This window comes from Streptomyces sp. NPDC052236, from assembly GCF_044548015.1.
Classification (GTDB): Bacteria; Actinomycetota; Actinomycetes; order Streptomycetales; family Streptomycetaceae; genus Streptomyces.
Window position 1 is genome coordinate 1 of record NZ_JBIUBL010000009.1, and the last position, 57,671, is coordinate 57,671.

Consider the following 57,671-nt stretch of genomic DNA (forward strand, 5'->3'; position numbering starts at 1 on the left):
CAGAGCTCCGCCTGGTGGGGGTCCCCCCAGCGGAGCGAGGGGGAGTGCCCCCACCGCCTTGCGACTGCACGCACCAGACGCCGCAGGGCCCGCCCTACGGGCGGACGGCGCTACTTCAAAACACGCCCTAACCCCCTTTGTCCCGCCTGAGGAGCCCGTGTTGAGCACCACCGACGCCACATCCGAGACCGCGACGGAGTCCGCCGTAGCCGCCGCGGGTTCGCAGCCCGCGCCCGGCGCGCCGCCGCCGCGCGTCCCGCTGATCCGCCGGGCCGCCGCCGAACTGGTCGGCACGGCCGCGCTGGTGGCCGTCGTGGTCGGATCCGGCATCCAGGCCACCGAGCTGAGCCAGGACGTGGGCGTGCAGCTGCTGGCCAACTCCCTCGCCACGGTCTTCGGTCTCGGTGTGCTCATCGTGCTGCTCGGCCCGGTCTCCGGCGCGCACTTCAACCCGGTGGTCACGCTCGCCGAGTGGTGGACCGCCCGGCGCGGCGGCTCGGGTGTCACCGCCCGCGAAGTGCTCTGGTACGTCCCCGCCCAGATCGCCGGGGCGATCGGCGGCGCCGTGCTGGCGAACGCCATGTTCGCCGAGCCGGTGGTGAAATGGTCCACCCACGACCGCTCGGCCGGACACCTGCTGCTCGGCGAGGTCGTCGCCACCGCCGGGCTGATCCTGCTGATCTTCGGGCTCGCCCGCACCGACCGGCTGCACTTCGCACCGGTCGCGGTCGCCTCCTACATCGGCGCCGCCTACTGGTTCACCTCCTCCACCTCCTTCGCCAACCCGGCGGTCACCATCGGCCGCGCCTTCTCCGACACCTTCGCGGGCATCGCCCCCGGATCCGTCCCCGGCTTCATCGGCATGCAGCTGATCGGCGCCGCCCTGGGCCTGGCCCTGGTAGTGCTCATCTTCGGCCGCGGGCGCGACGGCGCGTGAGCCCGGCTGCCCGCAGCACCCAGGTCGCCACCTGCGCCCGCCCCGGCCTGGACTTCGTCATCCTCGACGCCCAGGCCGGCGCGGGCGGCGCCTGGCAGTACGCCTGGGACTCACTGCGCCTGTCCTCCCCGGCCGCGTACTCCTCGCTGCCGGGGCGGCCCATGCCCGTACAGAGCGGCGAAACCTACCCGGACGGGGCCCACGTGGTCGACTACCTCTCCGCGTACGAGCAGCGGTACGAGCTGCCGATCCACCGGCCCGTACGGATCAGCGCGACCGGCACCTGGTGGCGGCCCTTCCGGCCCGCCGTACCCGGCCGGGGCGCGTTTCGCGGCCGTCAGCCGCACACCGTCGAATACCGCGCGCAGCACGACTTTGCGGCGCAGCGCGTCATTGTGGTGGGCGGCGAAAACTCCGGCGCGCAGACCGCCGCCGACCTGGCGTACGACCCGAGTTGACCTGGGTCACCCGGCGCCCGCCCCGCTTTCTCGCCGACGACAGCGACGGCCGCGCCCTCTTCGACGCGGCCACCGCGCGCCGCCGCGTGCTCGACGAAGGCACGACCGACACCGGCGGCGTGGCCCCCTTGGGCGACAACGTCGCCGTACCGCCTGTACGCGAGGCCCGCGATGCCGGACCGCTCAAAGCCCAGCCGATGTTCACCCGCCTTACCTCCGACGGCGCCGAATGGGCAGACGGCAGACGGCAGACGGCAGACGGCAGACGGCACACGCGCCGAGGCGGACGCGGTCATCCGGTGAGCACCGGCTTCCGGCCCGCGCTCTTGCACCTCGCACCGCTCGGGCTGGGGGGCGGGGGTGGCGCGGCCACCTCCCCACCACCGGCACCCGGGCTGCGGACGAGCCGCGCCCGTACCTGCTCGGTCACGGCGACTGGACCGGCCCCGCATCCGCCACCCTCATTGGCGTCGGACGCCCGGCCGCCCGGGACGGGGTCGCGTCAAGCGACTGCATGGCACGGAGCAGCATGCCCTTCACCGCGGGCGCGAACGCCGGCTTCCGCACCCCCTACTGCGGCCGTGACCTGCGGCCGTGACCTGAGCGGCGGGTGAGCGGGGCTTCGCCCGGCTGAAACGGCGGCGGATGTTCCGCAAAGCCCGCTGCGGCAGCAACCGCATTAGCCCCAACAGCCACCGCCGTGCAAACCGTCGAGATCACCTGGCGCTCAAGTGGCGCTCAAGATGAGAAGGGTTCAGTAACAGACGACGTAACCTCTTTGACGAGTCCGTCGGTCTCGATCATTGTAGGCCAGCCTTCTGCGCACGGCGGGCGAGCGGCCGCTGCGGGGTCCGATTACGGTCCCGCCGGCGTTCCGCGGACCAACCGAGCACATGCACACTGATGGGGGAATGTTGGCAAGCCGCGAGTTATGTCGAACCGCATCATGTCGAACTGCACGGAACGGAAGCGCAGGGGAAGGGCCAGGAAGAGCTGGGGGATTCTTGTGTATGACGTGTCGGGACCGTCTCGTAAATGATCTGTTGAGTCTGCCCGCGCTGTACTCCGACTGCGACAGAGGTGCAGGCCCAAACGTAGTGCGGGAGATACGGAAGGTGCCCAGGAGAAGCGCCACTACCGACTTGATGAACCCTGCCGCTGTCGAGATACGATCTGCCATTCGTACGACCTTGGCGTCCTGGGCAGGCTTCGTCGTGGACAAACGCCGACTGGAGCCCCCGGCCCGAGACTTCGCAGCACTCGCTCAATTCCTGTGTCGACATGTTGAGTGGCTGACCCGCCACCCTGCCGCAGGCGATATGGCAGACGAAATCAAAGACCTCACAGTAACCGCACGCAACATTGCTTATCCAAACAGCGTGCGACGAGTACACATCGGCTGCTGTCCCAACGGTGACTGCGACGGTGACTTGGTAGCTCTCATACGCCCTCATGGCGATCTTCTTCCCTCCGAAATCATTTGCACCTTTTCTCCCGGCCACTCGTGGCCGGTCACTTGGTGGACAAAGCTCGCTCGCCAGATACGAAGTCGAGGAGAAAGCGCTTGAATCGCGACACCGTGATGGCCGGTCTGACAGCCAATGACATTGCCAGTGTCTGGCGGATTCCGAAAGGTACTGTATACCGCTATGCCCATATGTACCGATGGCGCCGTTACACCGACGCCGGCCGCGCTTACTACCATTCCGGCGATGTCACAGCCACCTTTGACCAGCTGACTGAGGACGCGCACCAGTCTGCGTCAACGTAACGACCTGCGGTATTGGTCTGGTCGGAAAACCGTTCGGTGGCGCCCGTGCGCGGTGGGTCGGGCCGGCTATGGAAGGGGGGTGCGCGGACGCGGTGCGCGCTCCCTGCGTGCTTACGCGCTGGTCGACTTGCGCGTGACACCTCGGCACCTCCAGCATCTCGACCCGTGGCACGGGGCCGGTGCCACAGGACCGAGGAGGCGTGTGTGGTTGAGGGCTGGGACCCGGAGCGGTTGCTGGACGAGTGGCTCGCGGCACGCACGTACCCGGCGCGGACGCACGAGAACTACCGCCGGGACGGCGGCCGGTGGCTGGCGTCCTGCCGCGAACAGGGCCTGGCCTGGGACAAGGTCGCCGCCCAGCACATCGCCCTGTGGGCGCATCGCCCCGACGGCCCGCGCCGGGCCACCGCCCACCGGATCTCCGCCGTACGGTCCCTCTACGCGTACGCCCTCACCCGCGGCGCGCTCCCGTACAACCCCGCCGAACAGCGGCCCCAGCTCACCAACCCGGCCCAGCTCACCGCCTCCGGCCTGGACCCGCAGCAGATCGCGGCGCTGCTGGCCGCCCTCGACCGCTGGAGCCGTGCCGACTCCCGCCACCCGCTCCGGGACCGCGCCTGCGGCTACCTCCTCATCGGCCTGGCCCTGCGCTCCGCCCAGCTCCTCGACCTCCGTCTCGACGACCTCACCACCGACCGGGGGCGATACGCGGTACGCCTGCCTGACACCCGCGCGGGGGAACGCCTCGTCCCGCTGCATCCGTTGGTACGGCGGGCCGTCGACGCCTACCTCCCGACCCGCGTCGCGCCCCGGGACGCGGCGGGCGGCGGCCTGCTGTTCACCAGTCGTACGGGAGCCCGGCTGCCGCACCGCCATCCGCACGACCTGTTGCGGGCCCTGGCGCGGGCGGGCGGGGTGCTGCGGTGTCCAGCGATCACGGGGGAGAGCGCGGAGACGGGGACGCCGACGGCTGCGGGAACGGCGGTGGAGGGCTGAGCGGCTCCTCCGCCGGTGTTCCCGGTACCGGTACCGGTACCGGTACCGCTGCCGCTGCCGAGCAGGAGCTCCAGCGTGCGACGTGCCTCGTGCCGTCGCTCGGCGGACCGGGCGAAGGCCGATCGGGCCCGTGGCTCGGTCTTTAACTCCCTCAGCCCGCACGCGGTCGTGCCGGAACTCCTGCTGGACGCCGGGCGCCCCGCCGAAGCGATCGCGGCCATCGAGGAAGGCCGCAAGGTCGCCCCGGACAGGTTTCACCGAAGGGCTGGTCACCTGGAACGCCGACGGCACCCCGAACTTCGGCACACCGGTGGCGCTGGGCACCTCGATGCCGGGTCCGTCCGGTGAGACCGCTGCCACACCGACCGCCTACACCTTGGTCAACCGCAACAGCGGCAAGTGCCTGGACGTTGTGGGCGGCAACACGGCCGACGGCACCAACATCGCCCAGTGGAGCTGCAACGGCGGGGCCAATCAGAAATGGCGGATCGAGGGCCTCGGCAACGACACCAGCCGCCTGGTGAACGTCGCCACCGGCAAGGTCATGGACACCGCCAGCTGCTCCACCGCCGACGGTGCCGACATCCAGCAGTGGCCCCGGCTGAACAACAACTGCCAAAAGTACCGCCTGGTGTACACCGCCACCGGTGACTATGTGCGGCTCGTGAACGCCGGCAGCGGCAAGGTCGCGGACGTGGTGAACCGCGGGACCGCCAACGGCACCGACGTACGCCAGTGGACCTGGCTGAACAACAACTGCCGGCAATGGCAGCTGCGCCCCACCGCCTGATCAGCATCTGCATCAGAGCCTCCGGTTCAGCCGCCCGTCGACTCCCGGATCACCACGGAGAAGTGGCTGACGAACTCTTCGCGGTCCACCCCCGGCTCGGGCTGCTCGATCCGCCTGGCCAGCAGGTCGACCGCCCGCTGCGCCATCATGTCGTGGTCCGGGTCGACGGTGGACAGCGAGGGGATGAGGAACTCGCTCTCCTCGACATTGTCAAAACCGATCACCTTGACGTGACCCGGCACCGGTACCCCGGCGTCGGCCAGACCGCGGAGCACACCCATGGCCACGGTGTCCGTCACGCAGAACACGCCGTCGAAGTCGAGCCCGCTCTCCACCATCCCCCGGGCGTGTCGCGCACCCGCGCGCATGGTGAGCGTCTCCATGCTCTGCACGAGGTCGGGGTCCACGGGCAGGCCGGCGCTCCGCAGCGCCTGCTCGTAGCCGGTGAAGCGGAGGCTGGACACATCGACTTCTTCCCCCACCGGCCCGCGCACGATCGCGATGCGTCGGCAGCCGCGCTCGATCAGGTGGCGGGTGGCCGCCCATGACCCGTCGACGTTCGGCATGGCGACATGGTCCACCGGACCGTCGAAGATCCGCTCGCCCAGGATGACCACCGGGTAATCCACCTTGAGCCGCTCGACGTCGGCCGACCCCATACCCACAGTGCTGAGGATGAGCCCGTCATAGAGCCGGTTCCGCGACAGGGACAGCACGTCCAGCTCGTTCTCCCGCGAGGCGCCGGTCTGCTCAATGCTCACCCGGAGGCTGTACCGCTCGGCCGAGGTGATGATGGCGGCGGCCAACTGGCCGTAGTAGGGGCTGCTCACCTCGGGGACGGCGAGACCGACGGTGCCGGTTCGGCCCTTGCGCAGATTGCGGGCCGCCACGTTGACGCGGTAGTCGAGCCGGGCCATCGCGTCGAGGACCTTCTCCCGCGTCGCCCTGCGCACGTTGGGATGATCGTTGATGACGTTCGAGACGGTCATCGCCGAGACTCCGGCCGCCTTCGCGACATCCTGGATCGTTGCCACGTTCGCCCCCGCTCTGCGGTCTCAAGACCCACTCGACACCATTACACCTCAGCCCTGCCTCGGGTACGCGGGGCAGGGCCCCGCCCCGGTCAGTCGGTGGTGTCGGGTGGGGTGAGGCGGTAGAGGGCCGCGCCGTGGGCGGGGAGGCCGGCGCGCACACAATGGCCGTCGTGAGGGATGTCGGTGTGGGTCCACAGCTCTCGGATGCGGTCGTCGGGCCGGGCACCGATGGAGCCGAGCTCCACGGTGAGGTAGGCGAGGCGCCGGACAGGGAGAACACGGCGGCGTGGCGCGCACGCCCGTCGGTGTCGCGGCGGTCCACAGGACGAGGTCCTTCTCGCGGAGGACCTCGCGGTTGTCCCTGCTGTGCCACAGGGCATCGAGCGCTTCGTCGTTGGTGAGCAGCTCGATCGTCTCCGGCAGGCTGGTCGGCAGGTCGCCGCCCATCATCAGCGGGGAGCGGGACATCAGCCACAGTGTCAGCAGGCTGATCTGCTCCGGGCGGGTAAGGGCGCTGAGACGGTCGTCGCCGTTCTCGGCCCCGATACCGGTGCGGCCCAGGGGCAGCATGTGGCGTCCGCCCAGCCGCCCGCGGCGGAGCCGCCCATCGACGCTGCGCTCTGCCACGGGGCCCACCGGGCCCATGCGGGCGAACTGGGCCTCGACGTCCTCCCACCGATCCCACAGGTCGTCGCAGACGCGCCACATGGTCGCGGTCTCCCGCAGGTGGTCGCGGTGGGCGAGGGAAACGTCGGTGCCGGGGGAGAGGCTCAGCTCGATGGGCCGGCCGCTGCGGGCGATGGCCAGGGCGTAGGCGGAGATCTCAGACCGGCCCGGGCAGCCGGTCCTCGACGGGGGAGGCCGGGCGGGCCCGAACCGGCTGGTGGTGTGGGGAGGCGCGGCGCGGACGGTCCGCTCGAAACCGGTGCCGACATCCGCGCCGGTCAGCCGGAGACAGACGGTGACGGGCTCGGACGTCGAGTTGGCGATCTTGACGATCACGTCATCGGCTGAGCTGTCGCGGACGGCCGAGACGGCGAAGACCTCCGGGGCCGCCGGATCGTCCTCCATGTCGTGGATCAGCCAGGCGGGCGAAGAGTCTCCAGTAGCTCCCAGGCGGTCAGAGCGTGCCATTCGGGCCGGTGGGCGGGGCTGTACTCGAAGGACCGGTTCTGCACCAGCTCGGCGTAAAGACCGCCGTCCGCCGTGTGGTTGAGGTCCTCGATGAACACGCCGAACAGATCGGGCGAGATGGCAGTGCCCGGCGCCGCCGCGTCCACCTCGACGACCGTCTCGGCGGATCTCGCGGATTCACTTTCAGCGGTTCCCATCGGTCACAACTCCTCGGTTGGTGCTCGTCAGGGGTGGTGGCGGTGGTCAGGCCAGCGGGGCCTGGACGGTGAGGAACGAGTGGGCCGGCAGCGTCAGGGCCAGGCCCCGGTCGGTGGCCTTCAGGGCGTCGAAGGGGCGCGGGCAGACCGCTTCCGATGTCTGTGGGGTGTTGTGGGCCTGGAGCCCGTCGGCCGTCAGGATGCGGGCGGTCGGCTCACCGATGGAGTGGCCGCGCAGGTCGAGCGTCACCTCGGCGGGGTCCTCGGCGTCGAGGTTGGACAGAGAGATGAGAACGGTGCCGTCCTTGACGCTGGCCGAGACGGACAGAGTGTCCAGTTCGGCGTCCCCCACCGGGCGGCGGGCGTTGTCGGTGTGCAGGTGGACGGAGAGCGAGGCGGCGTCCTGGTGGCCCTTGTTCATCTCGAACACGTGGTAGGTCGGGGTGAGGACCAGCGCGTCGCCGTCGGTGAGGACCATCGCCTGGAGGACGTTGACGGTCTGGGCGATGTTGGCCATGTACAGGCGCTCGGCGTGCTTGTGGAAGATGTCGAAGTGCGTGCTGGCCACGAGTGCGTCGCGCATGGTGTTCTGCTGGTACAGGAAGCCGGGGTTGGTGCCTGGCTCGACGTCCCACCAAGTGCCCCACTCGTCCAGGACCAGGCCGACCTTCCGGCCGGGGTCGTAGCAGTCCATGACCGTGGAGTGGCCGGTGAGGATACGGTCGATCTTCTGGGCGGAGACCATCGTGCGGTAGTAGTCGTCCGTGTCGAAGACGGTGGCGCTGCCCTTTGTCTCCCAGGCGCCGGCCATCGTGTAGTGGTGGACGGAGATCCCCTGGAAGAAGGTGCGCGGGGTGGCCTCGCAGCCGAAGCAGTTGATCTGCTGCATCAGCGTCTGGGTCCACGCGTAGTCCGCGTCGGCCGCGCCCGAGGCGATGCGGTAGAGCTTGTTGTCGCCGTGGTCCCGGCAGTATGTGGCGTACTGCCGGGCCAGGTCGGCGGAGTACTCGGCGCGCATATTGCCGCCGCAGCCCCATGTCTCGTTGCCGATACCCCAGAACTTCACGCGCCAGGGCTCATCGCGGCCGTTGGCCTTGCGCAGCCGCACCATGGGGCTGTCGCCCTCGCGGGTGAGATATTCGACCCACTCGCTCATCTCCTGGACCGTGCCGCTGCCCACGTTGCCGTTGAGGTACGGTTCGGCGCCGAGCAGCTCGCACAGGGCCATGAACTCGTGGGTGCCGAAGTGGTTGTTCTCCTCAACGTTGCCCCAGTGGGTGTTGACCATCCTGGGGCGCTGGTCCCTGGGGCCGATGCCGTCCTTCCAGTGGTACTCGTCGGCGAAACAACCGCCGGGCCAGCGCAGGTTGGGGATGTTCAGGGCACGCAGGGCCTGCACGACGTCGAGGCGGATGCCGCCCTCGTTGGGTATCGGAGAGTCCTCCCCGACCCAGAAGCCGCCGTAGATGCAGCGGCCGAGATGCTCGGCGAAGTGTCCGTAGAGGTGGCGGCTGATCTTCGGACCCTCGATGTCGAGGCTGATGATCGCGGTGGCGGTGGTGGCCACGGATGTACTCCAGGGTTGGTGTGGTGGTGTGGTGGTGTGTGAGCGGTGCGGTGCCGTGCGGCACTGGCACCGGCTTCGGGGCATAGGCCGATGAGACCCGGAGTCGGCGAAGCCGTGCACGTCAAGCTCGGCGTCATGCCCTTCCAAGCAGCTCGTCCAGCGCGGGTTTGTATCGATAAAATTTACCTCGCGTTACGGGCATGTCAAGACGGGTGCGGGGACTATTCCGCCTCCGCCGGTGCCGCGCTCACCGCGACAGCCCAGCCCGGCTGTGCCGCCTCGGTCGAAGACGACGATGACGCCGCGAAGCTGGAGCACCCCAGCGAGACCGTGCCGCTCTCTTACGACGAGTGGCTGGATCTGGGCAAGCGAATGGTCAAGCGCAGGCTCGGCAAGGTGAAGGTGTACGGGTTGAACGCCACGGGACTGGGCGTCTTCTCCCAGTGCATGGGGATGATCGCGTCGGCCGGAGGCAGTCTGTTCGCCGAGGACCTGGCCTCGGGTCGACTTCTCCTCGCCCGAAGTGCTCAAGGCGCTGAAGTGGCACCTGGAGTACGCGCGGGCCGACATCGGCCCCAACGTCGCCAACCCCAACCCGGACGGCTGGGACTGGCCCACCTACCAGGCAGGGCGGAAGGCGATGAGCTGCTCCGGCTACTGGTTCGGCGGAGTGATCGGCGGCGACCCCAAGGCCGCCGAGGTGTCGCGCTCCCCCCAGCCCACTGCGCTGCGAAGGGGATCTCCGGCACCTCGCAGACACCGGCCCCTGCACGGTCCCTACCGGGCTTCGGGAGTCCCGAAGCCCGGTAGGCGGTGGTGCGCCGGCTATGAGTTGAACGGTGTGGCGCCGTCATCGGTGACGAGTCGCCACAGATGGTCGGCGGTGCCGTTGTCGTCCCACTGCAGGGCTGGGGCACCGGCCGCGGTGGAGGCCCCCTGGATGCCCAGGACCAGGCCGCTGTTCTTGTTGACGATCTTGCTGTAGCCGCCGCCGGCGTCCACCAGGGACCAGAGGTGGTCGGACGTGAGGGTGTCCCCCCACTGAAGCGCGGTGGCACCGGCCGTGGTGGAAGCCCCCTGGATGCCGAGCACCTGCCCGCTGTTGTTGTTGAAGATCTTGTAGTAGCCGTTCTCGGCGGGAACGACCTTCCACCGGTGGTTGGCCGTGGTGTTGGCCGCCTGTTGCTGGACAGCGCCTCCGGGGGCGATCGAGGAGCCGACGATGCCGAGCTCCAGGTTGCTGTTCCTGTTGACGATTTTCACGGCCGGTGTCTCCGGGTACCAGGATTCCAGCTCGGTGACGCCGACGAACTTGCCCGCCTGGGGGGTGAAGACGACCCGGAACTGCGAGGTCGTGACGGTCGGGAAGGTCACTTCGTTCGCGTTGTTGGCGATGGGTGTGGCCGGGCTTTTGACCTGGCCGGGAACAGACACCCATGCGCCGTCCTTGAGGTACTGGACGTTGTAGCTCGCCGGGACCCGGATGTTCGCGCCGTCGTCGTAGGTGTAGATCTTGACTTCGTTGATTTTCCGGGGCGCGCCGAAGTCGACGCCGAGGTGTTCGGTGGCGTTCGGTGAGCCGGAGTTGGTCCACCGGTCGTCGGGGATCTTGTCGTAGCGGATCCAGCCGTCGGTGGCCCGCAGCGGGGCGTCGAAGGTGGTGGGCTTACAGCTCTGGCCGCTGTGGCAGTGCGGACCGTTGGAGACGGTGTTGGTGTAGGAGGCGAAGGCCTTCGGGTAAGGCTGGGTGATGGTGCGGCGGAGCCAGTCCTGTTCGGCGGTCAGCGGGTTGGCCGCCACGTTCATCAGCCGCTGCTTCGCCGCTGGGGTCACCGGGGCGGACACGTTCACAGTGGTGTTGCCGACCGTCGCGGACTGGTGGATGCGCACACCGTCCTGGAAGATCTGCAGGCCGCTGCCCTTGCCGTAGTGCGAGCCGTCCCGGTCCCACCGGATCGAGAGGTTGTGCCCGTGGTAGGGCACGTTCTCCACCGCGAAGTAGTCCCAGGTGGACGGGATCAGCGGCTTCAGCACCAGCGTATTGCCGGCCTGGGGCTTGATACCGAGCAGGCCGGAGAGAACCAGGTCGTTGAAGCTGGAGTGGTTGTAGTGCTCGCTGAAGTTGAAGCCGTCGTAGATCCAGTCGCCTGTGTCACCGTTGGCTGCCTCGGCGATGTAGGGCTTGCCGTCCTTGTGCTGCAGCTTGGCGAACTGGCTGAGCATGGTCTGGTAGTTCTGCTTGGTGACGTGGTTCTGCGCCGGGTAGTCCTGGAGCAGGTTTGCCATACCGGTGAGGATCTGGCTGGTCGCGTACGGCCAGCTCGGGCCGTTCCAGTGGCAGCAGTTGGCGTCGTCGCGCTTCTGCGTCGCCGGGATGGCCTGGTAGTTGAAGTAGGGGTTCGCCGTGATCCGGTCGAGCTCGGCGAAACCCGTTTCCTTGGTGAACTTCAGCGTGTTGGCCCCGGTCTTCATCGGGACCTGCACGGTGACGGACTTCGACTCCGCGAACTCCCCCCACGTGCCGGTGGGGGCGTAGGTGACGGCGACCGGGTTGGCGGTGTCGCCGTTCACGATGACGCTGTGGGTCGACGGGCTGGTGGTCCCGTTGGCGTAGTGGACGGTCACCGGGTACGTACCGTTGCCGGGCGCGTCCACGGTGAAGGTGACCTCGCTGTCGGCGAAGTCGATCTGCCCGACGTACTTGCCGTTGGAGGCCGTCGACGAGTTTTGGGTGTTGGCGTGGGTGACCGCGGCCTGTTCGGCCTCGAAGTCGTGCACCCGCTCCAGTGTCGTGGGGCCGAACTGCGCTCCGAACCGCTTGGGGTCCGTCAGGTGCTTCCACGCCGACGAGTACTGAGCATCGGGCAGGTTGAACGCCCAGGGGGCGAAGCCCATCGCCTCACGCCAGGTCGTCCGGGTCTGCTTCAGGGTGCCGTTGTACCGTGTTCGAAATTCTGCGAGACGGTAATAACACACTCGAAATGAAGTCAATAGGTCGGACAGCGCCGGACTGAATCGTGAGCGAGGAGCGGTCCGCGGGTGGTCAAGGCCACCGCCAGTACATCCTGGTGCGCGGAGGCCGCCGGTCGGCCGCTGCTTCCCGGCCGTCGAGCCCGCCACCCTGACCGGCACCGACGGCCTCGACATCCCACTGGTCAGCCAACTCGGCGCAGTGCTCTTCGAGTTCGGACCGGACGAGCTGTCCACCCGCGAGGCGCCGGAGCCTGAGCCGGTTGGCGTCCGTTGGCGATCGCGCTTGTAGCATCGAGATCGAGTGCGGGCAGGGGAGGCCGGCGTGGCTGCCGCTGATGTCGCGGAAGAGGACCGGGCGGGGAAGACGGACGGGCGGGGCCCGCGGGAGCGTCGGGCCACCGAGCGGAGGGTTCGTCCGGAACTCGAGACCCTCGTCGGTGAGGCGCGTCCTGAGCGCAAGGGCGAGCGCACGCGCCGCCGCATTCTTGAGGCCGCGCGCCGAAGTTCGCCGAGGTCGGCTAGAGCGTGCCACCATCCGTGCCATCTCGGCCGAGGCGGACGTGGACGTGGACGTGGACGTGGACGTGGACGTGGACGTGGACGTGGACAAGCCGTCCGTCATCCAGTACTTCGGCAGCAAGCAGGAACTGTTCCGTGAGGCGGTCCACTGGCAGATCCCGATCGGCGAGCTGACCACCGACACGACACCCCGGTCCAGGAACTCGCCGGCAGCCGCATGCTGCTCCAGGCCTCCGAACGCGACTGAGACCGGCGCCCGGACGCGGCCCGCCGACAGGTGATGGCCGCCGACGCCCTCAGCACGCATCTCGCGCAGACCCGCGGCGTCATCGGCGACCTCACCTCGTCCGCATTGGCGCGCGACGGCTTGGTGACTCTGGTGGCGCAGCCGGTCAGCTCAGTTTTCGGCAGTACAGCGCGTCCGGAGTCCGTGCCGAGCACACCCGACCTGTGTACGCGATCCCGGCCGCGTACTCGTCGTCCGCGCACTGGCCCTTGTGGTGGCCCTGCGCGAAGTCGCCGCCCTTGGCGGCCGAGCCCCTGTTGTCGCCCCGGTCGAACCAGACGGTACGGCCGCTCGTGCCGAGCCTGCCGACCGGAGCGGCCGCGCACAGGGCGGCAGAGACGGCGGAGCCGCGGACGCTGTAGCCGGTCAGGAAGTGGCCGTCGGCGCACTGGAGTTTGGTGTATCCGGACGCCCAGTCGTGGCCCGGCGTGACATGCCGCTCGTCGACGACCACCTCACGTCCGCCGGCCGGGTCCCACAAGGGCCCGGCGGACACGTCCGAGCACAGGCCCCGGTTGCCGGTGTGGCTGAGGCCGAGCAGCCGCTGTCCGTCGGGGCACACGGCCTTGCGGGCGCCGGAGTCCCAGTCGGGCAGGGCCCGTATCCGCCGCGACTGGATGAAGTCGCCGTGATCGGGGCTGAGCATCGACCAGTCCGCTACGGGCTCCACCGGGCCGGTGCGACCCTGGGCCTTGATGAGCCGGGTCCAGGCGGCGGCCCGCCAGTCGTCGCCGTCGTAGAGGCCCATGCGGTGGCCTTCGGCGTCCCAGTGCAGCAGGGCCCAGCCGTTGCCCGTGCGGTCCTCGTGCCAGCCGACCAGCGGCCAGTACGCGAAGTCGGCGTCGGTACGGATCAGGTGGTCGACGAAGTTCCCGAACCAGGCTCGCTGCTTCTGCCCGGTCTCTTCCCGGCCACCGACACCGAACTCGCTGATCCACAGCGGAGCGGTGAAGTGCCTGTCTCTCTCAGCGGTCACGAAGAAGGCCTGGCGGTCCAGCACCTCGATCAGTTCGGCGGGGCTCAGGTCGCGGTAGCGCGGATCGCTGGTTTCGCCCGTACCGGTGGCGCCGCTGTGGTTCGGTCCTGTGTAGTCGTAGAAGTGAGCGGAGTACACGAGCTTGCCGGAGTCCACGAGCGTGTGCGAGAGGCGACGTACGGGCTCCAGGGTGGGGCGTTCGTGCGGGAGACCGTCGACGGGGATGCCGGTCCAGTTGATGCCCTCGACAATGATCAGGAGGTCGGAGTCGATCTCCCTCAGGATGCGGTCACCGACGCGCTGCGAGGCGGCGAACCAGTCGTGGTTGTCGCCGAGGCCCCAGTTGGGGTCGTCCCAGATATTGCGGCGCACCTCGTTGTAGAGGTCGGCGCCGACGACGCGCTGGTTGTCCCGGTAGCGGCGGGCCATGAAGAGCCAGTCGTTCTCCCAGGTCGCGGTGGACTGGCTCGCGTTCCAGCGTTCGTTGCCGTCGACTCCGCAGCACCAGCGTGTGGTGTTGGTGTGGTTGTTGAGGATCACCGCGAGCCCGGCGGTGGTGAGTTGCCGTACCACGGCGTCGTACACCTGTAGTGGCGTCTTGCCGCGCAGGGAGGGATTGGCGGCAACGGAATCGTCGGTGACGGGACGGCTGTCGTGGATCATCTCGTTGGAGAAGGGCAGTCGGATGCTGTTGACCCCGATCTCCTGGAAGCCGGCGATGATCTCGGCCATGGGGGCACGGTCCAGGCCGAGCGGCATCCTGCCGGAGTTCTCCCCCGCGTGGTGGTCGGCGTCCTCGTCCGCGCTTCCCGAGCCGTTCCAGGTGCCGCTGGCTCCATGCCAGTTGCCGGACCGCAGCTTGAAGCGGTCGCCGTCCGCGTCGACGATCCAGCGACCCCGCGTGCTGAGCGGCGGCGTCCAGTCCGCCGCGGTCGCGGCGATTTCGGGTCGGGCGCCGGCCCGGGGGGCGGGCTCTCGTCCGGCTGCTGCCTCGGCAATGGGCGCCGGGGTCACCACGAGGAGTAGGGCGGCCAGTGTGGCCCTGATGAAGGATCCGCGCATGGTCACCATCCGGAGGTGCATTGTCATGGCACCGTCATCATGGGGGACCGCGCGGCATTGGTCCAGTCCTGCGTACGGGGGGACCGTCCTGGCGCTCGGCGAGCCGGCGAAGCCGAGCCGCCACCTCCGGCTCCGCCTCGCCATACGGACAAGTCGTCACAGCCATGTCCTCCTAAGCCTTTCCTTGAGCGCGGCCCCAGACGCTGCGGACCATCTGCGCACGACGCTAACCCCGCTTTGCATCATGGGCATACTGTGTTGCTCATGACGCAAGAAGATGGAGAGCTGGACAGCCTCGTACGCAAACGCATTCGCGCTCTGCGGGTGGCGCAGGGCTGGTCCCTGGAGGAACTGGCCTCCCGCGCCCACCTCAGCCAGTCCTCACTGAGCCGCATCGAGAACGGTCAGCGCCGCCTCGCACTGGATCAGCTGCTCACTCTCGCCCGCGCCCTGGACACCACGCTGGATCAGCTCGTGGAGACCGCCGCTGACGACGTAGTCACCAGCCCGATGATCGACGGCACCCACGGCGGGATGCGCTGGCCCGTAAAGGGTGACCCCGGCATGAGCGTGGTGCGCCAGAGCATGACCGAACCACCGCCCGAGAACCCGGCGCGCATGCGTGCCCACCCGGGGCGCGAATGGCTCGTCGTCCTGTCCGGCACTGCGATCCTCATGCTCGGCCACCGCCGCTTCCGCCTCGAGACCAACCAGGCCGCCGAGTTCCCCACGATGATGCCGCACGCGATCGGCGCCGAGGGCGGGCCCTGCGAGATCCTGGGCATCTTCGACCGCGACGCCCGCCGCGGCCACCAGCGCGAGGGCGGCGGCGACGCACAGGGCACTCCCGAATGACGGCGCGGGCCGCACGACGCCCCCCGCGGCGGTGACATCTTGCGTGTCGGGCAGCAGACCCGACCATCGTCTTGCGTAAATGGGAAGCTACTGTGCCGCAGGCGCATAACCTTTCTAGTGTGAAGGCATGAACCAAGCGCACCCGCACACCCCCCATCACGGCGCTCCGCACGGGCGCCACCAGGAGCACGGAACCGACGGCCAGGCGGAGATTCTCGACCTGGACGCCGAGGTCCTCGCCGAGCACACCGCCTCCATCACCGCATGGCTGCCGCTGCATACCGGCCCACTCCACGTCGTGGACCTGGGCTGCGGCACGGGCGCGGGCACCTTCGCCCTCCTCGACCGCTTCCCCGATTCGCACGTCACCGCCGTCGACGCGTCCGCCAAACACCTTCAGCGCCTGCGCACAAAGGCGTGCGCCCGCGGCGTGGAGGAGCGCGTGAGCACGGTGCAGGCCGACCTCGATGACGTCGCCTGGCCCGACCTCGGCTCACCGGACCTGGTGTGGGCGTCGGCCTCGATGCACCACATGGCCCATCCCGATCGCGTACTGCGCGCCGTCCACGACCTGCTCACCCCCGGCGGCCTGTTCGCCGTCGTCGAACTGGCAGGCTTCCCCCGATTCCTGCCCGAAAGCGCCCCCAAGGACCGGCCCGGCCTGGAAGAGCGCTGCCACGCCGCGACCGACCGCTTCAACGCCGAGCACATGCCCCACCGCGGCGCCGACTGGGGCCCGATGCTGACCGCCGCCGGATTCACGGTCGAGGGCGAACACGCCATCGCCGTGAACATCGAGGGCTCCCGCAGCGAAGCGATCGGCCGCTACGCCCTCGGTGGCCTGCAGCGCATCCGCAGCGCCGTCGCCGAAACGCTCTCCCCCGAGGACCTCACCGCGCTCGACCAGCTCCTCGACACCGGCAGCCCGCACAGCATCCTGCGCCGCGACGACCTGACGATGCGCACCGAGCGCACCGTCTGGGCCGCCCGCCGCACCTGATTCCAAACACGCCCGGTTGCCCTCCGGGCAGCCCCCAACGCACAGTGAGCCTCCGCCAGCTTGAAGTCGCGGGGCCGAACATCCCTGTCGAGCCGACCAGTACCACGGTCGATACATACTCCCGCCACCGTCGCAGAGACAGTTGAGGCGCCGGCCGGCGAGCGAGTCGGTGGCACCCCCGGCGAACGTGCACGTTTTGCCGTTGGCGAGCTCGATGATCAAGGGTGTCGGGACAGGGCCGCCCGGGATGTGGAAGTTGTTCCCGGGCGGTGTCTCGGTGAGGGTCAGGCGCATCATGTGGTTCGGGTCGGCTCCCATGCACAGAAGCACCGGGTGTTCCGGGCCAACGCCCGGAGCGAAGCACGGGTCGAGTTGTGACTCTGGTGTCCGCGGCGGCGCCGTTCTGGGGTACTGGACCCAGCGGCGGCTGGGCACCCTGGAGCAGCGCGATCTGATGGACGACGTACGGGGCGTCCCTGGCACGGATTCCTCACCACGTTCCTGCCAACGGCAGCGCGGAGGAGGCGGAGTACGCGCGGCGCAGCGGCTGGGTCGAGATCATGCGCCGGGGTATCCACTTCCTCGACCTCGGCCGGTCCCGAACCAATCAAAGTGTCATGATCAAGATCTCCGACGTGGGTTCCGCGCCTCTTCCGCGCCCAGCAGTGGGCGATCGGCGAGCTGATGGTCCATCCGGACGGCGAGCCGGGGCGGCACCGGTGTCTCGGGTTCGCCGAGCGGGGCGTCGTGAGCGGTGTTGTAGCGGTGCATCCCATACCGGTCCCGAATCCAGTAGGCAGTCTCGGCAACTGCGGAGCCGTCAAGAACCAAGGCATGCGAGCGCACTTGGTGCAGGGCATCGCCGAGTTCCGTGCTGCCGATCGGCAGGCCCTTGCTCGCGGCGCGGGCAGCGGAAAGTCCACGCTGGTCCAGCTGTTGCCGCGGTTTTTCGACCCGACTCACGGTTTCTCCTGGCGCACTCCATACACGACCATGACAGCGAAGGCCTCAAGCCCATGGTGGCCGGTCACCAAACGAGACGCGCCCCCACAACGGTCGCTACTTCAAGCCCCAACGCCTCCACGCCGACGCCGACAAGACCCACGACATCCTCCTCCTGCCAAAAATGGTGACGAGGCCAACGCATCGGCGTGGGCATCGCACGCAAAGGCATCAACTCCGGCGAACGGTTGGGCCGCCGCAGACGGTGATCGAGCGCACGATCTCGTGGCTGTCCGGATACCGCAGCCTCAGCCTGCGCTGGGCGCTGTCCGAGCCGTCGTTCTCAACCCCTCGTAAGTTTTCACTTGTTCAGGACAAAGTATGGACGGTTCGAGGTGCACTTCGTACGCTGAGCGTCGTTTCGCACGGCAATCTGCGTGCATCACGGCGGAATGCCACCGCAGCACCCGTACGTGAACGAACTCCACTCCGCGACCGAGGTCCGCCCCGGCCGCGCCGCCTCGCAGCGCCCAGCAGGAGGAAGAGTGACGCCACGCAATGCCCCGCGCCTCCGAAGCCATCGCCGTAGACCAGGCAGAATCACCGGGCTGCTCCTCGCGACCCTTCTCGCCGGCGGCCTCGCGGCCCCCATCGCCGACGCAGACGAGAAGCCCTTCGCGGACCTGCCGCCCCAAGAACCCGGCGTCACCCTCCGCGTCTTCGACGTGCAGGCCCCGCTGAGCAAGCTCTGCGACCTCAAGCCGGCGCAGACCCCCAACGTCGACAAACTGATCCCCAATGTCGACTGGTCCTCCACCGAGGGCTTCGGTTTCACCGACAACTTCATGTCGCAGATCATCGGCAACATCAACGTCCCCACCGACGGCACATACACTTTCCGCCTGATCAGCGACGACGGCTCCCGCCTGTTCATCGGCGACAAAAAGGTCATCGACCACGACGGACTGCACGGCGCCGAGCCCAAGGACGGCGAGATCACCCTCGCCCCCGGCTACCACGCCCTGCGCATCGACCACTTCGACCGCGGCGGCGGCCAGCAGGTCACCCTCCAGTGGAAGCCGCCGGGCGCCGACGACTTCGCCCTCGTCCCGAACTCCGTGCTCAGTACCGACGCCGGCGTCGTCCGTGTCACCGCCCCCGGCCGCAAAGAGTGCGAGGGCAGCTATGACACCCCCGGCGACGGTCTCCCGTTGACCTCGGTCAACCCCGGCTACACCCTCACCGATCTACGCCCCAAGGGCTTCGAGCCGCAGGTCTCCGCGATGGACTGGCTGCCGGGCGGCAGGCTCGCCGTGACCACGTGGGGCGGCAGCACCGAGACAGAGGGAGAGGTGTACGTCCTCGACGACGTCACGGGTGAAACCGGTCCGGAGAAGGTCACCTACAAGAAGATCGCCGACGGCCTGAAGGAGCCGATGGGGATCAAGTACGTCGACGGAAAGCTGTACGTATCGGAGAAGCACCAACTGACCGAGCTCTCCGACACCAAGGACAGCAACACCGCGGGCGAGATCCGCAAGGTCGCCGACTGGCCGTACGGAGGGAACTTCCACGAGTTCGCCTTCGGACTGCTCTACGAGGACGGCAACTTCTATCTGAACCTGTCCGTCGCCATCAACTACGGCGGTGCGACGACCGATCCGCAGCCTGCTGCGAACCGCGGCACCACCATCAAAGTGAACAAGAAGACCGGAAAGGTCAGTTACCTGGCCGGCGGCCTGCGCACACCGAACGGGATCGGACGGGGCCCGAAGGGCGAGCTCTTCGTCACTGACAATCAGGGCGGCTGGCTGCCCGCCTCCAAGCTGCTCCACGTCAAGCAGGACCGGTTCTTCAACCACTACACCAACCCGGACGGCCCGTTCGACGACCGCACGGTCACCCGGCCGGTGCTCTGGTTGCCGCAGAACGAGATAGCCAACTCGCCCAGCACACCGATGCTGTTGAAAAAGGGGCCCTTCACCGGGCAGATGCTCTTCGGCGACGTCACCTACGGCGGACTCCAGCGCGCCGACCTGGAGAAGGTGGACGGCGAATACCAGGGCGCGGTGTTCCGGCACACACAGGGCCTGGAATCCGGCATCACCCGAATCAGCACCGGACCGGACGGTGCGATCTACGCGGGAGGCCTTGGCGCCGACGGAAACTGGGGCCAGGAAGGCAAACTCCGCTTCGGCCTTCAGAAACTCACGCCGAACGGCAAGAGCGTCTTCGACATCAAGACCATGCGCGCCACCCGCGATGGCTTCGAACTCACCTACACCAAGCCCCTGTCGGAAGAGACCGCCGCCAAGCTGACGAGCGGCGCCTACTCCGTCGAGCAGTGGCGCTACGTCCCCACCCCGGCGTACGGGGGCTCCAAGGTCGACGAGGAGGTTCTCCCCGTCGCGGGCGCCCGACTGTCCGACGACCGTCGCACGGTCCGGCTCACCATCCCCGGCCTGAAGACCGACCGGGTGGTGCACGTGCGCTCGCCACGCCCCTTCGCCTCGGCCGCCGGTGAGCAACTCTGGTCCACCGAGGCCTGGTACACGCTGAACGCACGCCCCGGCCCCGAGCAGCCCGTCACCTCGTACGACGCCGAATCGGCAAGGCTGTCCGGGGGAGCGGACATCGACACCGAGCACGCGGGCTACACAGGCGGTGGCTTCGTCGACGGCTTCAGCGCCCAGGGCGCCACCGCCACCTTCGAGGTCGACGCACCCGCCAAGGGCAGCTACGACGTAGGACTGCGCTACGCCAACGGCCCTCATCCCTTCACCGGCACCAAGACAATTGGCGTCAGTGTCAACGGCGGACAGGCGCAGCAGACCAGCCTCCCCTTCACCGGCGCCTGGAACCGCTGGTCCACCAAGACCGAGCGGCTCGCCCTGCGCAAAGGCCGCAACACCATCACCTATACCTATCGGCCAGAGGACACCGGCCACGTCAACCTCGACATGATCGAGGTGCGCAGAACCGGGAGCCGTATCGACCTGTTCTCCGGCGGCAGTGTCTCCACCGCCTGGCAGCACACCGACGGCCGCAGCGTCGAATGGCCGCATACTTCCGAGGACTCCATCGAGGTGTGCTGCGGCGACATCCGCACCAAACAGGCCTTCGGCGACTTCAGGCTGCACGCCGAATTCCGGGTGCCGAAGCTGCCGGACGACGTCACCGGGCAAGACCGCGGCAACAGCGGCATCTACCTCCAGGAGCGGTATGAGATCCAGATCCTGGACTCCTACGGAGTGGAGAAGCTCGCCCCGAACGAGGCGGCGTCCATCTACACCAAGAAGGCCGCCGACCTGAACGCCGCCACGGCACCCGAAACCTGGCAGACGTACGACATCGTCTTCCGTGCGGCCCGTTTCGACGCCGCGGGCCAGAAGACCGATGACGCCAGGATCACCGTGGTGTGGAACGGCAGGAAAGTCCACGACAACGTGGCAGTGGACGGCCCGACGGGCGCCGGCGACGCCGAATCGGCCGCGGCCGGCGCCATCCGGCTCCAGGACCACGGCAACAAGGTCCGCTTCAGGAACCTCTGGATCGAACCGCTGGACTGACAGCCACAGGGAGAAGTTGTCCCGGGTCAGCGAGCCACCGTGCCTGAGAACGCACGGCTTCGCCGGCCCGGGACAACTCGGCGTCGGGAATGGCCCGGATCTTGGCCCCGAAGTCCGACTCGGCTCTACCTGGGGAGGTGGAGCCCGGTGGGCGGACCGCCACTGTCCTATGGCTGGGGACGGAGACATAGGTGCCGCGGAGGGGCACGTTGTTGCGCGTCCGGCCCCATGCTGCACGCGGACGCATGGGCCGGACGCTGGGATCTTCCGACGCTGATCAGACGGCTAGCCAGCCCACTCGACGACCCCATGTGCCAACTCGTCAACAGCCGCCCGCGGAGGTCGAGGCACCAGCTCGTTCTGACCCTCGATCACCGGCGTCTGAACCGTTCACCACCGGTGTGCGTGTAACCGCGCGATGGAGTCCGCCAATAGAGGAGCTTGAATGTCAGGAATCAGACGGGTAGGCCTCGTGTTGACGATGGCTGCTCTGCTGTCTGCCACGGTCGCGCCGGCCGCGGCCGCAGCGCCGGACGTTTCTGGTCACGGTGTGCCTCTGGACCAGTTGACGGTAGTCACCACCCCGGTGGCGTCCGGTCTGGAGCAACCGTTAGCGATGGCCGCGGCCAACGACCACAGCGGGCGCATGCTCATCGCCGAGAAACGGGGCACGGTCCGGGCCTTCCACCCGAAGGACGGGCTCGCCGCCGACCCGGTGCTGGACATCAGCGACCGGGTGAACAGCGTCGCCTCCGAACGCGGCCTGCTCGGCATCGTCCCAGCGCCCGACTTCCAGAAGACCTCGCAGGTGTACGTGGCCTACACCCGCCAGCCGGACGGAGCATTAACGCTGTCTCGGGTCCCCCTCGGCGACCCGGCGCGGGAGCAGGTGCTGCTCACCCAGGACCACTCCCAGTTCACCAACCACAACGGCGGCCAGCTCGCGTTCGGCCGTGACGGCTACCTGTACTGGAGCCTTGGCGACGGCGGAAGCGGCGGGGACCCGTTTGCCACCGGGCAGAACCTCGGTACGCTGCTCGGCAAGATCCTGCGCCTGGACGTGAGCCGCTCCTGCGGCGAGCTCCCCTACTGCGTCCCAAAGAACAACCCGTTCGTCAAAACGCCCGGGGCCCGGCCGGAGATCTGGGCCTACGGTCTGCGCAACCCGTGGCGGTTCTCGTTCGACAAGCTCGATGGCTCACTCTGGCTGGCCGACGTCGGTCAGAACTCGTTCGAGGAGATCAACCACGCCAGGGCCGCGGGCGGCGGGCTCAACTTCGGTTGGTCCTGTATGGAGGGACCCGAGGTGTTCAACGCCGAACGCTGCGAACCGGACGCCAACTACACTGACCCGATATTCCACTACCAGACCGGCGTTGACGGCTGCTCGGTCATCGGCGGACACGTCTACCGCGGCTCCCGGCACGCCCGCCTCGCCTTCGGCACCTACGTAGCGACCGACTGGTGCTCCGGGACCGCATGGGCAGTGCGCGAGAACCACGACGGCACCTACCGCAGCGCCACGATCGGCCAGTTCCCGACCCAGGTCAGCTCGTTCGCCGAAGACCGGTTCGGCGAGCTGTACGTGATCACCGACCGCTCCGGCGAACTACACCGCGTCGGCTTCGAGCGCGTCGCACCGCGGGCGGACTGACCGTAGGGCCGGGGCCGGGTGGGAGATGGAGCGACACCTCTCACCCGGCCCCGGTAGGCGGTCAGCCGAGCCGGTAGGCCTGGATCACGGTCTGGTTGAAGGTGTTGCCGGCGGTGTCCTCACCGCCGGCGCGCAGCGTGACCCATCTGGCGGTGGACGCGGGCGGGTGGGTCAGCCACGCCGTGCCCCTGCCGCCCGAGGTGGTTGCCGGGACGCGGGTCCAGGTGGCGCCGTCGTCGTAGGGCGCCACACCCGTGACGGCACGCAGGTCCCAATGCGAAGGGAATCCCTGTTGCTGGATGACGAAGGGCACCCTGAACCGGGTGTCGGCGTGAGCGACACCGTGAGGGTCGGTCGGTGGCTGGAAGCGCACCACCGTCAGCGGCAGCGGCGTGGTCGCATCGGTGTGTCCGGAGCGGAACGTCCAGCTCGCCTCGACGCGGTGCGACCGCAGCCCGTGCCACTGCAGGTTCCGGGAGAAGGTCGCGTCCAGGCGGCAGTTCGCCGTGTCGGCGGGTACCGTCCAGTCCGCGCGGCCCCCGCCGCCGCCGTGATCACCTACGGCACGCTGACCGCTGTGGCGCAGTCCTTGGACGGACAGCGCTGCGCATGCTTCGGCGCCGCCCGGCCGGCAACCGTGGGCCGGGCGCACATCGGCGCCAACGCCCTGGGCGGTGCGGTGGCGGCAGCTCTGCTCACCGCTGACCTGCCCGCCCGCCCGGCCGCGCCTGCGCGGGGCGACCGCGGCGCTGGCCGCCGCCACGACGGCGGTCGCCGTGCTCCTGGCCTACCGGCGGCGGGCGAGGGCGGAGGAGACCGTGGAACGCTGCGGGGAAGCGGTGGCCGGCATACAGCTCTACGTGTCGGACAACTGCCCCGCATGCCGGGCGCTCAAGCAGCTGATCGGTGCGATGGAGCCGGTGCGCCAGGACCGCGTGAGCATGACCGTGGTCAGCAGCGGCAGCGAACTCCCGCCCGGGATGACGGACATGCCCGTGCCGTGCGCGATGCCGGTCGACGCGGCAGGCGGCCCCGTCTGCGCGCCCGTCTCCGGGATCGGGGGCGGTCAAGGCCCTGATCGACACCGTCGTCATCGCCGGAGCGGACGTACCGCATGCCACCTGAACCCCCCGGGGCCGCCGTGTCCGCCGGGCCCGGCGCACCCGAACCCGAACCGTGCACTTCCGGCCCGACCTGTCCGCCTGGGCCGTGCTCGGCGCCGCCGAACCGCCCTCCGTGGCCGACCACAACCCGCGGACCGTCTACTGGCGGGACCTGCCGGTCGACCCCGCCCTGACCGGTGTCGCACCGGCCCGCGCCCGGCACGCGGGCGTGGTGCTCGGCGGCCCGCCCGCATTTCGCCCGTGGCGGCTGCCGCTGCGCACCGTCCTGTCGGCGGGGATCGCCTGGCACCCCGAACTGCCCCTCGTCGCGGGCCTCGTCCAGCGGGACGACCGCCTGCACCCGTGGAGCGCCGACTACACGGCCCGTCGCCTGACTGTCCACCAGCGGGTACGGGCCGCGCTCTCCCTGACCTCCCGCCGACCGGGCCGGCCGGCCCTCTCCTGGTGCCAGGACGGACGGCTGACCCTTCTGACGCTTCCCGACCCCGCGGCGAGCGGCCCGGAGCCGGAGACCGAGGGCGACCGTGACCAGGTGTGGAGGCCGGTGGTGTTCGAGGCCACCGGGCCGGGACATGTCGCGTTCGTCCCCGGCCTGACCGAACTCCTGTGCCTGGCCGGCGCCTCGGTGTCCGTCCTCGCCCCGGCCACGGGAGCACTGCGTACGCTGACCCCGCCGCTGCTCGTGGGCGGCCGCGAACCCTCCCCGAGCGGACGCGGACTGCTGGTCGAGCACGCCACCGCGGCCGACGGCGGTTCGGCGGAGCAGTCACCGGGATCCGGTGACGGGCTCGACTGGTCCCACGCCGTGCTGCGGACCGACAGCGGCTCATGGGCGCCGGTACCGGCCACCACATGCTGGGCCACCGGGGGCGGGAATCCACCGCGTCGAGCAGGACCGTCACGGGCGGCACGGCGATCGAGCTGTGCACACCGCACGACGCCGAGGGGCAACACCCGGCCGTCGGGCCAAGGATCACCCACGAGGACGACGACCCACCCCTTTGGTGGCACTGCCTGACGGTGGGCACCGAGACGGCCGTCGTGAGCCGCCACCGCACTTCGCTGCGCCTGCGCAGAGGTGAGGACGACCTCCGGGTGGCGCTGCCCGGCGCACTCGGCAGACTCGGCACGCCGACGGCCGAACACGACGCCGTGGGCGTCGTCGTCACCTGTGTACAGGGCGGCCGGGCCGGGTTCCTCCGGCTGGCCCACGGCGAGCCGGAGGCCAGCGTCACCGTCGAACCACCGCCCGAAGGTGACGATGGCCCCCTCGAATCCAGCTGGACGACGATCGAGGACGGCGTGCCCCACCTCCTCACGCGCAGGGCGGGACGCATCGACCGCTACGAACTGCGCGGGGAGCGCCTCCGGCCGGTGAGCGGAATCACCCTGGCCCAGCTGCGCCCGGCCCCGTTCCGCACCCGCGCGCGAACGGTGTCTCCCACGCGCGTCCTGCCCCCGCCGCCGGGCGGGCGCAGTGCCCGGCTGACCCGCGTCGACGGCCGGCCCGGGAGACCGGCGCGGCGGCGCGGCTGCTGTGGATCCAGATACGCCGGAGCACGGGCGATCCCGCGGGCGCGGAGCCGCCCGCCGACCTCTCCGCGATGCGGACGTCCAGCTGGCGAGCAGAAGGCAAACGCCATACCCAGGCGGTTCTTGCCCTGGCGCGGAGACGAGTCAATGTGCTCTGGGCCCTCATCCGGGACCGGCGCTGCTATGAGGTCATGCCTCCGCCGGCCCTCCGGGCACCGTGAAGCACGCTGCTGCCACACCGGCGAAACTGATTAAGAGAGCCCTGACGGGAGACTCACCGCAGCGATCACATGAAATGGGGTGGCGGAGGCTTGCGAGGGCGTGCGACGGTTCCGTCCATGGGCAACTCCAGGGCATACCCCGTTTTCCAGACCACCGACGCGTCGGCGGCATACACGCAGGCCAAGCGCCTGTGCGCGCTGCTGACAGAGTGCGACGACGAGGTTAGGGTCTTTGCCGAGCTGCGGACGATCGCGGACGTGCAGCAGATGGCTGCGGTCTTGCCTGAGGCGACCTTCGACTGCGCGGACAGGTGTACCGGTAAGGCGCGTGAGGACGTCTGGTTCGGCCTCGACGTTACGACGGCGGACGACGCCTCACTGGAGCCGCACCTGCCACTGCACGTCATGGTGGATGTTCCGAGGGGGAGCGTGGAGGAACGCTTCGTAGCGGCTCTTGGCCAGGGCGTGGCCGCCATCGACTGGTACGGCTTGTGGCCGGATGAACCGGAAGCGGAACAATGCGGGGTGGCCGCCTACGACGGGGTCCAGGTCGTGTTCCACGGCGATCAGGCCCAGTTGGGCCGATGGATTGAGCATCACACTGTCTTCGTCCACGTGACCAATTGGGGCGACCTGCCGCGAGCCCAGAAGCTGGCCGCGCACATTGGCAGCGAGGTCCTGGGCGAGAAACAGCTCGGATGGTGAGGTTGCACTGAAGAGGAGCCCCCGACCAGTGGCCACCGGCAGCAGGCTTTCCCCCCTCCCTGCCAACTGGGGAAACCCATAGCAATCCCATGGGAAGCACGCCTTCAGACCAGCCTGCAGGAGCTGGTCAGCCTTCCCTCGATGCGCCTTGACTTCACGATTGGGAAGCTCTACGGCTTCCCCGCCGAGCACTGGATCCACCTGTGGACCACGAACCCGATCGAGTCGACCTTCGCGACCGTCCGCCTGCGGACCAAGGTCACCCGGGGTGCCGGCAGCGCGGCCGCCGCCCTCGCCATGGTCTTCAAGCTCGTCGAGTCCGCCCAGGCCCGCCGGCGGGCGGTCAACGCGCCACACCTCGTCGCCCTGGTCCGCGCCGGAGCCCGCTTCGAACGCGGACACCTCGTCGAACTCCCCGCGGCGGTCGCGGCGTGAACACCATCGCCGCCCAGGTCATCGGCACCAGGCGGCTGGACCTGCTGCCGCTTCACGTCGAGCACGCCGAGGAGATGGCCGCGGTGCTGTCCGATCCGGCTCTGCACACCTTCATCGGCGGCACTCCGTACACCCTGCAAGTCCTGCGCTCGCGCTGCCAGCGCATGACCGCAGGCTCTCCCGATCCGGCTGCCGCCCACCAGGGCAGACGCAAAACTCGGACCGTTCACCTGTCGGGGGCCTTCGTCGTGCTCCATCGGGCAGCTCCCGCCCAAAGCCTCTCCACACCGCCCGGGTGGGTCTCTCATCCGCCGACTGTCGCCCTGCCGCTCATCGTCCCCGGCCGTTTGGGGGATACGCGGGCCGCCGCCGGCGCGTTTCCCTCCCCGCGGGGCATCCCTTGATGGAACGAAAGGGAGACATGATGCCGCTCTATCTATCGAGGTTCAGCTACACGCCGGAGACTTGGGCGAGGCTGATCGGCCACCCGGAGGACCGCGCACAGGCCGCTCAGTCGTACATCGAGTCCGTCGGCGGGAAGCTCCATGGCTTCTGGTACGCCTTCGGCACGCACGACGGCTACAACCTGTGGGAGGCCCCAAACAACGTGTCCATGGCCGCGGTTGCGCTGGCGATTAGCGGAGGCGGCGCGCTTAGCTCGTTTGAGACGACTGTTCTCCTGACCGTCGATGAAACAATGGAGGCCCTGCACACAGCGGAGCAAGTCCAGTACCGGGCTCCTGGCGCGTAGCGGTCCAGATCAGTTACAGCAACCGGGTTGAGGCATCAGGCTGCGGTACCGCAGAGAAGCACAGCAACCCCAACAACCGCACCCGTCCAGCAGCGAGCAATTCTCAGTACCGAACATCAGGCATCCGCCGCCATCGCCACCGCCGCCGGGCTCACATCCAGCGACGCATGGAACGAAGGCGAGATCCGATGGCGCCGGAGTATCAGGTGATAACTTCACCGATCCACAGGTCTTGACCATTACTCGCGGTATTGACGGCCTGGCCGGTGGAGGGGGCAGGGCGGGATGCCCGGGACGGGACAGGGCCGGGGTGGCGGCGGTGAATCCGACGGACAGGCTCAGCGGTTTCGTGAGCCGCCCGGCGGCCCACTCATCTGCCGCCTGCGGGGCGGCGAGGACCGCGGGCAGGGTGGTCTCGATCTCCCGGCCACCCGCCACGCCGTATCCGAGGTCGATGGCGCGGAAGACGCGGGCACGGCCGTGGAAGGTGAACTCCCACACCGCGGCCGGCTTGCCCTTGAACGTGGTCTTCTGCATGCGCAGCCTGCGGTACGTGGGGTAGTTCGCCTTGGTGTTCGCCTCAATGTCCTTGAAGTGCTCAACAGGATGCGAGCCGGCGGGGTCCACCATGCCGATGGTGATGCCGGCCAGGCCGGTCGGGTCGGTGTAGGTGACCTCGTCGGCCGGACCCGTCTTCTGCTTCCAGTCGTCCGGTACGGGGAAGGAGACGCCGAGCGGCTGGTCACGGACCAGGCGGTAGCCGTCGGGGACGGGCGAGGGCGCGGCCGTCTGGGTGGGCGTAGCGCTGGTCCTCCGGGCGTCGGTCGCATCACCGTCGCCGCGCTGCGACGACATGTAGAGCGTGCCGGCCGTGGTGGCTGCGGCCAGGACGATCGCGACAGCCACAAGGACGCGACGGCCTCGTTTCCGGCCCCGGCCGCCCTTTTCCGGTGGCACGGGCGGGGTCGGGGACGTCGATGCCGTGTCCGGGGTGCCCTCGGGGCCGTCGTGGGCAACCCCGGCCGACAGCGTGGCCGCCGAGCCGCCGGACCAGGTGGCCCGCAGCGCCCGTTCCGTCTGCTCCGCCGTGGGCCGGTCCTCGGGGTTCTTCGACAGCAGGGTCTCGATGAGCGGTTCCAGTGGACCGGCCTGCCGCATCGGCTCCAGCGGGTCCACGGCGATGGCGTACGCGGTCTCCATGGCGGTGTCACGGCGGTACGGCGGGCGCCCCTCGACCGCCTGGTACAGCGTCGCGCCCAGCGACCACAGGTCGGAGGAGGGGCCGGGCTGCTGGCCGCGGATCCGCTCCGGAGCCATGAAGTCGATGGAGCCGACCATCTCCCCGGTCTGCGTGAGCGTCGAGGTGCCGGCGGTCTGCGCGATGCCGAAGTCGGTGAGGACCACCCGGCCGCCGGCGCCGAGCAGGACGTTGCCGGGCTTGATGTCGCGGTGCAGGACGCCGGCGGCGTGCGCGGCCCGGACGGCGGCGATAATGCCGAGGCCGATGCGGGCGGCCTCCTCGGGCGGCAGAGTGTGTCCGCCCTTGAGGACGTCACCGAGGGTTGGCGCGGGGACGTACTCCATGACGATGCAGGGCCGCCCGTCGTCCTCCACGACGTCGTGCACGACGACCACGTTGGGATGGACCACCCGGGCGGCGCTGCGCGCCTCGCGGCGGGTGCGCTCGTACAGCGTGGCGACCTCGTCGTCGGACAGGTGCGGTTGCGTGTGGAGTCGCTTGAGTGCGACCTGGCGGGCGAGCACCTCGTCCTCGGCCCGCCACACTGTGCCCATACCGCCGCGGCCGATGTGCTCGACGAGCCGGTAGCGCCCGGCGACCAGCCGCCCCTCGTCCGACACAGCCCTGTCCTCCGTCTGCTCTGACCCCAGTCGGGTCACTCAGCCATGCACAGTAACCGACCTCGTCAAGAGACCGGTGAACAGTCCGGTAGCCGTAAACACCCCACCTAGTGACACACTTTCCTATAGGCCGCATCCGGGACGTACGTCCTCCACTGCGCCCGCGTCAGCTCCCCTCCCGCGCGGGCGCACACGCGTCGTACCGCCTGGGCGGGGTCGACGTCGTACCGCTGGAGGGCGACGTGGGCGCCGCTCGCGTACAGGGTGCGGTTGTCAGTGCTGAAGGCGAGGGAGTCGATCGCCTCGCCGGGGGTCGGCAGGGGACCGCCGAGTGGTTGCCGGGTCTGGGTGTCCCAGAGCTGGAGGGTGCCCGCGTCGCCGCCGACCGCGAGGGTGCCGCCGTCGGGGCTCAGGGCAGGGCAGTGACCGCCTAGCGCGGTGCCTGGTACGGCATCCGCCTCGTCACCTCCGCAGGCATCGTCGGGTTCGCCGCGGTGCCCCTCGCGCTGTCCGCGAACTGGCTCGGCGACAACGTGTACGCGGCGATCGGATGAGCGGCGAGGAGAAGCCGAGCCGTACGGCCGGCGGGTGCGTCCTGGTCGTCCTCGCGGGCGCCGTGGTCGCTGTGGTGTTCGCCGTCCCGCCCGCCGCCGGGGTGCTGTCGGTGTGGACCGTGGGAGTCGTGGCGTTGTGGCGTGCGGCACGGCGGATGTCCGATTTGCCAGCCGCTCCCTCACCGAAAGGGGTTGCCCCCGATTCCGACATCGATGCAGCTCGCAGGCTTGCTCAGGCGAAAGCGGTGTACGACCCGAACGGGGTTCTGTGCGCCCTGCATCCAGTCCGCGACGAGTAGGTGAACGGCGAATGATCTGGCGTCTCTTCGCAGCCCTCGGGATCGACTCCACCACGTGGTACTGCGCCAACTGTGGCGGGCACTACCCCGCTTCACGCTTCCCCTGCGGCTGACCCACTCCGAGAGGATTGCCCGAGGCGGGGGGCATGCCTTAAGAGTCGGACCGCGGTCAAGTCAGCCGTCTGACCTGCGGTTTCGACGCCCCGTTAAACGATATCCGGTTCAAAGCTGGTAAAGTTGTACGTGTCGTTTCAGGGTGGCTCGCGCTAGCCTGATAGGCACGAAGGACCTGACCCGGCACCACCCAGGTCAGGCCCTCCATGCAGCTCACGAGCCCGGTCGCCCATCAACCGACCGGGCTCGCTGCATGTGCAGCCCCGGCCGTGACCGTCTCGTGTGTGGGCGTCCTACTGGACGAACTGCCCCACCATGGCGATGATCGCCACCAGCAGAGCCGCGACTCCTAGTCCGACCTGCCACCTCTCGGGGCCGGTCCAACGCCTACGCGGCTTCTGCTCGCTCGATACCACCACTGCTTCCTCCAATTCCTCCAATCCCGCTGACGATCAGGACGTCCGCCGCAACCCGCGCAGAGTTCGACGGAGTTGTGGGGAGGAGCAGGCGAAGCGTGGATAAGCATACGAGCACGGAGACCCCAACTCGGGCTCCTGGGCGGAAAAGTGAGGCCTTGCACCTGGGCCGCTCCACTCAGAACTCATGCGATTTGTACAGCCGGTCACCACGAATGCATCCAGGGAATGGGACGGGGCAGTCCTCCGCCAAGAACGCGTCACCCCGTGAGTTGCCGATCACGGGTACCGACGTGGCCGGGCAGCAGTTTGAAGCTTCACGGTTTCCACACGCAGCGCCCGCCCCCCGGGCAACGAGGGGGCATGTCCGCAACATCGCAGCTCCGAAGAGCTATACGGGTCATGCAGACAGCCTTGTCACCCGATCAATAGCTCACTGGTAGGGCGAGCAGACCACGCGCGCGCATAGATGGCCGCCACTTCAGCCCACTCGGCGGGACGTCGAGGGTCAGCCCCGGAAAGCGGTCGAGGAGCGCGGCGAGGGCGACCTCGGCCTCCATCCGGGCCAGGGGTGCGCCGAGGCAGTAGTGGATGCCGTGGCCGAGGGCAAGGTGACCGGTCGCGTCGTGGCCGATGTCGAGGCGGTCGGGGTCGGCGAAGTGGTGCGGGTCGCGGTGGGCGGCGGCGAGGGACAGCAGAACGGTCTCGCCTGCCGGGATCGTGACGCCGCCGATGTGATGTCCTCCCGGGGGAAGCGTCGGATGGCCAGCGGCGTGGGGCCGTCGTAGCGGGCCAGCTCCTCGACGGCGCCGCCCAGCCGGTCGGGGTTGGCGCGCAGCGTGGCCAGTTGGTCGGGGTGGCTGAGGAGGGCCAGGGTGGCGTTGCCGATGAGGTGGACGGTGTTCTCGTATCCGGCGAACAGGATGAGGAAGGCCAGGGACATGAGCTCGTCCTCGCTCAGCCGGTCTTCCTTGTCGCGTACGGCGATCAGGGCGGAGAGCAGGTCGTCGGCCGGTGCGGCGCGCTTGTCGGCGATGAGCTGGGTGAAGAACGCCAGCATGCCGCCGACGGCTTCCTTCGCCCGGGACAGCTGCGCCGGGTCGGGGCGACCAGGGCGTCGGTCCAGGCCCGGAAGTCGTGCCGGTCGGCCGGGGCCACGCCGAGCAGGTCACAGATGACGGTGATCGGCAGCGGCGCAGCGTACGAGGCGATCAGGTCGGCGCGGCCATGCGGCGCGATGGCATCCAGCGACTGGTCGGCGGTTTTCCGGATCGGCTCGCGCAGCTGCGCGATGCGGCGTGGGGTGAACGCCTTGGACACCAGACGCCGGATGCGGGTGTGGTCCGGCGGGTCCATGTTGAGCAGGTTCGCGTCCAGGGCCGGCGGCAGCGCGAGCCCGCGGTACCCGCCCGGTGCCGCGGTGCGCTTGTCCAGGGAGAGCCGGGGATCGGCGAGTGCCTGGCGTACGTCGTCGTAGCGGGTCACCAGCCAGGCCGGAAGCCCATCCGTCCCGGCAATGCGGTGGACCGGCCCGGCCTCACGCAGCCGCGCGTACACGGCGTACGGGTCGGCGATCAGCTCGGCGGAGTCAACGAGGGGCGGCGCTGGACGTTGTAGTCGACATGGCCTCCACCCTAGACAGACCGAGCCCTCCGCCACGGCGGGGTTGGAGGCCCGTCGCCCCACCCCTCTCCAAGGTTCGCTCGTCATCCGGCCGCCGGAAGGATCGGGACGGGCGGGACTTCGGAGTCGGCTTTTGGCAGGCCGAGGTACGCGCGCACCACGTCGTTGTCGCCGGTTGTCAGCGAGGCGGGCGGCAGCGTCGAATGCGCGCTTCTGGATCCGCTCGACCAGACCCACCGCTGGCTCGCCGCCCTTGCCCACCACCTCGCCACCACACCCGCATCCACCGGAAGCGGCACCGACATCGTCCTGCACCAGCTCTGGCCGATGGCCGGCCCCCGCCGCGTCCGCACCATCGACGCCCTCCTCACCGGCCGTCTCGCCCTCTTCACCTTTGCCGCCCTCTTCAGCGCCCTGCTCCTGGCCCAGCTCCCCCTCGGCTCCTCAAGCAGCGATCATCTCGTTTCCCTCGCCGCACTCATGGCGCTGCCCTGGCTTATGGCCGTCTGGGCGGCCAGCCGCGCCGCCGTCCCCACCCCTCAAACAGCCCAGCTCCACCGGCTCCGGAGCCCTGCTCACCTCCGCCGGCTAGCGGGCACTCTCATGGGCGGGCTCGCGTTCGGGCTCGCGCTCGGGTTCGTGAGCGGACACGCGTTCGGGCTCGCAGTCGGGCTCGCGTTTGGGCTGTATCTCCTCGCCGGAGCCGTCCGCCGCTACGTGGTCTTCCTCTGCTGCTTCCGCGGCCGACTGCCCCGGCGGCTTGGTGCCTTCCTCCACTGGGCTTACGGGGCAGGTCTGCTGCGAATCTCCGGCCTGGCGTACCAGTTCCGCCACCGAGAACTCCAAGACTGGCTCGCCACCAACCCCCACCCGTAACACCCACTGCTGCTCCACAAAGCACCAGGCCCCCTACGTGTCGCCATCAAAGCCCTCACCCGAGGCGAACGGCGGGAAGTCGCAGTCGACCGACGAGTGCGGCACCGCGCCTGGGCGCGGGCTGGTCCGGCAGCCAACATAGGCGCCGGCTCCTCCGGTCCCCTGCCGCTCAAAGGCCACCGTCACCGGAGCCTGGCCCGCCATAAACGACGGCGGTGCCGGCGCGGTCGCCGCGCTCCAGTGGCCGCCGGCGAGGGGGCCGACCCCTTCCCTGATCCGCTCGACATGTGCGCGCCGCCCCCTGCCCCATGCTGGAAGCATGACCAACGAAGCTCAAGAGGTGTTCCATCCCCCTTCCGTCGTCGTCCTGCCGGTCGTGGCGCAAAACCCGCCGTTCCGACTGGTGGAGATCAAGGGACAGGTAGCCGGGACTGCCCATGACGTACTCGATGTGATCAGGCTGGCGCACCAGGCGGGGCTGACCCCCATCGACCTGGACGATCCCGCGCAGGTGAGATGGGTCGGCGGAGACAAGTACCGGTGGGTCCCCTGAGAGCTGTCCGCACCACCCTGCTCCACGTCGGCACACGGGGATAGCCCCTCTCCCCCCAAGGGCCGCATCCAGCCCGCGCGGCTGGGCGCGCTCACGAACCACACCGCCCTCAAAGGCAGGTCTTCGTCGATCGCCGTCAGCTGTTCGGCGCGGTCCTCGGCCCGCTCGGGAACCTCTGCCCGACCGGCGCCAGCTCGACTGTCGCACTCGCTTCACGCGGCGTCCTGAGGGCTAGGTACCCGTGCGCACGCCGGTACGAGCGAAGCGCGGACTGCGCCTTGCGGACCTCCTCTGGGGGTTTCAGCGGGTCGCGCAGGCGAGGCGGAGCATGCTCACGGCGGCGGCCGCGCGAGAAGAGCGGCGGCCGTGAGGGGCTGGCGCCGCCTGCGGCTACCGTGGCCGTTCCGGGCGCGCCCGTGGGGGTAACGGGTGAGGGTGAGCCACGTCTACTCTGGCGCGGCACCTGATGGTGACGCCTGCTGCCTCCTGCTGTAGCGGTTCAGGATGCGGCTTCGCATTGCGGTATTACCGCGACCGGGCAGTCGGCGTGGTGGAGCGCGGCGTCTGCGACACGGCCGAGGAGAGGCCCGCGCCGTCGGGGGGCGCCGATGACAAGAAGGTCCGCCGTGGCCGCGTGGGTGAGCAGTACGTGGTGGGCGGGGCCTTCGGCAGCGAGGCGATGCAGCGGCACGTCGGGGTGTTCGCCCGCTTGACCACGCAGCGCATCGTCGAGCAGGGCCAACGCCTGCTCCTCGTGGTGGTGAGCGGGATCCCCGGCCAGCAGGGGATGCGTCAGAGGTTTGTGGGCGGGACGACGCCAGGCTCGTACCGCTTCCAGCGCCCAGCGCCGCGACCGGGCCTCGCGGAACGCGAAGCGGATAGCCGCGCTGCTTGCTCCAACATCGCCGACGCCGACCACGACGCGGCCATCGTCTCCTTGCCGGTTCAGCGGACTACCGCGCACGACGACCACCGGGCACAGGGCACGGGTCGCAAGGGAGCGGCTGACCGAGCCAAGCAACGTGCCCGTGATCGGTCCTCTGCCCCGAGACCCAGTCACAACGACAGTGGCGCGGTGCGCTTCCCGCAACAGCGCCGACTCGGCGTCCTCGGGCAGGATGTCCACCGAGATTTCGACGCCCGGGTTGCGGCGCCGGGCCCGTTCAGCGGCACGGCCGACGATGTCTTCGGCGAGTGCATGCTCGGCGGGGACTTCCGAGGAATCCGTGAAGGCGGGGCCTTCGTAGCGTTCCCACAGGGATGCGTGGACGATGCGCAGAGGCAGGCCGTGCAGGGCCGCCTCCTCCGTGGCCCACTCGGTTGCCCAGAGGCCGGCCTCTGATCCGTCGACGCCCACGATCACAGGTAGCGTCACCGATCCCACCGCCTTCGGCACGCGCAGGACACTTTCATTCTCCCTCCCCGAGGCGCACGGCGAGTGGGCCGAGCCGCGAGGGGTGGCTGCGGCCTCCACCGGCGAGGAACCCCCTCACACTGCGCGCCAGCCCTGCCTGCCCCAGGCGCAGGACGATGGTCGCAGACGCGAGCCAGAGGGGTGCATTTTAGGACATATAAGGGGATCCTGGCTCTAGTGATACACAGACCCAAGCGGAACGCAGGGGCTCCGCCGCGCCGTGCTGCTCTTGCCGACTCGGGGGTGCGCAATGCGAGTGGAAATGATCCGGCAGGCTGCCGACGTGCTGTTCGACGTCCCGGGCGATGCACAGCGGGAGATCATCGTGCTCATCGCCGCAGTAGCCGAGGCCCCGAAGCCACAAGCTCCGGGCCTGGGGGCTGCGTTCAGTGATTGCTGCTGGCTCCTGTACACCGTCCGCGGTGACACAGTGGAGATTCTGGACGTCGGATGCGTCTCATGACGGGCAGGCGCACGACGGTGCCGCGCGGTTGAGAAAAGGAACTGGGGTCACGTCACTTCTTGGAACTCGTGAACAATGCCAGTGCGCAGACACATAGCCCGCGCCTCGCGAGTGCGTCCAGCGTTGGTACTCGATGTTTACCGTCGACCCACAGAGCACTGACACACGGCCTTGAGCAGGCTCAACGCCGTCCGCTGAGGCGCTGGTCGTCGCCCGGACCAGCGTGGGTCTGGTGCTCCAGGAACAGGTCCCACAGCGCCCACACCACGGAGTCGAGCAGGTCCGGCGATTCCTCGGCCTCGCCCAGGCCGACGAACGTCGTCATCTGTTCCTCCAGCTCCGCGAAGCCACGGGCGGGGCCGACATGGTTGATGCGCGCCTGCTCGTACAGGTGCGCCACCGGAGCGGCGCGGGCGCGCTTACCTCGGGTGGCGTGCACGATGCGCCACGGCACGCTCGGGTCGACCTGCTCCAGCAGTGCCGGGAGGTATTCACCACCGTTGTTGGCCTCGATGACCACGCAGTCCGCTTCGTACTGATGGTAGAGCTCAGCGGCGCGGCGCATCGCCGCGGTCGGCGTACGGCGCTTCTGCTCGGCGTGCAGCACGTAGCCGCGGGGCCGGTTGTCTCCGTACGCCGTGGCCTGGGGGATGCCGCGTCCGGCGACGGTGAAGGCGGTCAGGTCGGCGTTCTCGTGACTCTTGGTGGCCGGGTCGACGGCGACGACGATCCGGTTGAGGTCGGGGATGTGCTCGCGGTGGACGCAGAACCCTTCGACTTCGAGCATCCAGCCCTGCCACAGGGCAACCTCGACATCTTCGAGGAGTTCGCCGGACAGCTCCTGGCGGCCGAGGCGGGTGCCGGCGTACTCGGTATCGAGTTCGGCGCGGGCGATGCCGGAGAGGTTCGCGGCATTGTCGGCCATGTGCCCACGCACCATGACGACCTTCGGGCAGCTCCGCCGCCTCGTCACCGGCGCTCTCAGCCTTGCTCCACCGCTTCTCCTGCTCGCGTCCGCGTACGACCAGCCGCTTGATGTGAGGGAGCGGCTTGGGGGTGGTGGAGACGATCATCTACGGCTGGTCGGCCTCGCGCAGGCAGACCCACAGCATGTCGAGAACTTCCTGCGCGCTCTGGCGCGGCCAGGCCGCGTACTCATCGAGCCATGCCTTGTCAAAGGCCCAGCCGCGCAGGTTGTCCGGGGTCTCGGCACTGAAGCCACGGATGATCGTGCCGTTGCGCAGCCTGAGCGCGGTCTCGCCGAGGGAGGAGGTGTAGCGGCGTACCTCCGCGTCGGGGATGACCGCGCGCAGCCCGGACTTCGGAGACTCGAAGCAAATGTCACGCACGAGGGTGGCGTTCTTGGCCACCACGGCGATCATCTGTCCCGGCTCGGACGCCCACTGCCGTACCTGCTCGGCGGCGGTTCGGATCTTGCCCCATCCGCGCCCGGTGAGGAGGAGCCGCAAAGCTGAAAAAGCCCGGCGGGAGAGCGCCCTACGCCGAGTGCTTGGCGCGTATTCGCCCACGGCAGACGCGAAAGAGCCCCAGGGGACTGGAACCTCCTCCGGAACCATGTCAACGTACAACTTCCACGAAAACACCAGGTCAGGGAGGGGTGCGGAACGCGGCGACCGACCAGAGGATGGCTGGCCGTCGCGATAGCCCATGCACCTTCGCTGCTCCTCCTCGGCCCGAGGTCACGACATAAGGAGTCCATCTGCCCACCCCGGCGCTGGCAACAGGCACATCGCCCGTGCCGTCGACGTACGCGAGCGCGCGGAGGCCCACAGCATGAGCCGCCTTATCGACGACGGTCTCCTCGTGCTGGACACGGACGGTGCGACGCCCACCCTCCGCTTGGACCGGCCGGTCTCCTGATACTGCCCCGGTGGGCGAACCGGGCGCAGGGGGTTCCTCGCGGCGGGGCGCTATATAGCCGACGATCCCCGGTTAGCGAGACCGGGGATCCTCCAGATCATTGATGTTGTTCGCATCCGGCTGTGCTTGGCGGTGGAGCCGTAGCGGACGCAGTGGACAGTGCCACGCGAATCCAGTCAGGAGGTAAGGGACCAGGCGACTGCCTATCGCCCCATATAGGGCAGTGCCCGCTGCCGGGCACGGCATACCGCCAAGGCCTGTGAACGCGAAGGTCCCGGCGCTGCTGCAGCCTTACCTCCGGGTGTCCGCGCGCCCTGCAAGAAGTCCCCTCGTGTCGATCCGCGGTACCCCCTGCCCTCTGCCGCCTGCGTGGCCAAGGGTGACCACGGTCGGTCATGTCGGTGGATGGCCCACGGCGGCGGGGGGTGGCACGTCCTTCACGACCGGTGTTGAACCCTCTCCAACCTTGTAGGTACCAGCCCATGACTCGTCCTCCCGCGCTCAAACTCGCTGAGGTGCTCGCGGAGATCCGTATGAGGCCGTCCGCCTTCTACCGCCTGCGCGCCCGCGATCAGGCTCCCCGAATGATCAAGCTTCCGAACGGTGAACTGCGTTGTCGTCGAGCTGATCTGGACGCCTGGTGGCAGGCGTGTGAAAGGAACACGCCTGAATGGCGATGACTTACAAAGTCCGATTCTGGGACATCCGCGAACGGCCTGAGCGCCGAAAGGGGTTCGAGGTCCGTTGGACGGTCAACGGACGAGAGAAGTCGGAGTCCTTCCTCACCAAGGGGCTTGCTGAGAGCAGGCGCGCCAAGCTCATGACGGCTGCGCGCGACGGCGAGCTCTTTGACCAGAGGGGTGCTGGGAGCGTGCGCCGGGTAATACACGGCGTGATCTGGCCGACGCTCTGGCGACCATCACCCCTGCCCTGGTGGGGCCCGGAGTTGCTTATTCGGATCCGCGTGTGCTGAGGCGGGCGCTGTACTCGTGGGCGTTCAACAAGAACGCCTGGGCCGCCGATCCGCCCGAGGAGTGGGTGGCGGCCTTGGCCTGGCTGCAGAGGCACTCGCTTGCGTAAGTGAGCTGGAGAAGCCGGATGTGTTGCGGCGGGGTCTGGATGTTCTGTGTCGCAAAGCGGACGGTAGTCCAGCTGCGGCGAAGACCGTCAAACGGAAGAAGGCGACGGTCAACGAAGTGTTCGGCCTGGCTGTCGAGCGAGCGTATTTCACGCAGAATCCGCTCGGTGGCCTGCGGTGGACGGCCCCGGACTCCGCCGATGAGGTCGACCCCGACTGTGTCCCCAACCCGGCTCAGGTTGCCCGCCTGCCGGCCTCGGTCGGTGCGCAGCGAGGGCGGGGACCACACCTCCAGGCCTTCTTCGGGTGTATGTACTACGCCGGCATGCGTCCGGCGTAGGTGATCCACCTTCAGCTCTCGCAATGCCGCCTGCCGGGGACCGGCTGGGGACTGCTGAACCTCAAGGGAGGCGTCGTGGTGTCGGGCAAGGAATGGACCAACGACGGCAACGTTCACGAGGTTCACTCACTGAAGCGGCGCGCGGCCCGAGTCACCCGCCCCGTCCCCGTCCCGCCGTCGTTCGTCAGCATGCTGCGTGCGCACATCGACCGCTTCGGCGTCGCACCTGACGGACGTCTGTTCCGCAACGAAGCAGGCCGCTACGTTGACCCCTCGGCCTATGGCACCACGTGGGCGCGAGCACGGGAGGACGCTCTCACCCTTGGCGAGCACGCCCTCATGCCGGCCAAGCGGCCCTACGATCTGCGCCACGCCGGGATTTCCTTCTGGCTGGCCTCCGGTGTCGACCCCGCCGAGTGCGCCCGCCGGGCCGGGCAGAGCATCCAGGTTCTGTTCCGGTACTACGCCAAGTTCCTGGCCGGAGCGCAGGACCACGCCAACCGTTTGATCGAGGAGTCCATGCGGGAGTGGGACGGGCGCTCGGAGGCTGCTGATGAAGGCTTAGCGGGAATCTGGCCCGGAAATGCCCCGGAACAGCTGGACAGAGGTGAGATACCGGTGGGAGACATCGGGAGTAAAGGTAGATATCTCCTCACCGCGTGAGTGGGTGCCGTGAAGAGCGTCTGGCGGGTATAAGCCCAGGTCAGACGCCCTTCACGTGCGTCTAGAAGAACCCCAGCTTCTTTGCTGAATAGCTCACCAGCAGATTCTTCGTCTGCTGGTGGTACATGGGCAGCACCCCTGTTGACCAGCGGAAACGACTACCCTGGTGCTCTTGGGCTGGGCACCGGTCCGGGAATGGTCCGGATCTTGGTCGTGGGGGAGTGAGGTCGCACTCTTGTTCCGGGGCGTTGTCTGGCACGTGGTGCTCTGGGCGACGCACTCGCCGTGGGCGTCGCTACGCATCAAATGACGTCGCCGCAGTTACTCACGCGCCGATGCTGGAGCAGTGCCAACGTCGCGTCCATCAGGAGGAGATCGATTCGCGGTCCCGGCCTCGGCACCCGAGGAGGAATGGGCGAAGCCAGTGTCCTGGGGATGGGACGTCGATCGGGGGCCTCAGAGCTTCGGTTGTGCCGACGGCACGCTCGCGAGCGGCGTCGGGTCGTTGCCAGTCCAGCGTCGGCGGTGGTGGCGAAGGTACCGGGGGTCGATGAAGTGCCACCGGTGGAGTTCGATCCTGTCTCCGAGCCGGCCCGTCACGGTGTCGACGATCGTGTGGTCGTCGGTCAGGACGCGTGCTCCCGCGTCGTAGAGGACGTGGCAGTTCGGGCAGAGGCAGAGCAGGTTCTCGACGATGTCGGGCCCGTTGTCTTCTCTGGCCCGGATATGGGCTGCTTCGCTGTAGCGATCGCGGGGTGAGGGCAGGACCAGGGCTGTGGCGCACATCTGGCAACGGTCCTGATACCACTGCTTGAGCTTGCGCGCGGCACTGCTGCCGGTCTGCGGCGGCTTCCTGTGCGTGCCTGTGCCGGGTGGCCGCCACTGCTCGGGCTCGGGCGCGTTCGAGCGAATCGGCGGGGCCTCTCCCTCAGTTGCTGACATGCCGAACAGCCGGTCGTCCAGGTGCTTGACGACCGGTTCCACCGCGCTTTGGTCCATGGCGACGAGGTGCGAGGTGTCCAGGACAGCGCGACGGGCGAGTGCCCAGGCGGCCTCGACGTGGGTGCTGTGGATGGCGGTGCGTTCGGTCGCTGCGAGCGTGCCGGCGATGCGGGAGACGTGGTCGCCGATCCGGGCGAAGAAGTCTGCGTACCGCTCGGGCAGGGCGGCGTCCCACCTGTGCTCGGCCTCACGGATTGCGTTCCGCTGCAGCCCTGCGCGAGTGGTGTAGGTCAGGATCGGCCGGGTGTTGAAGGCCCAGCCGTACGCCGTCGCCAGCTCGTGCCGCCAGCTGCCCGACGTCGAGTCGGCGCGTGGGGCAGGCGCTGCCCGCCGGGCGAAGTGGAGGACGCGGGAGTACGTGGCGGCGTCCGTGGAGAGGAAGCCCCGCCATTCGCTGGCGGACGGGTCCCACAGGGATCCGACGTGCGGCGGAACGGGTCTCCTGGCTGCCCGGTAGCGTCCGGCGCCCCGCGTGGGCAGCGTGTGCCGCCCGTCCCATGCCCTTCGTATGTGCCCTTCGAGGGACCCGCTGATCCTGGAGCCGCCGAGACTTGAAGTGAACGGCGAACCGGTCAGGAGGAACGTGGGCGTGCCTGCGCCGGCGTTGTCCGCTCGGCGGGTGGCGTGCGCGGCCGCGCCGAACAGCTTCCCGTCCGTAACGTCGCGATGAACTGCCAACGGGCCTGGCCCGTTGAGGAGGCGGTGAAGGAGATGATGGAGCGGGTCGCCTTCGGGCACATCAGAACGCACGAGAGACGTCCAGACCGTCAGCGGGGCGTCCGGCCATGAGCTGATCGAGACCGCGGGGGCGACGGCCGTAGACCACCAGCTGATCGCCGCCACGTACAGGTCCGCCGGATCCAACCCCGCCGAGCCGGCCTTGGCCTGAGCCATTTCCCCGAGCGGCCCTCGGTACAAGATGTCCTCGTCCGTCATTGCCCCACCCTCATCTTGCAGCCGCGCCTGCAGCGTTGCCGTGACCCTGCGGATTCTGCCCGATGGCTCTGACAGCGGCCGGGACGCGCAGTGCCGGCAACGAAATCCTTCCGCAAGCGGCAACGATTGCATCGGTGAATCCTGCAATCGAGCAGTGCCCATCCTCGTGATCGCAGCACACTTATCCATGGGTGTGCGGCCGCGTTGGGAAGAGCTCGCCGGGGGACGGAGCAGGCGTTCGAAGAGGGCGTGACGATGCTGCTCGCTATGGTCTATCCCGGCCTCAGGCAATGTTGACGGTTCCGGCGGTAACCGCGGGGAGGACGCCCTCCTTCTACTACCGGGAGGCGGACGCCACGTCTTCCAGGTGAAGAGCGCCGCCAGGTGGAGCACTCACTGAAGCGAGCGGCCAAGGAGGAGCCAACGCGTTGGACTCTCGTTGTACCACTCCGCTTTACACCAGATGAGTGGGACTGGTTCGACGGGAACTCCGTGACGCCTTTCCATTCCCACTGGACTACGTGGGTCGTTGACGGGATTGGTGAGGGCGAGCTGTGTAGGGTCGTGGCAACCGTCCTTCTCGGCGAGGCCCGCCCGCCTGCCCCCCGAATCAGACCTCCGGCGGGCCGTAAGCGCGGACTTGACCGGTCATCAGGAGTGCTGCCGTGCGACCAATGGAGACATCGTCTGCGCCCGGCAGCTTCGGTTGGAACCGTGAGACAGCGACGCTGGCGCTCCTGTCCTTTGCCATGCTGATCGTTTCGCTCGACCAGTACATCGTGGTCGTGGCGCTCCCCGACATCGCACGTGACCTTGGCTATTCCGCGCAGACGCTGCAGTCGGTCATCAGCGCCTATGCGGTAGCCTCGGCCGGCTTCCTACTGTTCGGCGGGCGTGCCGCCGACCTGCTCGGACGACGCCGCATCCTGGCCACCGGCCTCGCACTCTATGCCGGGACAGCGCTCGCGGGAGGACTCGCGACCGGCCCCGGAATGCTCCTCGGGGCCCGCGCATTCCAAGGTCTCGGCGGGGCCCTCGTCTTCCCCACCACCCTGGCACTCATCAACACCACCTTCGCCGAAGGCCGCGCCCGCAACCGTGCATTGGGAATCTGGGGAGGATCAGGCGCGGCAGGACTCGTCATCGGTGTGCTGCTCGGCGGTCTGCTGACGCGGGCGTTCGGCTGGGAAGCGGTCTTCTTCGTCAACGTCGCCCTGGCCGGCCCCGCGCTGTTGCTTGCCTTCGTAGTGATCCCCCGGGACGGTGAACGCGAAAAAGGCCGCACGTTCGATTTACCCGGTGCGCTGAGCGTCACTCTTGGTGTCACACTCATCGTGTTCGCCCTCGTGCAAGGCCCCGGATGGGGCTGGCTTTCGCCGGGCATCCTGGTCAGTGCAGCGGCGGGCCTGCTGCTGATCGGAGCTTTCGTCGTCATCGAGCGGCGCAGCCACGACCCGCTTGTGCCACCCCGGCTGCTCTCCAACCCGAACCTGATCACCGGTGTCGTCATCGCGTTCATGTTCATGGCGACCTTCGGCTCCGTGCTCTACTTCCTGTCCCTTTACTTCCAGGACATTCTTGGCTACGACGCTTTGCAGACCGGCGCCGGCTTCCTCATCCCCACGGCAGTGGTGGTGGCCGGTTCGGCAACCGCGGGCCAGCTCGTGACGCGGTTCGGTCTCAGGCGCACGTTGGCCGCCGCCCTCGCCGTCGGTGCGCTCGGTGCGGTCGCACTCGGCCTCGCGATCTCGCCGAACGGCACGTACATCGCACTCGTCCCCGGCCTCGTGGCGCTCGGCATCGGCGACGGGGTGGTCTTCACCGCCATGTTCATCGCCGCCGCCACCGGAATCTCCGACCGACAACAAGGCATCGCCTCCGGCATTGCCTCCACCGGCTCAGGCGCGGGCGCGGCTGTCGGCCTCGCCGTCCTCGTCCTGGTAGCGACTGCCGGCCTCGATGGCCTCTCCGGTGAACAGCTTCGGATCGCCGCCGCCGACGGGATCAGCACCACGCTGTTCGCCGTGGCAGGCGGAATCGCGCTGACCTTCCTCGTCGCCTTGAGGCGGTGCCCGACACCGCCCGAACCGGAACCCGCCCCCGTGCCGTACCAGACCCGTCGCTGCTGACAGAGGTCAGGGACCTGCCTGGACGGGGAAAGCGGATCGCAGTGAACGTGGGGTGGTCCACCGTCGGCCGGGGAGTCGTCTCGATCATGACGTTGCCGGTGAGGAATACCAGCATTGCGCTGAAACGCTGGCGGCGGACCTACCGGGCTGCCCAATCGTGCGGGATCCGCTTCCACGATATGTACCTAGTGTCCTGCGTCGGAAGAAGTCGGTGGTGGCGCTGGGTTCACCTCTGGGGTGAGCTGGTGCCGGCTGTCTGCGGGGTGGCCTGGGGGTGGTGGCGATGTTGCGTGTCGCGGGAGTGCAGGACCCGTGGTGGGGGGTGCTGCCGGAGCAGGCGCGGCAACTTCCGACTGAGCTGGCCAGGATTGAATGCTCAGCTACCTCAGCGATGGGCGCCCAGACCGCCTCGCCGAACGCCCGGGAGGGACGACCTAAGCTGAGGTGATCCCCGTGATGTGGATCCGGACGAAGGAAAGCCCGTGGCGTTCAGGGCCGCTCGCGGCGGCGGGCCCGCAGCGGCCGGTAGCCGGCCGGGTCCAGCTTGGCGAGTTCGGTGTCGACCTCGACGTTGATCGTGCCGTGGTAGTTGACGTTCTCGCTGTGCGCGGGAGAGATGTGCGCGAGGAGTTCGTCGTCCACCGCCCGCCCCTCGGCCCGCATAGCCGCGACGGCCAGGCCGTAGTACTCGCTCGTCCAGGTCACCACGGAGTTGGTCAGCACGGTCAGGCACCACGCCTGCTCGGTCTGCCCAGCCAGGAACCGTTCACGGATCTTGCCCTGGTGGGCGTAGTGCAGGTCCCGGCGCAGCGAGTGCAGGGACTCGCCCTTGTCGAGCTGCCGGGCGATCTCGCGGCGGTAGGTCTCGTCCGCCAGATAGCGGGTGGCGTAGATGGTGCGCCGTACTTCTTGACGAGTCCTGCCATGGGCACCACCATGCTATGGGAGCGCTCCCACGCCTTTTGCTCATCCCCTGGAAGGACACCAACTGTGCCCCCTCGTCCGCCTCGTCATTTACGCGAGCCCGGCGTCCCGCGCCGCGACAGAAGCCGAGTACTGGGAACCCTGGCCGCCGCAAGTCTGTTAGCCGGTGCCCTCGCATCGACACCCGCGGCCGGCGCCGACGCACCCGATCTGATCTCCAACGGCGACTTCTCCGGCGGCACCACCTCGTGGTGGTGGTCGGAGGCCAACCCCGGCACTGTCGTGGACGGCCGCCTCTGCGCCGACGTCCCCGCCGGGACGGCCAATCCATGGGATGCCATCATCGGGCAGAACGACCTCCCCCTCACCGCCGGGGAAAGCTACACGCTGACGTACACCGCCACTTCCACGGCACCGATCACCATCCGCGCCAATGTGCAGATGGCCGTCGATCCCTGGACGACAGAACTCGCCGCGGCGGATGCGATCGGCAGTACGGCAGAGCCCATCAGCCATGTCTTCACCACATCGTCCGACCATGAGGCCGCGCAACTCGCCTTCCAGATCGGTGGCAGCGCGACGGCGTATACCTTCTGCCTCGATGACGTCTCGCTGACCGGCGGCGCCGTGCCGCCCGTGTACGAGCCGGACACCGGCTCCCCCGTCCGGGTCAACCAGGTCGGCTACCTGACCGACGGCCCGAAGAGCGGCACGGTCGTCACCGAAGCCACCTCGCCGCTGGCATGGGCACTCAAGGCGGCCAACGGCAGAACCGCGGCATCCGGCACGACCAGGCCGGGCGGTGTGGACTCGACGTCGCGGCAGAACGTGCACACCTTCGACTTCAGCAACGTCACCACCGCCGGTGAGGGATACACCGTCACCATCGGCGAAGAGACCAGCGAGCCGTTCTCCATCGGTGACGACCTGTATGCCTCGCTGCGCACTGACGCGCTCGCGTACTTTTACCACAACCGCAGCGGCATCGAGATCGATGCGAATCTGGTGGGCGATGAGTACGCCCGCCCGGCCGGACACCTGGATGTGGCCCCCAACCAGGGCGACATCCAAGTCCCGTGCCAGGCAGGCCTGTGCGACTACAGCCTCGATGTCTCCGGCGGCTGGTACGACGCCGGAGACCACGGCAAGTACGTGGTCAACGGCGGCATTTCGGTGGCGCAGCTGATGGCGAGCTACGAGCGGACCCTCACCACCGAGGGCGCCGACGGCAAGCCCCTCGGTGACGGCAAGCTCCGCGTGCCCGAGCGGGGCAACGACGTGCCCGACATCCTCGACGAGGCCCGCTGGCAGTTGGACTTCCTGATGAGCATGCAGGTGCCGGCGGGCAAGCCGCTGGCCGGCATGGTGCACCACAAGATCCACGACCGGCAGTGGACAGGGCTTCCGCTGCTGCCGCACCAGGACCCTCAGCCCCGTGAGCTGCACGCTCCCAGCACCGCTGCCACGCTCAACGTCGCGGCCGCCGGCGCGCAGTGCGCTCGGCTCTTCAAGCCGTACGATGCGGGCTTCGCGGCCCGCTGCCTGAGTGTCGCGCGCACCGCCTGGAACGCGGCCCAGGCCAACCCAGGCGTGCTCGCCAGCCCCACCGACGGAACGGGCGGCGGTACGTACAGTGACGACAACGTCAGCGACGAGTTCTACTGGGCCGCCGCCGAACTGTTCGTCACCACCGCAGAGGACGCCTACCGCCAGGCCGTCCTCGGCTCCCCGCTGCACGGCGACACCGACGCGGTCTTCCCCCGCGGCGGCATGTCCTGGGGCGCGACCGCAGGTCTCGGTGCCCTGAGCCTGGCCACCGTGCCGAACAAGCTGACCAGCAGCCAGCTCGCGGCGGCACGTGCCACGGTGACAAAGGCCGCCGACGGCTACGCCGACGACTCCGCGAACGCGGCCTACGGCGTGCCCTACGCCCCCGACAGGAACAATTATGTGTGGGGATCGAACAGCCAGGTCCTCAACAACATGGTGGTGCTCGCCACCGCGCACGACCTGAGCGGTGATGTCACCTACCGCGACGCGGTACTGCGCGGCATGGACTATCTGCTGGGCCGCAACCCGCTCAACCAGTCCTACGTCACCGGGTACGGCGAGCGGGACTCGCACAACCAGCATCACCGGTTCTGGGCCCACCAGATCAACCCGGACCTGCCCAACCCGGCACCCGGGTCCGTCGCCGGCGGACCGAACACCGGCATCGAGGACCCGGTGGCGCAGGACAAGCTCCAGGGCTGCGCCCCGGCGATGTGCTACATCGACGACATCGGGTCCTGGGCGACCAACGAGATCACCATCAACTGGAACGCCCCGCTGGCCTGGATCGCCTCGTACGTCGACGACCTCGGCAACGGCGACGGTGACGGCAATACGTCGGTCTGCGAGGTCTCCTACGACTCGAACCGGTGGAACGGCGGCTTCACCTCGTCGGTGACCCTGAAGAACACCGGTGCCTCGGCGATCAACCCGTGGGAGCTGAGGTGGTCCTTCGACGACAACCAGCGCGTCAACCATGCCTGGAACGCCGTGGTCACCCAGAGCGGCAGTGCCGTCATCGCGAAGCCGTCGAGCTGGAACGCAAGTGTGGCTCCCGGCGGTTCGGTGGCCTTCGGATTCATCGGCACCTCCAGCGGCCAGGTGGCCGACCCGAAGGTCTTCACTCTGCAGAGCGGTACCTGCGTGGTCCGGTGATCCGTTAGCCGCAAGGCGACGCGCCTGTCACGCGCCGACCCGCTCACCAAACGGCCGGGCCGTCCCCGCAAGGGACGGCCCGGCCCTGCCGTCGTCGGCTGCTGTGCAGGGGCGAGACTCGGGCCCGTGGCCTGCGGTCCCGGCCACGAAAGGCGAGGCGTGTGCCTCGACGTTACGTCTGCGCCTACCCGCCCGGCGGCGCGGTGGAACCCCGCGGCGTGAGGGACGGGGTGGGCATTTGCCGGACGCGTCGGGGAAGGTCGTAAATCGGGCCGCGGGCGGGTATGTCGTCGCCCGCCGTCGATTGTGTCTGGCCGCGCCTTCCGATGGGCGGGTGGGCTCGTGCCCGTGCTCGCCGATCTGCCCGTATGACTGGCGGACCGTCCGCGCCGTTGTGCCTGGCCACTTACCTCGACAGGGCGGCCGTCGTACGACCGCTGGACGTCCTCGATGCTGCGCGAAGCCCGCGCGGCCCGCCGCCGCCACTACCAACACCGAGGACACACACAGATACGGTTGCAATATGGTGAGGACCCGACCCTGGTGGTGCTGGACACGCAGAGTGTCCACGTGGCTGCCGGGGGTCCCGCTTCCACGACCGGTCTGGACTTGGCAAAACGGATGCCGGGCCGCAAGTTGGCCGTGGACATGCCGGGCCTGGTCATCGCCGTCACCGTCCTCGCCGCGAACACGCACGACAACACCGCGGGCGTCGCTCTGCTGGACCAGGTCGCCGAGCACACCGGTGACACCGTCCGCAAGGCGCTGATCGACCAGGGCTTCAAGAACCAGGTCGCCGCGCACGGCACCCGCCTGGGCATCGACGTCGAAACCGCCGAACGCAACCCGCAGGACAAGGGGTTCGTCCCGCAGCCGAAGCGGTGGGGGGCCCAGCGAAAAGGCGCTGGGCCCCTATCGCGAGCGGTTCGCCGACATGTTCGCGAAACTGCGCCGCGTAGTGGCCGGCCCACTGGAGGATCTCCTCCCGTCTCAGGACGGGCAGCCGGACCGCCTCGCACCGCCGGTCGCCGAACCGGGCGCCACGCAGCGGGTCGTCGATCAGGTCGTCGTACTCGCGGGTCCGGCAGGTGACGAGGCCACGCTCGCGCTCATGCCGTCCCGGGCGGAGGGCTTCGGGCTGGTGGGCCTGGAGGCGGTCGCGGCCGGTACTCCGGTTCTGGTCAGCGGCAGGAGCGGGCTCGGCATGCTGCTGAGGGAGATCCTTCCCCCGGCCGAGGCCGCACGCGCCGTGGTCCCCGTGACCCTGCACGACACCGACGATGTGATGCGGTGGGGCCACCAGATCGCGGCGGTGCTGCGCGACCCGGTCGCGGCGTTCGCCACGGCGGACCGGATACGCCGTGCCGCGGAGGCCGAGCGGACCTGGGCGACCGTGGCCGAACAGGTCCTGGGCCTTCTGCGTTAGCCGACGGGGCTTTGCCCGACGGGCCCGAGCCTGTTCGGGGCGACGCCGTCGAGTCCGGCGCGGATGAGGTCGGCGGTGGGGTGGCGGAGGGCGACGAAAGCCGCCCACGCCTCCTCGCGGCGCAGACGGGCGGCGCCGGGGTCACCGGCGGCTTCGAGGCCAAGCGTCCACCAGATCCTCGCGGTACGGATCCGACCGGACGGCGGCAGCGGATTCCCGTCCGTCGCGGACCGGTCCGGAGTGAACTGGGCGCCGTCCGGAGCCCTCGGACCGAAGGCGGAGTTCAGGCCGCGCAGCTCGCGTCGTAGCCAGGCATCGAGCCTCGGCCCGACCGGAAGGCCGGCGCCGCATCCGAGGCCGGGGCGAGTTCGATCCGGCTGCGTGCGTCCGCACGCATGCCCGCGTCGTCCTGCTGTCCGAGTTTGTGCCACTCGATCTCGTCGGGGGCCATGCGTACGCAGTGGATCCGCCGCGCGCCCGGAAAGTGGTCGTCGGCCAGGGACTTGGCGACCTGTCCGCGTGCGGGGACAGCGTCTCGCGTAGTCGTAATGAGCGGTCTCCTGCCCCAGGAGTGTCCGGCGCTGCCCGCCGTCGGCCGGTGTTCCCAGCCTCGCGAGCCACGCTGCCACCTCGGCAACCTCACCGACCGAGCGGTCACCACGCCGGCACAGCTCGAACGATCTCGGCCTTGAACTCCGGCGTGACGGAACGGCGGGGCGAGGCCGGGGGCTCCGAGTCCGCCGTCGCACAGATCAGTGTCGCGCGCCCTCGGTGCTCTCCCGCAGGACGAGACGGTGCGGCACGACACGGTCCTGTGGTGACAGAGGGGCTGCTGCCGTCTCGTCCGCCCGGTCCTGCGGCCGGTTCGCCTCGTCGATGCGGTGCCGCAGCAGTTGCACGGCGACCTTGGCCACCGCTCCCTTGTCGGGAGCCACAGTGCTCAGTGTCGGTACGCTGTACTGCCCGCCCTCCACGTCGTCGAAGCCCATCACGGCGACGTCCTCGGGCACCCGTACACCGTGCTCGTGCAACGCGCGCAACGCCCCCAGAGCCAACTGGTCGTTGAGGCACAGCAGTGCGTCGGGGCGCGCGCCGCCGCTCAGAGCCCGGGTCGCCGCCTCGGCCCCGTCGGGCATCCGGAAGGCCGCCACGGGCAGCAGTGCCGCTGCGGAATAGGCTATGCCCGCTGCCGACAGGGCCGCCCGGTATCCGCGGGTGCGCGCCTCGGCGGTTCCCAGCCCCGGCTTGTCCCGGCCCCCGATGACCAGGATGCTGCGGTGCCCGCAGGCGATCAGGTGCTCGGTGGCTTCGCGTGCTGCCTGTTCGTTGTCGATCGCCACGTGGTCCGCCCCCTCCTCAAGCAGCTCTCCCAGCAGGACCGTTGGCGGCGACCCCGCGTTTTCGCGCAGATCGTCGGAGGTGAGGGCGAGCGGACTGAGGATGATGCCGTCGACGAAATCGGAGCCGAACCCCGACAGCGCCGCCAGTTCGTGCCGACGCTCCCCGCCGGACTGGTGGACCAGCACGGTCAGCGAGCACTGCTCGGCCTCGCGGATGACGTGCCGGGCGAGTTCGGCGAAGTATGGGACGTCCAGTTCAGGTACGACCAGAGCGATGACCCCGCTGCGCCCGGTGCGCAGATGGCGGCCCGCCAGGTTCACCCGGTAGCCGAGATGGTCGATGGCCTCACGGACCACGCGCCGTGTCCGGTCGGATACATGGACGTAGTCGTTGATCACGTTCGAGACGGTCTTCTCCGACACGCCCGCGTGCCGTGCGACGTCCTTGATCCTGGGTCGTGCCATCGCCAGCTCCCCCTGTCCTTGTGCACTGCCGAGTCTATGCCGTAGCAGGCCGCATGATCCCGGCGGCATCCGACGCGGCCTGGCCTTCCCGCCGTACAACAGGCAGTGCCGCAACTCTTTACAGCTGTTGTACATCGATGTAAAAACATGGCATCGCGCCGGTCGCCGGAGCGGTGCCCACCCGTTGTCCGCGGTGGGCCGCCACCGGTTGCCCATGCCGGTGGCCGCCGTCAACCGGCATGGTCGACCGGCCGTCGAAAGGTCCGTGATGAGTTCTTTCCCACCTGCCCCCGGGCCGCGGCCCGCGTTCACGCCCCCGCCGACGGCGGGCGTAAGCCGCCGCGGGCTCCTGCGCTACGGCATGGCCGGCGCCGGCGCCGCGCTGCTCGCCTCCGGCCCGCTGACCGGCTGCGCCTCGCCTGCCGCGTCCTCGGATGCCTCGGCCCTGAGGGTCTGGGACCTCTTCCAGGGCGGGGATGGCATCTTGATGAACGACATGATCAAGGCCGTCTCCAGCGCCGGCGACGGCTTCGCCGTCGACCGCACCATCCTGGACTGGGGCCCGTCCTACTACACCAAGCTCGCCATGTCGGCCGCCGGAGGCCGGGCATCCGATGTGGCCGTTCTCCACCTCTCCCGGCTGGCCGGATACGCCCCCGGCGGATTGCTCGACCACTTCGACCTGGACCTGCTCGCCGAATTCGGTTGCAGCGAGGCTGACTTCGCCCCGGCTGTCTGGAAGCGGACGCGGCACGAGGGGGCCGTCTACGCGATCCCGCTGGACGTCCACCCCTTCATCGTCTTCTACGACCGTGACGCCGCGGACAAGGCCGGGCTGCTCGACTCCTCGGGCGAACTCGCCCCGATGGGTTCCCCCGAGGCCCTACTGGACGCGGGGAAGGCGCTCGCGAAGGCCACCGGCGGCTCGGGCATCCTCTTCGGTCACGTCACCGACACCGCGCAGAACTGGCGGCAGTTCGCCGCTCTCTACGCCCAGACCGGCGCCGCTTTCACCTTGCCCGAAGGCGGCCCGGCCGAGATCGACACCGACGCCGCGATCCGGGTCGTGGCGTTCATGCAGCAGCTTTTCGACGGCAGGACCAACCCCAACAACCTCGATTACAACGGGGCGATGGCCGGATTCATCGGAGGCCGCGGTGGCATGGCCATGATCGGCGAGTGGGAGCTGCCGACCCTGCGGAAGTCGGGCATCCCCCTGGGAGCCGCTCCCTTCCCGCAGGTCTTCGAACGTCCCGCCGTCTATACCGACTCCCACAGCTTCGTCCTGCCCCATCAGGCCGATCCCGACCCCGGGCGGCGGCGCGAGGCCCACCGGTACGTCGCGCAGATGGTCAAGCAGAGCCTCACCTGGGCGAGCGCGGGCCACATCCCCGCGTACCAGCCCGTACTGGCCCGTCCCGAGTACGCGGCGCTGAACCCCCAGTCGTCCTACGCGGAGGCGGGCAAGGTGGCGGTGCTCGATCCGCCGAACTGGTTCGCGGGAGCGGCCTCGAACTTCCAGAACCGCATGTGCCAGCCGCTCCAGTCGGCGCTGCTCGGCAACACCTCGGCCGAGAAGGCGGTGCGGCAGATGGTCCGCGAGGCGAACGCGCTGCTTCATCAGCCCAACCCGGTGGCCTGACCGGAGCTCAAGGAGCCACAGACGTGACAACAACCCTACCCACCGGCGCCCCCGTGCCCACCGGCACGCCACCCTCCACCGTCCCTCGCGGCCGACGCCCCTTCGGGAACAGGAGCGCCGCCGGCCGGAGCAACGGCCTGCTCTTCGTCCTGCCCTTCCTGGTGCTCTTCGGCCTCTTCTTGGTCTGGCCCGTCGGCCATGGCATCTGGATGAGCTTCACCGACAGTTCACTCGCGCTGCGCGACACGGCCTTCGTCGGTTTCGCCAACTACACCGAGGCGTTCGGCGACCCGGATGTCTGGAGCAGTCTGGGCAACACGCTCTTCTTCACCCTCATCTCATGCGTTCCCCTGGTGCTGGTCGCACTCGTGATGGCGCTGCTGGTCCACAGCGGACTGGCCGGCCAGTGGGCGTGGCGGCTGGCGTTCTTCGCGCCCTATCTGCTGCCCGTCACCGTGGTGACCCTCATCTGGCAGTGGCTGTACCAGCCGGACATCGGCTTCGGCAACCAACTGCTCGGCGCGCTCGGCATGGAGCCCGTCGGCTGGCTGTCCGACGAGTCGGTCGCCATGTGGTCCGTCGCCGCCCTCACGGTCTGGTGGACGGTCGGCTTCAACTTCCTGCTCTACCTGGCCGCTCTCCAGGCCCTGCCGGAGACTCTCGACGAGGCTGCCGCGCTCGACGGTGCGGGCGCCTGGCGGCGGCTGTGGTCAGTCACCCTGCCCCAACTGCGCAGGACCACGGTGCTGGTGGCCATGCTCCAGGTCCTGGCCTCGCTCAAGGTCTTCGACCAGATCTACATCCTCACCAAGGGCGGCCCGAACGGCGCCACCCGTCCCATCCTGGAGTACGTCTACGACGTCGGGTTCACCGGCTACCGGCTGGGCTACGCCTCGGCCATCTCCTACGTCTTCTTCGCGCTCGTGATCGTCATCTCCATCGCGCAGCTCCGCTTCTTCCGCCAGGAGGACTGACCGTGTCCGCTACCGCAACTCCTGTGCGCCCGCGGCGCCGCGCGCCCCGCGCAGCCGACGGTTCACCGATGCTTCTCGGCCAGGGGCGGCTGCCGCGCGTACTGGTCGGCACCGTGCTGGTCGTGCTGGCGGCCGTCTGGCTGCTGCCGCTCGTCTGGGCGGTCGTCACCTCCCTGCAGAGCGAGCAAGACGTGGCGACGCCGGGCCTGTCCCCGTTCAAGGGCGCCTTCACGCTGGAGTCCTACCGGCAGATCCTCGACCGTGGGAACGTACTGACCTGGGCCTTCAACAGCTTTCTCGTGGCCGGTCTGGTCACGCTGATCACCGTGGTCGTCTCCACACTCGCAGCCTACGGTTTCGCGCGTGGTACGTTCCGGGGCCGCCGGGTCCTCCTGGCCGTTACCGTCGCCGCCATCATGGTGCCGCCGCAGCTGCTCGTCGTCCCTCTCTTCGAGCAGATGCTCCTGTTCAACATGGTGGACACGTACGCGGCGGTCATCCTGCCCCAAGTGGTTGCGCCGATGATGGTGTTCATCCTGAAGCGGTTCTTCGAGGGCGTGCCCCGGGAACTGGAGGACGCCGCCCGGATCGACGGCGCGTCCGAAGTCAGGGTCTTCCTGTCGATTGTCCTGCCGCTGTCCCGGCCCATCGTGGCCGCCGTCGCGATCTTCGTATTCATCGGTGCCTGGAACAACTTCATGTGGCCGTTCATCGTCACCAATGACCCCGGCCTCATGACACTTCCGGTGGGTTTGGCCACCGTCAAGGACTCCTTCGGCATCCAGTACGCCCAGTCCATGGCCTCCGCGCTGCTCGCCTCGCTGCCGCTGATCGCCATGTTCCTCCTCTTCCAGCGGCGCATCGTCAAATCGGTGGCCACCACGGGCTTCGGCGGCTCCTGACCTCTGCTGTGCGGCCCCCGGGGCCGGCAGTCCTCCGCAACATATTTACATCGATGTACATTGTGGGCGCGGCGACAGCATCGCCCGCCTACACACCGACTGGAGCATGTGTGCCCACTCCCTCCGTACCGCGCCCGGAGTACCCGCGACCGCAGTTCGTCCGTAACGACTGGCTCAATCTCAACGGCGCCTGGCAGTTCGAGACCGACCGAGGGGACAGTGGCCTGGAACGAGGCCTCCTGGACCGCGCCCTGACCGGCGAGATCCTCGTCCCCTTCCCTCCCGAATCGGAGCTGTCCGGCATCGGTGACACCGATTTCCTGGAGGCCGTGTGGTATCGGCGGGTGCTCACCCTGCCTTCCGAGTGGGCCGGACGCCGTGTGCTGCTGCACTTCGGCGCTGTCGACTACGACACCACTGTGTGGGCCAACGGCACCGAAGTGGCCTGCCACCGCGGCGGTTTCACGCCGTTCACCGCCGACCTCGGTGACATAGCCGGCTCCGGAGAGGTCACCCTCACCGTCCGCGCCCGCGACCCGCGGTCGGGCCCGCAGGCCCGGGGCAAGCAGGCCGTCCAGTACGCCAACCACGACTGCAACTACACCCGCGTCACCGGCATCTGGCAGACCGTGTGGCTGGAACCCGTACCCGACCTCCACCTGCGGCGTCCCCGTATCACGCCCGACCTCGGGGGATCGGCGTTCCATCTGGAACTGCCAATCTCCGGCAATCGTCCCGGCCACCGGGTGCGTGCCGTCCTCGCCGACGCCGACGGCGAGGTCTGCCGCGCGGAGGTCCGCGCCGACCTCGATCTCGCACCGCGCCTGCATCTCCCGGTACCCCAGGAGCGGCGCCGCGAGTGGTGCCCGCAGGATCCGCACCTGTACGACCTGCGGATCGAACTCCTCGACGCGGCAGGCGAGGTGGTCGACACCGCGGGGAGTTACGCAGGACTCCGGGCCGTCGGCATCCGGGGCAAGGCCGTCACCCTCAACGGGCGGCCACTGTTCCAACGGCTGGTGCTCGACCAGGGCTGGTACCCGGACGGCCTGATGACCGCGCCGACCGACGAGGCCCTGGTCCACGACATCGTCCTCGCCATGGCGGCGGGCTTCAACGGGGCACGGCTGCACCAGAAGGTCTTCGAGGAGCGCTTCCTCTACCACGCGGACCGCCTCGGCTACCTGGTCTGGGGAGAGTTCGGTGACTGGGGCTGCGAGACGGGCGGTTCGTCGGGCGACAACCAGCAGCCGGACGCCTCGTACACCGGCCAGTGGCTCGAGGCGCTGGAACGCGACTACTCGCACCCCTCGATCATCGGATGGTGCCCGCTCAACGAGACGTACCAGAAACTGCACGACCGCATCACCCAGCTCGACGCCGTGACCCGGGCGATGTTCCTGGCCACGAAGGCCATGGACACGACCAGGCCGGTCCTCGACACATCCGGATATGCCCACCGGGTCACCGAGACCGACATCTACGACTCCCACAGCTATGAACAGGACCCGGCCGCCTTCCAACACCTGATGTCCGGCCTCGCCAAGGACGAGCCGTTCGTCAACACCCACGAGAACGGCGCCCCCTACTCCTTGCCGTACCGTGGCCAGCCCTACTTCGTCAGCGAGTTCGGCGGTATCTGGTGGGACCCCGCCGCGGCCGCCGCGCAGTCCGGCGAGAACCGGACGGAGTCCTGGGGGTACGGCGAACGGGTGCGCGACGAGGAGGAGTTCCACGCCCGGTTCGCAGGGCTCACGGGCGTTCTGCTGGACGATCCCGCCATGTTCGGCTACTGCTACACCCAGCTGACCGATGTGTTCCAGGAACGCAACGGTATCTACCGTTTCGACCGCGGCACCAAGCTGGACGTCGAACGAATCCGCGCCGCGCAGATACGTCCGGCAGCCATCGAGGAGCAGGACCCCTCGTAGGGGTGCCTCGGGGGGGCTCCCCGCACGCCGACGCCTCCCCGGCTGGTGCCGGGGAGGCGGTGTGCTGTTGTCACTCGGTCGGCCGTCAGACCTGTTGCAGCTGCCAGAGCTGGGGCTGGAGGCCGTTGCACGTCCACTGCCGCACATTGGCGCCCGGTACGCGCGAGCCCTCGGCCACGTCCAGACACTGGCCGCTGGACCGGGCGATGAGCCGGTAGTAGCCGCGGCCGACGTTCTCCAGCCGCCAGTCCTGCGCGGCCAAGCCGTTGCAGTGCCACTGACGGACATTGGCGCCCGGCGTCTGCGAGCCGTCCTTCACGTCCAGGCAGTACCCGCTGTTGCGGCCGGTGAGCGTGAAGTGGTTGCCGCCGCGGGCACGCAGGGACCATTCCTGCGGCGCCAGGCCGTTGCACGTCCACTGCTGCACGTTGCCGCCCGGCAGCCGGGAGTCCTCGGCCACGTCCAGGCAGTGCCCGCTGTTGGCGTTCACGAGCCGGTACAGGGCGCCGTCCGCCACACCGGCCGCGTCACCGCTGCCGGTGATCCCGCTGGTGGCGTAGTAAGGCTTGCAGACGGTGCCGTCCCAGTCGGTGGCGATCTGAAGGACCCGCTTCCCGTCGGCCGAGGGCAGCAGCGGCGAACTGTAGTTCTGGCAGTAGTTCGCACTCGGGTTCGCAACCCGCACCGGCGACTCGATCTCGTACCAGGGCCCGGCGCCGTTCTCCGTGTTGGCGAGGATCGTGTGTCCGCTGTCCGCCGCCGGGGTGCCGTCACGGTTGAGCAGCATCTGCCCGATCAGCAGAAGCCGGCCGTTCGGTCCGCCATCCGGCGCGGGCGCCCAGGCGACGGTCGGCGCGGCCCTGAAGTACCTGCCGTCGACCGTCTCCGGCCGGAACCCGAGCGAGGCCGGATCCCCCCAGTCCCAGCCGTCCGCCGAGGTCCGGTAATGCACCACGCACTGGTACTGGCCGCCGGGGTTGCAGATCTCGTAGCTCATGAAGTACGTGCCGTTCGGCAGCTTGCGCACCACCGGCATCCCAGGCCGGTCGGGCTGCCAACTGCTCGCCACCGTGTCGCGACGGTCCTGCCAGTGCACACCGTCGTAGCTGCGGGAGGCGGACAGCTTCTGACTGTGCCCGCCGTCGGTCTCGTCGGCGTAGTGGCAGACGAGCGCCCCGTCGGCCGCTACGGAGAACTCCGGTTCCCACAGCCCGCCCGTCCCGCTCGCGGTGGCGCAGGACGACAGGTAGGACCAGGTGCGGCCCACGTCGTTACTGCGCCAGACACGCAGGGCCATACGCCGGTTCGCTTCGTCCTGCCCGGCGGACGCCGCCCACAGAAGGGTGCCGGCCGACAGCCCGCCCACCTGCCGGGGAAGTTCGAACAGAGTGCCGCAGCACTGCCCCTGGCCCGCGGACGATTCCGGATCGACGACCTTGCCCACCTCACGGAAGACCGATCCGTTGTCCGTGCTCTCGTGGATGGCGCCGATGCCGTTGTTGCCATCGAAGGTGGTGACACTTGCGAGTACGCGTCCGTTCGCAGCGCCGTTGTGCGCCAACCGGATGGCCCGGGGGTACAGCCCCGTACCGTTTCGCAGCGGCGTACCTGTGGCGGCGGGGGTGACATCCTTCACCGCGGCACCTGCGGCCAGGATGGGGGCGGCGGGCA

At 68.9% G+C, this 57,671-nt stretch carries 39 protein-coding genes and 11 pseudogenes (1 of these 50 running past the window's edge); 30 read left to right on the plus strand and 20 right to left on the minus strand.

Annotation, left to right across the window (positions count from 1 at the left end; genetic code table 11):
* The first annotated feature begins 160 nt into the window (after positions 1-160).
* The 4 genes and pseudogenes from ACIHCQ_RS16780 to ACIHCQ_RS16795 form a co-directional block, all read left to right on the plus strand.
* Positions 161-937: an aquaporin gene (locus tag ACIHCQ_RS16780; RefSeq protein WP_399662603.1), complete on the plus strand. Its 777-nt coding sequence runs from the start codon at positions 161-163 to the stop codon at positions 935-937.
* Positions 938-975: 38 nt separating this feature from the next.
* A pseudogene (locus tag ACIHCQ_RS16785) lies at positions 976-1,993 on the plus strand (NAD(P)-binding domain-containing protein); the annotation flags it as partial.
* A 1,377-nt stretch (positions 1,994-3,370) separates the two neighbouring features.
* Entirely contained in the window at positions 3,371-4,162 is a 792-nt protein-coding gene (locus tag ACIHCQ_RS16790) for a tyrosine-type recombinase/integrase (protein ID WP_399662605.1), read from the plus strand.
* A 271-nt stretch (positions 4,163-4,433) separates the two neighbouring features.
* Positions 4,434-4,952, plus strand: a pseudogene (locus tag ACIHCQ_RS16795) (RICIN domain-containing protein); the annotation flags it as partial.
* A 26-nt stretch (positions 4,953-4,978) separates the two neighbouring features.
* Here ACIHCQ_RS16795 and ACIHCQ_RS16800 read toward each other — a convergent pair.
* From ACIHCQ_RS16800 to ACIHCQ_RS16820, 5 genes are all read right to left on the minus strand, one after another.
* Complete coding sequence (locus ACIHCQ_RS16800; RefSeq protein ID WP_399662607.1) at positions 4,979-5,986, minus strand: LacI family DNA-binding transcriptional regulator; 1,008 nt, start codon at positions 5,984-5,986, stop codon at positions 4,979-4,981.
* Positions 5,987-6,075: 89 nt separating this feature from the next.
* Complete coding sequence (locus ACIHCQ_RS16805; RefSeq protein ID WP_399662609.1) at positions 6,076-6,366, minus strand: hypothetical protein; 291 nt, start codon at positions 6,364-6,366, stop codon at positions 6,076-6,078.
* 699 nt (positions 6,367-7,065) lie between these two features.
* The gene (locus ACIHCQ_RS16810; RefSeq protein ID WP_399662611.1) at positions 7,066-7,317 is read right to left on the minus strand and encodes a hypothetical protein; all 252 of its coding nucleotides are present in this window, start codon (positions 7,315-7,317) and stop codon (positions 7,066-7,068) included.
* A gap of 46 nt (positions 7,318-7,363) precedes the next feature.
* Positions 7,364-8,884 (minus strand): alpha-N-arabinofuranosidase, encoded by a 1,521-nt coding sequence (locus ACIHCQ_RS16815; protein WP_399662613.1) that lies wholly within the window; start codon positions 8,882-8,884, stop codon positions 7,364-7,366.
* Positions 8,885-9,709: 825 nt separating this feature from the next.
* Positions 9,710-12,340 (minus strand): MGH1-like glycoside hydrolase domain-containing protein, encoded by a 2,631-nt coding sequence (locus ACIHCQ_RS16820; protein WP_399662615.1) that lies wholly within the window; start codon positions 12,338-12,340, stop codon positions 9,710-9,712.
* Positions 12,341-12,417: 77 nt separating this feature from the next.
* On the opposite strand from ACIHCQ_RS16820, the gene ACIHCQ_RS16825 reads away from it, so the two are divergent.
* Positions 12,418-12,657, plus strand: coding sequence for a hypothetical protein (locus ACIHCQ_RS16825; RefSeq protein ID WP_399662617.1), 240 nt, complete (start codon positions 12,418-12,420; stop codon positions 12,655-12,657).
* Between the two features lie 111 nt (positions 12,658-12,768).
* Here the strand turns inward: ACIHCQ_RS16825 and ACIHCQ_RS16830 are convergent, their stop codons facing one another.
* Complete coding sequence (locus ACIHCQ_RS16830) at positions 12,769-14,709, minus strand: glycoside hydrolase family 5 protein (protein ID WP_399663062.1); 1,941 nt, start codon at positions 14,707-14,709, stop codon at positions 12,769-12,771.
* 255 nt (positions 14,710-14,964) lie between these two features.
* Between ACIHCQ_RS16830 and ACIHCQ_RS16835 the strand changes: the two genes are divergently transcribed.
* Both ACIHCQ_RS16835 and ACIHCQ_RS16840 read left to right on the plus strand, forming a co-directional pair.
* Complete coding sequence (locus ACIHCQ_RS16835) at positions 14,965-15,555, plus strand: helix-turn-helix domain-containing protein (protein WP_399662619.1); 591 nt, start codon at positions 14,965-14,967, stop codon at positions 15,553-15,555.
* A gap of 127 nt (positions 15,556-15,682) precedes the next feature.
* Positions 15,683-16,555 (plus strand): class I SAM-dependent methyltransferase, encoded by an 873-nt coding sequence (locus tag ACIHCQ_RS16840; protein WP_399662621.1) that lies wholly within the window; start codon positions 15,683-15,685, stop codon positions 16,553-16,555.
* Between the two features lie 621 nt (positions 16,556-17,176).
* Here the strand turns inward: ACIHCQ_RS16840 and ACIHCQ_RS16845 are convergent.
* Complete coding sequence (locus tag ACIHCQ_RS16845) at positions 17,177-17,518, minus strand: hypothetical protein (RefSeq protein WP_399663106.1); 342 nt, start codon at positions 17,516-17,518, stop codon at positions 17,177-17,179.
* A 29-nt stretch (positions 17,519-17,547) separates the two neighbouring features.
* Between ACIHCQ_RS16845 and ACIHCQ_RS16850 the strand changes: the two are divergent.
* The 3 genes and pseudogenes from ACIHCQ_RS16850 to ACIHCQ_RS16860 all read left to right on the plus strand — a co-directional run.
* Positions 17,548-17,819 (plus strand): annotated as a pseudogene (locus ACIHCQ_RS16850) (IS5/IS1182 family transposase); the annotation flags it as partial.
* 223 nt (positions 17,820-18,042) lie between these two features.
* The gene (locus tag ACIHCQ_RS16855) at positions 18,043-21,066 is read left to right on the plus strand and encodes a family 16 glycoside hydrolase (RefSeq protein ID WP_399662623.1); all 3,024 of its coding nucleotides are present in this window, start codon (positions 18,043-18,045) and stop codon (positions 21,064-21,066) included.
* 481 nt (positions 21,067-21,547) lie between these two features.
* Entirely contained in the window at positions 21,548-22,720 is a 1,173-nt protein-coding gene (locus ACIHCQ_RS16860; RefSeq protein WP_399662625.1) for a PQQ-dependent sugar dehydrogenase, read from the plus strand.
* Between the two features lie 61 nt (positions 22,721-22,781).
* Here the strand turns inward: ACIHCQ_RS16860 and ACIHCQ_RS16865 are convergent, their stop codons facing one another.
* Positions 22,782-23,483, minus strand: a complete 702-nt coding sequence (locus tag ACIHCQ_RS16865) for a hypothetical protein (RefSeq protein WP_399662627.1) — start codon at positions 23,481-23,483, stop codon at positions 22,782-22,784.
* A gap of 93 nt (positions 23,484-23,576) precedes the next feature.
* Positions 23,577-23,711 (minus strand): hypothetical protein, encoded by a 135-nt coding sequence (locus tag ACIHCQ_RS16870; RefSeq protein ID WP_399662629.1) that lies wholly within the window; start codon positions 23,709-23,711, stop codon positions 23,577-23,579.
* A gap of 185 nt (positions 23,712-23,896) precedes the next feature.
* On the opposite strand from ACIHCQ_RS16870, the gene ACIHCQ_RS16875 reads away from it, so the two are divergent.
* The 6 genes and pseudogenes from ACIHCQ_RS16875 to ACIHCQ_RS16900 all read left to right on the plus strand — a co-directional run bounded on the left by ACIHCQ_RS16875 (position 23,897) and on the right by ACIHCQ_RS16900 (position 27,489).
* Positions 23,897-24,862, plus strand: a complete 966-nt coding sequence (locus tag ACIHCQ_RS16875) for a hypothetical protein (RefSeq protein WP_399662631.1) — start codon at positions 23,897-23,899, stop codon at positions 24,860-24,862.
* A 604-nt stretch (positions 24,863-25,466) separates the two neighbouring features.
* Positions 25,467-25,598: pseudogene (locus ACIHCQ_RS16880) on the plus strand (IS110 family transposase); the annotation flags it as partial.
* A gap of 117 nt (positions 25,599-25,715) precedes the next feature.
* Positions 25,716-26,303, plus strand: coding sequence for a hypothetical protein (locus ACIHCQ_RS16885; protein ID WP_399662633.1), 588 nt, complete (start codon positions 25,716-25,718; stop codon positions 26,301-26,303).
* Positions 26,304-26,474: 171 nt separating this feature from the next.
* Positions 26,475-26,738 (plus strand): annotated as a pseudogene (locus ACIHCQ_RS16890) (IS256 family transposase); the annotation flags it as partial.
* Positions 26,735-26,935: pseudogene (locus tag ACIHCQ_RS16895) on the plus strand (GNAT family N-acetyltransferase); the annotation flags it as partial. The pseudogenes ACIHCQ_RS16890 and ACIHCQ_RS16895, both read left to right, overlap by 4 nt.
* A 227-nt stretch (positions 26,936-27,162) precedes the next feature.
* Positions 27,163-27,489, plus strand: coding sequence for a GYD domain-containing protein (locus tag ACIHCQ_RS16900; RefSeq protein ID WP_399663064.1), 327 nt, complete (start codon positions 27,163-27,165; stop codon positions 27,487-27,489).
* A gap of 399 nt (positions 27,490-27,888) precedes the next feature.
* Here the strand turns inward: ACIHCQ_RS16900 and ACIHCQ_RS16905 are convergent.
* Positions 27,889-29,349: pseudogene (locus tag ACIHCQ_RS16905) on the minus strand (serine/threonine-protein kinase); the annotation flags it as partial.
* Positions 29,350-29,456: 107 nt separating this feature from the next.
* Positions 29,457-29,765, minus strand: a pseudogene (locus ACIHCQ_RS16910) (WD40 repeat domain-containing protein); the annotation flags it as partial.
* A 134-nt stretch (positions 29,766-29,899) separates the two neighbouring features.
* On the opposite strand from ACIHCQ_RS16910, the gene ACIHCQ_RS16915 reads away from it, so the two are divergent.
* Positions 29,900-30,202 (plus strand): hypothetical protein, encoded by a 303-nt coding sequence (locus tag ACIHCQ_RS16915; protein ID WP_399663107.1) that lies wholly within the window; start codon positions 29,900-29,902, stop codon positions 30,200-30,202.
* Between the two features lie 955 nt (positions 30,203-31,157).
* Here the strand turns inward: ACIHCQ_RS16915 and ACIHCQ_RS16920 are convergent.
* Positions 31,158-32,310: pseudogene (locus ACIHCQ_RS16920) on the minus strand (cytochrome P450).
* 210 nt (positions 32,311-32,520) lie between these two features.
* Here ACIHCQ_RS16920 and ACIHCQ_RS16925 point away from each other — a divergent pair.
* Positions 32,521-33,231 (plus strand): hypothetical protein, encoded by a 711-nt coding sequence (locus tag ACIHCQ_RS16925; RefSeq protein WP_399662635.1) that lies wholly within the window; start codon positions 32,521-32,523, stop codon positions 33,229-33,231.
* 319 nt (positions 33,232-33,550) lie between these two features.
* Positions 33,551-33,784 carry a hypothetical protein gene (locus ACIHCQ_RS16930; RefSeq protein WP_399662637.1) on the plus strand — a complete coding sequence of 78 codons (234 nt, stop codon included), beginning with the start codon at positions 33,551-33,553 and terminating at the stop codon, positions 33,782-33,784.
* Between the two features lie 499 nt (positions 33,785-34,283).
* Here ACIHCQ_RS16930 and ACIHCQ_RS16935 read toward each other — a convergent pair whose 3' ends face one another.
* Positions 34,284-35,159, minus strand: coding sequence for a universal stress protein (locus ACIHCQ_RS16935; protein WP_399662639.1), 876 nt, complete (start codon positions 35,157-35,159; stop codon positions 34,284-34,286).
* 301 nt (positions 35,160-35,460) lie between these two features.
* Here ACIHCQ_RS16935 and ACIHCQ_RS16940 point away from each other — a divergent pair, with 301 nt between their 5' ends.
* On the plus strand, positions 35,461-35,661 hold the full coding sequence (locus ACIHCQ_RS16940) for a hypothetical protein (protein ID WP_399663066.1): 201 nt from the start codon (positions 35,461-35,463) through the stop codon (positions 35,659-35,661).
* 181 nt (positions 35,662-35,842) lie between these two features.
* On the opposite strand, the gene ACIHCQ_RS16945 is transcribed toward ACIHCQ_RS16940, so the two are convergent.
* Both ACIHCQ_RS16945 and ACIHCQ_RS16950 read right to left on the minus strand, forming a co-directional pair.
* Positions 35,843-36,586, minus strand: coding sequence for a hypothetical protein (locus ACIHCQ_RS16945; protein ID WP_399662640.1), 744 nt, complete (start codon positions 36,584-36,586; stop codon positions 35,843-35,845).
* A 148-nt stretch (positions 36,587-36,734) separates the two neighbouring features.
* Positions 36,735-37,130, minus strand: coding sequence for a terminase large subunit domain-containing protein (locus ACIHCQ_RS16950; RefSeq protein ID WP_399662642.1), 396 nt, complete (start codon positions 37,128-37,130; stop codon positions 36,735-36,737).
* An 894-nt stretch (positions 37,131-38,024) separates the two neighbouring features.
* Here ACIHCQ_RS16950 and ACIHCQ_RS16955 point away from each other — a divergent pair.
* Complete coding sequence (locus ACIHCQ_RS16955) at positions 38,025-38,222, plus strand: helix-turn-helix transcriptional regulator (protein ID WP_399662644.1); 198 nt, start codon at positions 38,025-38,027, stop codon at positions 38,220-38,222.
* A gap of 738 nt (positions 38,223-38,960) precedes the next feature.
* Positions 38,961-39,623, plus strand: coding sequence for a hypothetical protein (locus ACIHCQ_RS16960; RefSeq protein ID WP_399662646.1), 663 nt, complete (start codon positions 38,961-38,963; stop codon positions 39,621-39,623).
* A gap of 456 nt (positions 39,624-40,079) precedes the next feature.
* Here ACIHCQ_RS16960 and ACIHCQ_RS16965 read toward each other — a convergent pair whose 3' ends face one another.
* Positions 40,080-41,561 carry an HNH endonuclease gene (locus tag ACIHCQ_RS16965; protein ID WP_399662648.1) on the minus strand — a complete coding sequence of 494 codons (1,482 nt, stop codon included), beginning with the start codon at positions 41,559-41,561 and terminating at the stop codon, positions 40,080-40,082.
* 674 nt (positions 41,562-42,235) lie between these two features.
* On the opposite strand from ACIHCQ_RS16965, the gene ACIHCQ_RS16970 reads away from it, so the two are divergent.
* Complete coding sequence (locus ACIHCQ_RS16970; protein ID WP_399662650.1) at positions 42,236-43,690, plus strand: MFS transporter; 1,455 nt, start codon at positions 42,236-42,238, stop codon at positions 43,688-43,690.
* Between the two features lie 489 nt (positions 43,691-44,179).
* On the opposite strand, the pseudogene ACIHCQ_RS16975 reads toward ACIHCQ_RS16970, so the two are convergent.
* Positions 44,180-44,587, minus strand: a pseudogene (locus ACIHCQ_RS16975) (Tn3 family transposase); the annotation flags it as partial.
* A gap of 93 nt (positions 44,588-44,680) precedes the next feature.
* Here ACIHCQ_RS16975 and ACIHCQ_RS16980 point away from each other — a divergent pair.
* From ACIHCQ_RS16980 to ACIHCQ_RS16990, 3 genes and pseudogenes are all read left to right on the plus strand, one after another.
* Positions 44,681-47,320 (plus strand): glycoside hydrolase family 9 protein, encoded by a 2,640-nt coding sequence (locus ACIHCQ_RS16980; RefSeq protein ID WP_399662652.1) that lies wholly within the window; start codon positions 44,681-44,683, stop codon positions 47,318-47,320.
* Positions 47,321-47,848: 528 nt separating this feature from the next.
* Positions 47,849-48,217, plus strand: a pseudogene (locus ACIHCQ_RS16985) (transposase); the annotation flags it as partial.
* A 37-nt stretch (positions 48,218-48,254) separates the two neighbouring features.
* Complete coding sequence (locus tag ACIHCQ_RS16990; RefSeq protein ID WP_399662654.1) at positions 48,255-48,746, plus strand: glycosyltransferase; 492 nt, start codon at positions 48,255-48,257, stop codon at positions 48,744-48,746.
* Between the two features lie 283 nt (positions 48,747-49,029).
* Here ACIHCQ_RS16990 and ACIHCQ_RS16995 read toward each other — a convergent pair whose 3' ends face one another.
* Both ACIHCQ_RS16995 and ACIHCQ_RS17000 read right to left on the minus strand, forming a co-directional pair.
* Complete coding sequence (locus ACIHCQ_RS16995) at positions 49,030-49,554, minus strand: hypothetical protein (RefSeq protein ID WP_399662656.1); 525 nt, start codon at positions 49,552-49,554, stop codon at positions 49,030-49,032.
* Positions 49,499-50,551, minus strand: a complete 1,053-nt coding sequence (locus tag ACIHCQ_RS17000; protein WP_399662658.1) for a LacI family DNA-binding transcriptional regulator — start codon at positions 50,549-50,551, stop codon at positions 49,499-49,501. The genes ACIHCQ_RS16995 and ACIHCQ_RS17000 overlap by 56 nt, the downstream gene beginning before the upstream one ends.
* A gap of 268 nt (positions 50,552-50,819) precedes the next feature.
* Here ACIHCQ_RS17000 and ACIHCQ_RS17005 point away from each other — a divergent pair, with 268 nt between their 5' ends.
* From ACIHCQ_RS17005 to ACIHCQ_RS17020, 4 genes are all read left to right on the plus strand, one after another.
* On the plus strand, positions 50,820-52,193 hold the full coding sequence (locus ACIHCQ_RS17005) for an extracellular solute-binding protein (protein ID WP_399662660.1): 1,374 nt from the start codon (positions 50,820-50,822) through the stop codon (positions 52,191-52,193).
* Positions 52,194-52,216: 23 nt separating this feature from the next.
* Positions 52,217-53,167 (plus strand): carbohydrate ABC transporter permease, encoded by a 951-nt coding sequence (locus ACIHCQ_RS17010; protein WP_399662662.1) that lies wholly within the window; start codon positions 52,217-52,219, stop codon positions 53,165-53,167.
* 2 nt (positions 53,168-53,169) lie between these two features.
* Positions 53,170-54,069 (plus strand): carbohydrate ABC transporter permease, encoded by a 900-nt coding sequence (locus tag ACIHCQ_RS17015; protein WP_399662664.1) that lies wholly within the window; start codon positions 53,170-53,172, stop codon positions 54,067-54,069.
* A 110-nt stretch (positions 54,070-54,179) separates the two neighbouring features.
* Positions 54,180-56,000, plus strand: coding sequence for a glycoside hydrolase family 2 protein (locus ACIHCQ_RS17020; protein ID WP_399662666.1), 1,821 nt, complete (start codon positions 54,180-54,182; stop codon positions 55,998-56,000).
* A gap of 85 nt (positions 56,001-56,085) precedes the next feature.
* On the opposite strand, the gene ACIHCQ_RS17025 is transcribed toward ACIHCQ_RS17020, so the two are convergent.
* A protein-coding gene (locus tag ACIHCQ_RS17025; protein WP_399662668.1) for an RICIN domain-containing protein crosses the window boundary here: on the minus strand, positions 56,086-57,671 show its 3' portion. Its footprint extends 1 nt past the window's final position; 1,586 of the gene's 1,587 nt are visible here — the last part of the coding sequence; its start codon straddles the right edge of the window (only 2 of its three bases are visible, at positions 57,670-57,671); it ends in the stop codon at positions 56,086-56,088.

Excerpts from the sequence above, each read along its gene's own strand:
- ACIHCQ_RS16900 (WP_399663064.1), top strand. The coding sequence starts at position 27,163 with ATGCCGCTCTATCTATCGAGGTTCAGCTACACGCCGGAGACTTGGGCG.
- ACIHCQ_RS16840 (WP_399662621.1), top strand. The coding sequence starts at position 15,683 with ATGAACCAAGCGCACCCGCACACCCCCCATCACGGCGCTCCGCACGGG.
- ACIHCQ_RS16965 (WP_399662648.1), bottom strand. The coding sequence starts at position 41,561 with ATGACGGACGAGGACATCTTGTACCGAGGGCCGCTCGGGGAAATGGCT.
- ACIHCQ_RS16835 (WP_399662619.1), top strand. The coding sequence starts at position 14,965 with ATGACGCAAGAAGATGGAGAGCTGGACAGCCTCGTACGCAAACGCATT.
- ACIHCQ_RS16830 (WP_399663062.1), bottom strand. The coding sequence starts at position 14,709 with ATGGTGACCATGCGCGGATCCTTCATCAGGGCCACACTGGCCGCCCTA.
- ACIHCQ_RS16940 (WP_399663066.1), top strand. The coding sequence starts at position 35,461 with ATGATCCGGCAGGCTGCCGACGTGCTGTTCGACGTCCCGGGCGATGCA.
- ACIHCQ_RS16990 (WP_399662654.1), top strand. The coding sequence starts at position 48,255 with ATGTTCGCGAAACTGCGCCGCGTAGTGGCCGGCCCACTGGAGGATCTC.
- ACIHCQ_RS16915 (WP_399663107.1), top strand. The coding sequence starts at position 29,900 with ATGAGCGGCGAGGAGAAGCCGAGCCGTACGGCCGGCGGGTGCGTCCTG.
- ACIHCQ_RS16810 (WP_399662611.1), bottom strand. The coding sequence starts at position 7,317 with ATGGGAACCGCTGAAAGTGAATCCGCGAGATCCGCCGAGACGGTCGTC.
- ACIHCQ_RS16930 (WP_399662637.1), top strand. The coding sequence starts at position 33,551 with ATGACCAACGAAGCTCAAGAGGTGTTCCATCCCCCTTCCGTCGTCGTC.
- ACIHCQ_RS16955 (WP_399662644.1), top strand. The coding sequence starts at position 38,025 with ATGACTCGTCCTCCCGCGCTCAAACTCGCTGAGGTGCTCGCGGAGATC.
- ACIHCQ_RS17005 (WP_399662660.1), top strand. The coding sequence starts at position 50,820 with ATGAGTTCTTTCCCACCTGCCCCCGGGCCGCGGCCCGCGTTCACGCCC.
- ACIHCQ_RS16885 (WP_399662633.1), top strand. The coding sequence starts at position 25,716 with ATGGGCAACTCCAGGGCATACCCCGTTTTCCAGACCACCGACGCGTCG.
- ACIHCQ_RS16970 (WP_399662650.1), top strand. The coding sequence starts at position 42,236 with ATGGAGACATCGTCTGCGCCCGGCAGCTTCGGTTGGAACCGTGAGACA.
- ACIHCQ_RS16805 (WP_399662609.1), bottom strand. The coding sequence starts at position 6,366 with ATGCCCTGTGGCACAGCAGGGACAACCGCGAGGTCCTCCGCGAGAAGG.
- ACIHCQ_RS16820 (WP_399662615.1), bottom strand. The coding sequence starts at position 12,340 with ATGCGGCGGCGCGTGCGCTCGCCCTTGCGCTCAGGACGCGCCTCACCG.
- ACIHCQ_RS16945 (WP_399662640.1), bottom strand. The coding sequence starts at position 36,586 with ATGGCCGACAATGCCGCGAACCTCTCCGGCATCGCCCGCGCCGAACTC.
- ACIHCQ_RS16860 (WP_399662625.1), top strand. The coding sequence starts at position 21,548 with ATGGCTGCTCTGCTGTCTGCCACGGTCGCGCCGGCCGCGGCCGCAGCG.
- ACIHCQ_RS16870 (WP_399662629.1), bottom strand. The coding sequence starts at position 23,711 with ATGTCCGTCATCCCGGGCGGGAGTTCGCTGCCGCTGCTGACCACGGTC.
- ACIHCQ_RS17000 (WP_399662658.1), bottom strand. The coding sequence starts at position 50,551 with ATGGCACGACCCAGGATCAAGGACGTCGCACGGCACGCGGGCGTGTCG.